This is a genomic window from Microbacterium sp. 1S1 (assembly GCF_008271365.1).
Classification (GTDB): domain Bacteria; phylum Actinomycetota; class Actinomycetes; order Actinomycetales; family Microbacteriaceae; genus Microbacterium.
Window position 1 is genome coordinate 1,514,665 of the sequence record NZ_CP043430.1, and the last position, 56,628, is coordinate 1,571,292.

Consider the following 56,628-nt stretch of genomic DNA (forward strand, 5'->3'; position numbering starts at 1 on the left):
ACTCCGTGCTCGCGGACGCGGCGGCCGCGGCCTCGGGGGCCAGCGAGCCGTACCTGCGCCAGATGCGTTCGGAGCTGCGGCAGGTGTCGGCGCTCCCCGTCGCCGCGCTGCGTGCGCGGGCCGACGTCGTCGCCCAGGAGCTCCGAGAGCTCGACAACCGGATCCAGCAGGCGAACTGGTCGAACGACCTCGAGGAGGAGAGCGGAAGTCGGTAGTCGCGGCGGAGCGGGCACAACCCTCAGCCGGCGGGGCAAGCCGGCACCTGTGGGCGGAGGGCAGCCCAGATCTCGCATCGCGCAGCCCCGCACGCCGCACAGGTGAAGGTGCACAGCGCATCTCGCATCACCGCGTGCCGGCCGTCGCGACGAGGGTGGGTCACGGGGACCTTCCGCTTCCTCCTCGTCGATCGGGTGACGGCTCACGCGGCACGCCTCTGACGGAATGTCCGAGGGGCTTCGTACCGTGGGGCTATGCGGATCCTGCACACCTCGGACTGGCACATCGGCCGGACGTTCCATGGCAACGCGACCATGGACGCGCTGGCCGAGGTGCTCGACGCCCTGACGGCTCAGGTCAGGGAGCACGCGGTCGACGTCGTGGTCGTCGCCGGCGATGTGTTCGACTCCGCGACGCCGTCCGCCGCCGCGTACACGCTGCTCGGTGACGCCCTCGTCGCTCTGCACGAGACGGGCGCGCGGGTGGTCGTCACCAGCGGTAACCACGATTCCGCCGCGCGTCTGGGGTTCCAGGCTCGGCTCCTGCGTGACGGCATCCACGTCCTGACCGACCCCCTCGCGGTCGGCACCCCGGTCACGATCGACGACATCCACGGGCCCGTGCACTTCTTCGGGATCCCCTACCTGGAACCCGCGATCGTCCGCCAGCACTGGCCGGAGGGCGACGTCGAAGGGCGACAGCTGCGCACGCAGGCGCAGACGATGACGCACGCGATGACCCTCGTCCGCGCGGGCATGCAGGCGCACGAGGGCCGATCGGTTGCGGTCGCCCACTGCTTCGCCGCGGGGGTGGAGCCGACGGAGGGCCTGGAGCGCGAGGTGCGGCAGGGCGGGCTCGACGTCGTCCCCCTCCGCGCGTTCGACGGCCCCGACTACGTCGCGCTGGGTCACATCCACGGACGCCAGCAGGTGAGCGAGCGGGTGCGGTACGCGGGTGCTCCGCTGCACTACAGCTTCGGTGAGCAGCACAAGCCGCGGGGCTCCTGGCTCGTCCACCTGGATGCCGACGGCCTCGCGGGTGTCGAGTGGCTGGACCTCCCCGTACCGCGTCGCCTGGTCACCCTGACGGGTTCCTTCGACGAGATCCTCTCCGCAGAGAACATCGCCGCGCACGCTGACGCCTGGGTGTGCGCCGTCTACACCGACTCCGTGCCGCAGACCGAGCCCATGCGGCGGCTGCGCGAGGCATACCCGCACTGCGCCATGGTGCAGCATCAGCCCGCGGTGGTCGGGGAGGAGCGTGACCGGTCGTACGGCGAGCGACTGCGCTCCGCGGTGACCGATGCCGACCGCATCGAGGCGTTCCTCGAGCACGTGCGCGCCGGCCAGGGAGCAACCGAGGTCGAGCGCGAGTTGATCCGCGAGGTGCTCGACGACCGGGTCCGCGCGGAAGCCCTCGTCTAGTGCGGCTGCATCGCCTGGAAGTCGAAGGGTTCGGGCCGTTCCGTGCGCGGCAGACCGTGGACTTCGACGCCTTCGCCGACGACGGGATCTTCCTCATCGCCGGCCGCACCGGTGCCGGGAAGTCGAGCATCCTCGATGCGGTCTGCTTCGGGCTGTACGGCGGGGTGCCCCGGTACGACGGCGGCGAGAAAAGGCTCCGGAGCGATCACAGCGAACCGGACGACCCCTCCGAGGTTGTCGTCGAGTTCAGCACGCCGTCGGGTCGATACCGGGTCACGCGTTCGCCCGAGTACCTCCGGCCGGCACGTCGGGGCGGCGGCCTGACGAAGCAGGCGGCGGCGGTCTCCCTGGAGGAGCTCACGGACGACGGCTGGGTCGGGCGCGCGGCGCGGGCAGTCGACGTGGCGCACGAGCTGGACGACATCCTCCAGCTCAGCCGCGAGCAGTTCCTGCAGGTGATCCTGCTCGCCCAGAACAGATTCTCCGAGTTCCTCCTGGCGGGCAGTAGAGACCGCCAGGCCCTCCTACGTCGGCTCTTCGGCACGGAGCGTTTCGAAGACGTGCAGGCGCGGTTCGACGAGCGCCGGCGCCGCGCCGAGCAGAACCTCGGGACCCGTCTCGCCACGGTCTCCGCGCGGCTGGACGAGGCGGAGCGCCTGGTGGCGGACGCCGACCTCGGGCGCGATGCGGCCGACGGCGAAGAGAACACCCTGGCCGAGGGTGAGGGCACGGGCTCGACGGCCGCCGAGCGTCTGGCGGAGCTCGAACGAGCGCGGTCCCGCGCCGCGTACCGGGCCGAACGTCGTGCCGCTGATCGGCTGGAGGCGGAGAAGCGGTCTGAAGCCGCCGATGCCGCCCTCGGCGCAGCGCGCGACGACCAGCGTGCGCAGAGTGAGCGGGACCGTGCGCGCGTCGCGCTGGCACGTCTCGACAACGAGGACTCGGCCATCGCCGAGGCGAAGGCGGAACTCGCCAAGGCTCGGGCGGCCGAGGCGCTGCGGTCGTCGATCACGGCGGCCGAGCGCGCGGCGTCGGCCGCCTCCGAAGCCGTCGTTGCGGCGGCGCGAGCGCGCGAGGCGTGGGATCTGCTCGGTATCGAGGCCGACGATCTGGACGGGTGGATCACCGAGCGCACGCGCGAGTCCGGAGGCTGGGAACGAGCGGCCGCGCTGGAGGCGGAGGCACCGCTTCGGGCCGAGGAGCGCGAGAGCGCGGCGGCGGCCGTCGCCACCGCCGAGCGACGGTGGGAGGACGGTGAGGCGGAGCGCGAAGCCCTGCCCGCGCGGATCGCCGAGGTGACCGCCGGGCGGGATGAGGCTCGTCGGCTCGCCGATCGGCTCCCCGGCCTGGAAAGCGCGCGGGTCGCCGCGGAATCTCGGCGCGAGGCCGCGGAGGAGGCCGAGCGGCTGCGACAGGAATGCACCGCCGCCGAGCGGACGCTGGCGGAGATGACCTCCGCGCACGCCGCCGCCCAATCGGCTCTCGCCGACCTCCGACAGCGCCGGATGGACGGGATGGCGGGGGAGCTCGCCTCCTCCCTCGTCGATGACCACGCCTGCCCGGTGTGCGGTGCCCGCGAGCACCCGGCCCCGGCGGAGCATGTCGACCCGGTGTCCGCAGAGGACATCGCCACCGCAGAATCCCGACGGGACGAGGCCGCGAAGCGCGAGCAGCAGGTGGCATCGACCTGCACCGCGCTGCAGGTCCGGCTCGCCACGGCCACGGCGCGCGCGGACGGGCGTGAGGCGCGGACGGCGGCGGCCGAGCTCGACGCCGCGGTCGCCGCGGAAAGGGAAGCCCGCGCCGCCGCAGAGACCCTGGAACAGAGGGACGCCGAACTCGCGGCGCTCGCGTCCCAGCAGGACGCACTCGAGGTTCGTCGCAGCCAGGACGCCGCGGCCCTCGCCGCGGCACGCGAGCGACTGGCGCTGGTCACACAACGGGACGACGACGCCCGAGCGTCGATCGACGCGGCCCGCGGGGACTACGTGTCGGTCACGGAGAGGCTGTCGGAGGCGACGACACAGCTGGCCGTGGCCCGACGGCTCCTCGACGCCGAGGCCGAGCGTGTGAGGCGGCAGCAGGCGGCGACGGAGGCCGCCGACGAGCAGGATGCGGCTCTGGGGTCCTCCGAGTTCCCGGATGTCGGCGCGGTCGTGGAGGCGCTCCGTCCGCTCGCGGTGCAGACGGCGCTCGAGGAACGGGTGACGACGCACGCGGTGCAGCGGGAGAAGGAGCGCGCCCTCCTCTTCGACCTCGAACTGCGAACGCTGCCGGAGGAGCCCATCGACCTCGCGCCGGTGGAGCAGGCCGCACGCGACGCCAGAGCGGCCTGGTCGGCGGCCGTCGACCAGGCGACGCAGGCCGCCGGGGACGCAGCGCGGCTTGCCGGTCTCATCGACGCGGCGAAGGAGGAGCACGCCCGCACCGCGGAGGATGCCGCAGCGTTCGAGGTGCTGCAGGCGCTCGCCGACACGATCGCCGGACGAGGGGCGAACACCCGCAAGATGACGTTGGAGACCTTCGTGCTGGCGGCGGAGCTCGAGGAGATCGTGGAGGCCGCCAACCGCCGCCTCCACGACATGTCGGAAGGCCGGTACCGCCTGCAGCACTCCGATGCGCTCGCCGCGCGGGGCGCCGCCTCCGGCCTCGGTATCGTCGTCGCCGACGCCTTCACCGGACAGACCCGCCCTCCGCAGTCGCTGTCCGGCGGGGAGACCTTTCTCACGTCACTCGCACTCGCCCTCGGACTGGCCGAGGTCGTGACCGCACGCGCCGGCGGTATCCGCCTGGACACGCTCTTCATCGACGAGGGGTTCGGTTCGCTCGACGGCGACACCCTCGACGTCGCGATGCGTACGCTCGATGAACTCCGGCAGGGCGGACGCACGGTCGGCGTCATCAGCCACGTGGAGGCGATGCAGGAGCAGATCCCCGCGCAGCTCACCGTCCGGGCCCTCCCGAACGGACCCAGCGTCATCGAGACCCGCTGAGGTCAGACCCCGTACTCGGCGCGGATCACCTCGCGCAGCTCGATGCTGCACCGGGCGATCGCCTCGCGGAAGTCGGCCAGGGCACCGTCCTCCGCCTGGTCCGACACGGCGCGGAAAGCGCGGATGGGCACGCCGAACTGTCCCGCGACCCAGATGTACGCGTAGGTCTCCATGTCCACCAGCGCCGCACCCATCGGCCGGATCACGGCGGTGACCTCGGCGTCATTCACGAAATGGTCGCCCGTGGCGATCACGACCCCCTCGCGGCCCGTGCTCACCTGCGGCGGGAGCGAGACGTGCCGGCCGACGACGCCGTCGAGGTCGATCACGTCGTGCTGCACCGCGGTCGCGATCTCGTGCACCGCATACGGGCGCCCCTTCTCGATGGAACCCGCGGTCCCGACGACGACGACCTCGTCGTAGGTCTTCGCATCGAGGGCGCGGGTGAGGGCGTAGGTCGCCGGCAGCTTTCCCGGGCCGGTCACCAGGCGATCGAAGCCGTCGAGCTCCTCGGGGAAGGCGGACAGTTCGGACTCGAGGGCGGCGACGAGGAGCTTCACTGCCCCAGTCTCTCAGGTCGCGGCTGGATAGCGCGTCCGCGCGGCGGTGTGACCCGCGCGAAACACGGAAGGGGGATACTGGAGCGAACCGATGAGCGGAGGACAACGTGTCGTTGCAGAAGCAGATCGCCGAAGACCTGGGCGCCCGGCCCGACATCGATCCCGAGGCGGAGGTGGAGCGCCGTGTCGGCTTCCTCGCCGAGTACCTGCGCACGACGGGGGCGAAGGGATATGTCCTCGGCATCTCCGGCGGCCAGGACTCGACGCTGGCCGGACGGCTCGCGCAGCTCGCAGTGGAACGCGTGCGCGCCGAAGGGGGCGAGGCGACGTTCCTGGCGGTACGGCTCCCGTATCGCGTGCAGCACGACGCGGAGGACGCCCAGGCCGCACTGGACTTCATCGCGCCTGACGCGTCGGTCGAGGTGAACATCCAGAACGGCGTCGAAGGCGTCGAGAAGGACATCGAGTCCGCCGTCTCCAGTGACATCTCCGACTTCAACCGCGGCAACATCAAGGCCCGCCTCCGCATGGTGACACAGTACGCGCTCGCCGGGCACGAGGGACTGATCGTCATCGGGACGGACCACGCCGCCGAGGCCATCACCGGCTTCTACACGAAGTTCGGAGACGGGGCGGCTGACGTCCTCCCGCTCGCGGGGCTCACGAAGCGGCAGGGGCGCTCCCTCCTCCAGTTCCTCGACGCTCCGGAGCGCCTGGCCTTCAAGGTGCCCACCGCCGACCTCCTCGACGACCAGCCGGGGCGAACGGACGAGGACGAGCTCGGACTGACGTACGAGCAGATCGACGACTTCCTCGAGGGCCGGGAGGTGGACCCCGAGGTCGCCGGGCGTATCGAGGCGCGGTACCTCGCGACCCAGCACAAGCGTCACCTGCCGGTGACGCCCGACGACACCTGGTGGCGCTGACCGGGGCACGTCAGGGGGGACCGCCCGCTTTTCGCCGTGTCGGATGCCGCGGATAGTGTCGAAGCAGCCGACAGAACGGGAGAATCGTGCGGATCGACACGGAGGCGCAGCGGGTCATCTGGAGCGCGAGCGACCTCAAGGCGGCAGCCGAGTGCGAGTTCGCCTGGTCCCGCGCGATCGACGCGAAGCTGGGGCGGGTCCCGGCGGTCGAGGAGCCGGAGGATGCGACGCTCCTCCGCGCTGCCCAGCTCGGGGACGTGCATGAGCAGAACGTGCTCGACCGGTACGTCCGCGAACTCGGCGAGGACCGTGTGCACCGCATCGCCAAGGTCTCGTCGAGCGATTCCGACGCCCTGTCGGCCGCCGTCGACGAGACGCTGAGCGCTCTCCGGTCCGATGCGCTGGTCGTCTTCCAGGCGGCCTTCGCCACCGACGAGTTCGTCGGGTTCGCCGACTTCCTGCGCCGCGATGCCGACGGACGCTGGCGCGTGCAGGACTCCAAGCTCGCCCGCAAGGCCCGGGTGACGGCGCTCATGCAGCTCGCGGCATACGTCGACCAGCTCGACCGGCTCGGCATCCCGCGCGCCGACGAGGTCGACCTCATCCACGGCGACAACAGCGTCAGCACGCACGCGGTCGACGATCTCCTTCCGCTCTTCCGCGTCCGTCGGGCGCGCCTCCGCGCTCTGATCGCCGACCGCGCCGTAGCCGACGGCGTCGCCGGCGCACCGCTGGCCTGGGGCGACGACCGCGGCGACCTGCGCGTCGTCGCCTGCGGGCGCTGCGCCACCTGCGAGGAGCAGGTGCTGGCCCACCGGGACCTCCTCATGGTGGCCCGCATGCGTCCCGTCCAGCGCGCGCGGCTCCGGGCCGCCGGGATCCTCACGATCGACGAGCTGGCCGCGGCGACGCGCGCTCCCGAGGGCATGAACGTCGACACGTTCGAGAACCTCCGCGCCCAGGCCCGTGTGCAGTTGCGCGCCGATTCCGAGGGCGCCCCGACGTACGACGTGCATTACGCCGCAGCGATCCACACCCTCCCGGTTCCGAGTCACGGAGACATCTTCTTCGATTTCGAGGGTGATCCGCTGTACACCGAGCCTGCCCCCGACGGGGAGGCAGAGTGGGGACTCGACTACCTGTTCGGCTGGGTCGACAACGCCGACCAGTACACCGCGCTCTGGGCGCACTCGTTCGCGGAGGAGCGACGTGCGCTGGAGACCTTCCTCGACTTCGTGAAGGTGCGCCGCGCCGCGCACCCCGGCATGCACATCTACCACTACGCCCCCTATGAGACCTCGCACCTCGTCGCGATGGCCGCCCGCCACGGGGTGCGTGAGGGCGAGGTCGACCGCCTGCTCCGCGAGGGTGTCTTCGTCGACCTGTATCCACTGGTGCTGCGGACCGTGCGCGTGGGGTCCCGCTCCTACTCGATCAAGAAGCTCGAGCCCCTCTACATGGGGGCCGACGTCCGCACGAGCGATGTCCAGAAAGGCGACGACTCCATCGTGCAGTACGTCGCGGCGCGGGAACTCGCGGCGGCGGGCGCGCAGGCCGAGGCCGAGGCCGTGTTCGCCGACCTCGCCGACTACAACCGCTACGACTGCGTCTCGACCAGGCGGCTCCGCAACTGGCTCATCGACATCGCCCGCGCCGAGGGCGTCGCGCCAGCGCCGCCGGACGACGCGGACGAGGTCATCTACGAACCGTCGCCGCGCTCGCTCGCCCTGCTCGCCGACGCGGAGCAGGCGGCCGAAGCGGGAGACGACGGGCTCGTGCACCGGATCGCGGCGGCGGCCATCGACTACTTCCCCCGCGAGGCGAAGAGCTTCTGGGTCTCGCACTTCCAGCGGCTGCGGGAGCCCGTCACGATGTGGGACGGCACGCGCGACGTGATCAAGGTCGATGTCACCCGCTCCCGCGTTCGACGAGACTGGAGCATCGGCGAAGGCCGCAGGGTGATGTCGCGGGAGCTGGAAATCCGGGGCGAGGTGTCCCCGGGCACGACCCTCGGTCCGGGCGCCCAGCCCTTCGCGCTCTACGACGTCCCCGCCCCGTTCGACACCGACGTCCCCTCTCGGGCGGTGCACGTGCCGCACGGGGTCACGGTCGTCGAGGTGCTGGACGACGGGTATCTCGTGGCCGAGTCCGCGGTGCAGGGGCAGACCTGGGACGAGCTCCCCGTCGCGCTGACCCCTGCTGCGCCGCCTCGCGTGGTGTCGCTGCAGCAGGCGATCGACGAGTGGGCGGACGCGGTGCACGCGGCCGCCCCGGACTTCCCCCACGACGCGGCCACCGACATCCTCCGCCGCCTGCCTCCGCGCACGGTGTCGGGGAATGTGCTTCCGGCCGCCGGCGACGATCCGATCGACGCGATCGTGCGGGGAGTCCTCGACCTCGACCGCAGCTACCTCGCGGTGCAGGGCCCTCCCGGCACAGGGAAGACCTACACGGGCTCGCAGGTGATCGCCCGTCTCGCCAACGAGCACGGCTTCCGGATCGGCGTGGTCGCGCAGTCCCACGCGATCATCGAGACGCTGCTGGAGCGCGTCGTCGCCGACGGAGTCGCCCCGGCACAGGTGGCGAAGTGCCCCAAGGACGCCAGCGCCGACGCCGGCTACACGGTGATCCCGAAGACCGGCATGGCCGCCTTCCTCGCCGAGCACGAGAACGAGGGTGCCGTCGTAGGCGGCACCGCATGGGACTTCAGCAACACGCAGCGGGTGGCCCGCGGGGAGCTCGACCTCCTGGTGATCGACGAGGCGGGGCAGTTCTCGCTCGCCTCCACGATCGCGGTCGCCGCCGGTGCGCAACGGCTGCTGCTCCTCGGCGATCCGCAGCAGTTGCCGCAGGTGAGCCAGGGCGCGCATCCCGAGCCCGTCGATACGTCGGCGCTGGGCTGGGTCATGGACGGCGACCCCGTCGTGCGACCGGAGTACGGCTACTTCCTCGCCCGCTCCTGGCGGATGCACCCCTTCGTGGCTGCCCCGGTGTCGAAGCTCGCCTATGCGGGAAAGCTCGCCTCCGCTCCCGGTACCGAGCGGCGCGCGGTCGAGGGCGTCGACCCGGGTCTGCACGTGGTGCCGCTGCGGCACCGCGGCAATGCGACGCAGTCGCCCGAGGAGGCGGCAGAGGTCGTGCGCATCGTGCGCGACCTCGTCGGCCGTGCCTTCCACGACAACGATCCGGCCGGCACGGTGCGGCCGCTGACGCCGGAGGACATCATCGTCGTGGCGCCGTACAACGCCCAGCGGCAGCTCATTAACGATGCGCTCGCCGCGGCGGGATTCGGAGGCGTCCCTGTGGGCACCGTCGACAACTTCCAGGGCAAGGAGGCGGTCGTCTCGATCACGTCGCTCGCCGCGTCCAGTGGCCGCGACGCGCCACGCGGGCCGGAGTTCCTGCTGCTGCAGAACCGCCTCAACGTCGCGATCTCGCGCGCGCAGGTCGTGGCCTACCTCGTCCATTCGCCGGCTTTGCTCGACGACCTGCCGTACACGCCGGAAGGCGTAGCGCGACTCAGCGCGTTCGCTCGGCTGGTGGGCGCCGCCGAAGAGGGGGAGTCATGATGGCCGCATCCGCGCAGACGGCATCCGGCGACGGCATGCCGACGAACGAGGAGGTCCTCCGCGCCGCCGCGGCGTGGGCCTGGTTCCCGCGGGGGAGCGAGCATCTCCGCGACGACCTGCTCCTCGTCCGCTACCCCGGGCGGTTCGGCGGCGGAGTCCGTGGCTCACAGGTCACGTCGGCCCGCCCCGCCGCCGAGGTCGTGGACCGCGCGCTGGAGCGCGTCAGGGCCTGGGGGGAGACCGTGTTCACGTTCTGGACGAACCCCGCCGACACCCCGGACCTCGAGGACGAGCTCTCCCGCCGCGGGGCCGTGCACTTCGACACCGTCACCGTGTTCGCGCGCCCGACCGTCGGACGCGACATCGCGGTGCCGTCCGGTGTCTCCGCGGAGGTCGTGCGCACCAGGGACCAACTTCGCGAGGTCGACGCGATCAACGTCCCGGTCTGGGAGCAGCAGCCGCTCGACGAAGACGGCTTGCGCGCCGAGTTCGCCGACCTGACCGCGGCCCTGGACGCCGGCGAGGGCTTTCGTGTGCTCGGCCGCGTGGATGGTCGCGCGGTGAGCACCGGCGGGTGCACCATCGTCGACGGGTTCACGCGACTGTGGGGGGCGGCGACGCTCGAAGCCGACCGCGGTCGCGGCGTCTACCGTGCCGTGCTCGCCGAACGCCTGCGGGAGAGCGCCGCGCGTGGTGCACGGACGGCGCTCGTGAAGGGGCGCGTCTCGACCTCGGCCCCGATTCTCGCCCGGGTCGGGTTCACCCGCTATGGCGAGGAACGCGGCTACCGGTTGACTCTCTGACGAGGGGATGCGGTCCTGGGACGAGCTCCCCGACCGGGTCGCCGTGCTCAGACGGTGCCGTAGAGGCGGTCGCCCGCATCTCCGAGGCCGGGCACGATGTAGCCCTTCTCGTCGAGACGCTCGTCGAGAGCGCCCAGCACGAGCGTCACGTCGCGGTCGCCCGCCATCGCCTCGATCGCCGCCACACCCTCCGGGGTGCCCAGCAGGCAGATCGCCGTGACGTCCTTCGCTCCGCGGTCGAAGAGGAACTGGATGGCAGCGGCCAGGGAACCACCCGTCGCGAGCATCGGGTCGATCGCGAAGCACTGGCGGTCGGAGAGGTCGTCCGGCAGGCGCTCGGCGTACGTGGTGGGTTCGAAGGTCTCCTCGTCGCGGACCATGCCGAGGAAGCCGACCTCGGCCGTGGGGAGCAGCTTGACGAGACCCTCGAGCATCCCGAGGCCCGCGCGCAGGATCGGGACGACGATGGGGCGAGGCTCGGAGATCTTCACACCGGTGGTCGTGGTGACCGGGGTCGTGATCTCGATCGGCGTGACCTTCACGTTCCGGGTCGCCTCGTACGCGAGGAGCGTCACGAGTTCCTCCGTCAGCTGCCGGAAGACAGGCGACGGGGTGCGCGCGTCGCGCAGCACCGAGAGCTTGTGGGTGATGAGGGGGTGGTCGGCGACGTGAACACGCATGGATACAGGCTAATGCGCCCCGCGTCCGCGCACGACATCGGCCACCGTCGCGGTCGCCCCGCGCTGCCGTAGGCTCGGGGCATGACCGCTGCCGACAGCCTCGCGATGGAGCGCGCACTCGCGCTCGCCGCCGAGGCCGCGGATGCCGCGGAGATCCCCGTCGGGGCGGTCGTCCTCGATGCGGACGGCCGTGTCCTGGCGGAAGGGCGGAACACCCGGGAGGCCACGCACGATCCGACCGGCCATGCCGAGATCGAGGCGATCCGTGCCGCAGCGGCCATCCATGGATCCTGGAACCTCGACGGCTGCACCCTCGTCGTCACCTTGGAGCCGTGTGTCATGTGCGCGGGCGCGATCCTGCAGGCGCGCATCGGTCGCGTGGTCTTCGGGGCGTGGGACGACAAGGCCGGCGCGGCAGGGTCGATGTACGACGTGCTGCGCGACCGTCGCCTGCCCTACCGCGCCGAGGTCGTCGGCGGCGTGCGAGAAGCGGACGCGGTCGCCCTGCTGCGCGGCTTCTTCGAGGAGCGTCGCTGACCGGTCAGTCCGATGACTTGAGGACGAAGACGTCCGTCGAGGGCTCCGGGTCGATCGCAGGCCGGTAGACGTCCGGTTCGATGTACACGACCCGGGCGACCGGCACGGCAGTGCGGATACGCTCTTCGATCTCGTCGATGTCATCGGCGACCTCGCGCAGCGGCTTGTCGGCGCGCAGGGCGATCTTCGCCGCGACCATCAGCTCGTCCGGCCCGAGGTAGAGGGTCTTCATGTGGATGATCTTCTCGATCTCCGGCCCGTCGTTGATCGCGTCCACGATCCGGTCGTAGTCGGCGGGGGTCGCTCCCTCCCCGACGAGCAGGCTCTTGGTCTCGATGCCCAGAACGATCGCGATGAGCACGAGCAGCGCCCCGATCATGACGGTCCCCAGGGCGTCGAAGACCGGGTTGCCCGTGAGCAGCGTGAGACCGACACCGAGAAGTGCGAAGGTGAGGCCGGTGAGGGCCCCGACATCCTCGAGGAGGACGACCGGCAGCTCCGGCGCCTTGGACCGCCGCACGAACGAGAACCAGGACTGCCCCTTCTCACGAAGGACGTTGCTCTCGCGCACCGCGGTGCGGAGGGAGAACGACTCCAGGCCGATCGCGATGAGGAGCACCACGAGCGGCAGCCACCACCAGGTCTGGTCGATCTCGTGCGGGTGGGTGAGCTTCTCCACGCCCTCGTAGATCGCGAAGAGGCCGCCGACGGAGAAGAGGATGATCGACACGACGAAGGCGTAGACGTACCGTTCGCGACCGTAGCCGAACGGGTGGGCACGATCCGCGTGACGCTTCGCCTTGCGCCCACCGCGCATGAGCAGCAGCTGGTTGCCCGAGTCGGCGACGGAGTGGATGGCCTCGGCGAGCATCGATGCCGACCCGGAGAGGGCCCACGCGAGGAACTTCGCGAGGGCGATGCCCAGGTTCGCCAGGAACGCCGCGACGATGGCCTTGCTGCCTCCGGATGCACTCATGCGACGAGTCTAGGACGGGAGTCCGGACGGCACAGGAGCGCCCGCCGTAGGATGACGACATGGCTGACTCGCTCCCCTCCCTCGCGTTCCTCGGTGCCGGTTCGATGGGGGGAGCGATCCTCCGTGGCGTGCTCGCCTCGGGTGTCCCGGTGGACGGCGGGATCACGGCGACGAACCGCACGCCGGAGAAGGCGGAGGCGTTCGCCGGGATCGAGGGCGTCACGAGCATCGCGCTGTCCGAGCGGCCGGAGGGCAACGCCGACGCGGTGGCGGACGCGAGGGTCGTCCTGGTCGGGGTGAAGCCGGCGATGGTCCCCGACCTCCTCCGCGAGATCGCGCCGCACCTCAGCCCGGAGACCGTCGTGGTGAGCCTGGCCGCGGGGGTCACGCTGCAGACCTTCGCGGATGTGCTCGGCCCGGAGGCCGGGGTCATCCGCTCCATGCCGAACACCCCGTCGACGATTCGCAAGGGTGTCACCGGTCTCGCAGCCGGGGCGGCGGCGACCGCCGACGACCTCGCGCTCGTTCGGCGTCTGTTCGAGACGGTGGGAGCCGTGGTGGAGGTCCCCGAGTCGCAGATCGATGCGCTCTCGACGATCTCGGGCTCCGGTCCCGCCTACGTCTTCCTCCTCATCGAGCAGTTCACCGCGGCCGCGCGCGAGATGGGCTTCGCCGACGCGGACGCCCGGCTGCTGGCCGAGCAGACCTTCATCGGCGCGACCGCACTGCTGGACTCCACGGGGGAGGATCCCGCCGAGCTGCGCCGCCGGGTGACGAGCCCGAAGGGGACCACGGAGCGCGCCGTCGCCGTGCTGCAGGAGGCTCACCTGTCGGACACGTTCGCCGCTGCGGCCGCCGCCGCCCTTGCCCGCGCGAACGAGCTCGCCGCAGGCGCCTGATCCCGCACGCACCTCCCGCGGCCCCCGCCCCACGAGAACAGGCGGCCACGCGAGTTCAGGCAGCCAGCACCCCTGGAGCCTGAACTCCCGCGAGTGCCTGCTGCGGCGAGGGGGCGGGGGAGCAGGCGTTCACGCGAGTTCAGGCAGCCAGTGCTCCTGGAGCCTGAACTCGCGCGAGAGCCTGTTGCGGCGAGAGCGCCGGAGGCTAGGCGTCGCTGGCGACCTCGGTGAGCACCTCCGGCCAGCGCCGCTGCAGTGTTCGGCCCCCGAGGATCGTGCCGCCCCACAGGGCAGCACCCCCGAGGACGACGGCGGCCGCGAGGCTCGCCCAGCCGAGCGGCGGGATCCACATCGACGCGATCGCGAAGCCGAGCGCGGGGCCCCCGAGCAGCAGGGTGATCGGCGACATGATGAGCATCGCGAGGAAGGACTGCGCGCCGCCGGAGGAGCCACGCCCGAACGGGTTGGCCTCGGGCGCCGGAGCTCGTCCTGGCAGGAACGCACCCACCCAGGAGCCTGCCCCTGCCGACACGGCCATGAGTCCCAGAGCGGCGCCGAGGCTGCCCGGCAGCAGGTCAGGTCGTCCCGCCAGCAGGCAGGTCGCGACGCAGAGGACGACCGTGATGGGGACGCCGATCATTGCGAACCCGAGCAGCCGTCCGGCGCGGTCGGCCGTGCCGCTCACGCCCGTGAGGATGTGCAGCGCGACGGCGTCGTTGTCGTAGGCGATCGCCATCTGCACGATGCTGCCGGTGAGGAGGGCGTTGATCGCCGGGATGAGCGTGATCGCGGGCGCGAAGCCGGTGGCGTCCTGCTGCAGCCCGTTCATGAGAGCGAGTCCGAGGAAGATGGCCGGCAGCAGCAGGAGCATCACGATGTTGACGACCTGGCGGGGATCGCGGCGGAAGTAGCGGAGCGTCCGTCCCGCGATGGCGCCGACGGGACCGGCGGGGAGCACGCGGTCGAGCAAGCCCCGCGCACGCACGCGTCCGCCGCCGCTCGACTGCAGCGGCGCGACCAGGCGTGCGTCGAGCATGCCGCGGGCGGCGAACCAGAAGACTCCGAGCGTGGCCACGGCGACGAGCAGCCGCAGCACGGCGGCGGGTACGTCGCCCTGCGCCACGGCGGCCGGGACGCCGAACACCGCGGCGACCGGGGTCCACGCGGCGATCTCGGCGACCGTGGTGAACGCGCCGCCGACATCTCGCACGGTCGAGAGTGCCTGCAACCCGATGTTGAGGAGGAGACCGGAGGAGGCCAGCAACACGACGCCGAGCGTGAGGACGAGGTCGCGCGTGCGCCGACGGGCGAGCCACCCCGCGAGAAGCCCGCTGACGACGCGGGCGCCGAGCACGCACGTGGCGAGGGCCACCGGTGCCATGACCACGGCGACGAGGAGGGCCGGAACGCTGACCGACCAGCCCACGAGCATCAGCAGCAGGGCCAGCGCGGTGCCGACACCGCCGATCGTCGTCATGCCGGCGACGACCAGCCCCGGAAGCAGGGTGCGTGCGGTCACCGGGAGCAGGGCGAAGCGCTCGGGGGCCAGGGAGTCGTCGGCGCTGACGAGGATCGAGCCGACCCACCAGCCGAGCACGAGGATGGCGCCGGTGAGCACCATCGCGGTCACGGCGGCATCGGGGGCGCCCACGCGCAGGGCGATCAGTCCGACGGTCAGCAGGCCGAGCATTCCCAGCGCGATCAGCCCCACGATCGCGAGGGTCACGATCATCCAGGGGTTACGGGACAGCTGGTGTCCGAGCTGCCGCAGCCGCAGGCCTACGAGGAGCGCAACCACGCGAGCGTCTCCGTTCCGAGATCGTGCGCGCCGACCAGGCTGAGGAAGCGCTCCTGCAGCGTGAGCCCCGCCCGCACCTCGTCCAGCGCGCCATGCGCGAGCAGTCGCCCCTCCGCGACGATGGCGACGCGGTCGCACAGCGACTCGACGAGCTCCATGACGTGGCTGGAGAGCACGACCGTGCCGCCTCCGTCCACGAACGAGCGCAGGATCTGCCGGATCGTCTGCCCCGAGACGGGATCGACGGCCTCGAGCGGTTCGTCGAGGATGAGCAGCCGCGGCGCGTGGATGAGCGCGCACGCCAAGCCGATCTTCTTCTTCATGCCGGCCGAGTAGTCGACGACGAGAGTGTCGCGCGCCTCGGCCAGGCCGAGGGCGTCGAGCAGCTCACCGGAACGGGACAGGACCTCCGCTTCCGGCATGCCGCGGAGCAGCCCGGTGTAGCGCAGCAGCTCGGCGCCCGTGAGCCGGTCGAGCATGCGGATGCCATCGGGCAGCACGCCCATCCGTGCCTTCGCGGCGGCGGGGTCCTGCCACACATCCGTCCCGAGCACCCAGGCCGTCCCGGCGTCCGGGCGCAGCAGTCCCGTGGTCATCGCGAGCGTCGTCGTCTTGCCCGCACCGTTCGGTCCGAGCAGCCCCAGCATCGAGCCCGCGGGAACGTCGAGCGACAGGGAGTCGACGGCGACCTTCTGTCCGAACTGCTTGCGAAGCCCTCGGAGGGCGAGGACGGGCGGTGCGGGGGCGTGATCGCTCATGCCCCCCATCCCACCATGCCCCGCAGGACGGGCGCATCCGTCGCGTGGGGGAGTTCCGGGCGGGGTCCGGCTCAGCGGTCGAGGGCGGCGAAGCGCTCGATGTCGCTGTTGGTCCCGGACACGATGATGAGGTCGTGGTTTGTCACGATGGTGTTCGCCTCGGCGTAGCGGAACGGCTTACCGGGGCTCTTCACGCCGACGACGGTGACCTTGTACTTGGAGCGCACACCGGACTCGTTGAGGCCGACGCCGCGGATGAACTTGGGCGGGTACATCTTGGCCAGGACGAAGTCGTCGTCGAACCGGATGAAGTCGAGCATCCGTCCGCTCACGAGGTGTGCGACGCGCTCGCCGGCCTCACGCTCGGGGTAGATGACGTGGTTCGCCCCCACGCGGGCGAGGATCTTGCCGTGCGACTGCGACACCGCTTTGGCCCAGATCTGCGGCACCTTGAGGTCGACGAGGTTCGCGGTGATGAGCACCGACGCCTCGATCGAGGAGCCGACCGCGACGACTGCGACCTGGAAGTCCTGTGCGCCGATCTGGCGGAGGGCGTCGATGTTCCGCGCGTCGGCCTGGACGGTGTGGGTGACGCGGTCCGACCACTTCTGCACGAGCTCGAGGTTGTCGTCGATCGCGAGCACTTCGCGGTCGAGGCGGTCGAGCTCGCCGGCGCAGGCGGCGCCGAAACGACCGAGACCGATGACGAGGACGGGAGCGTCGCCCCGAAGGACTTCAACCAACGATCGGCCTTTCCACGGGCAGTGAGTAGTACTGCGTGCGCGATGTCGCGGCGACTGCCGCAGCGAGAGTCACTGTACCAACGCGTCCCATGAAGATCGTCGCGGCCATGACGTAGGACGCGGAATCGGGGAGCTCTCCGGTGAGGCCCGTCGAGAGGCCGACGGTGCCGAACGCGGAGATGACGTCGAACAGCACGTGGCTGATGTCGGCCTTGGTGATCTGCGCGATCACGATGGTGGACAGCGCCACGATCGTGGCCCCCCAGGCGACGACGCTGAGGGCGACGCGCTGGACATCGCTGGGGATGCGGCGGCCGAACGCCTCGACGGACTGACGCCCCTTGGCCTCGGACCACACGGCGATCGCCAGGACCGCGAGGGTCGTGACCTTGATGCCGCCCGCCGTCGAGGCGGATCCGCCGCCGACGAACATGAGCATGCTCGCGGCCAGCAGTGAGGAGCCGTTGAGGTCGTCCATCTCGATGACGTTGAAGCCTCCGGAGCGCGTCATCGCGGATAGGAAGAACGCCTGGAACGTCGTGTCCGCGGCGTCCATCGAGCCGAAGGTCTTCGGGTTGTCGTACTCCAGGACGAGGAAGGCCGCCGCGCCGAGGATGAACAGCAGCACCGTGGTGACGATCGTCAGCTTCGAGTGCAGCGACCAGCGCTTGACGTGCCAGACGTGCTTCGCGAGCGTATAGATCACCGGGAAGCCGATGCTTCCGAGGAAGACGCCGACCATGAGGAGCGACAGCACGAGGTAGTCGTCGGCGAAGACGGCCACACCGCCGTCGTTCGGGGCGAAGCCGGTGTTGGTGAACGCCATCGCCGAGAAGTACGGGGCCTCCCAGAGGGCGGCGATCGGGTCGACACCGGCCATCACCAGCGCGGGGTAGAGCAGGGCGGCGAGGGCCGCTTCGATGAACAGGGCCGAGAGGGCGACCGTGGTGAGCAGCTGGCCCACCTCGCCCAGGCGCACCGTCTGGCTCTCGTTGACCACGCCGCCGTGCGCGCGGAGCGGGTTCGTGTCGCCGGCCGCCATGAGCTTGGCCCGCAGTCCGAGGCGCTTCGAGATGAGCATGCCCATGAGGGAGGCGAGGGTCAGCACGCCGAGGGCGCCGATGTTCACGCCGATGAACACCACCACGTGCCCGAAGGGAGACCAATGGTTCGCCATGTCGACGGTCGCGAGGCCGGTCACGCAGATCGTGGAGACAGCGGTGAAGAGCGCGTCGCTGAGCGGGGTCACCGTCCCACTCGCGGAGGCGATCGGGAGAGAGAACAGCACCGTGAAGACGAGGATCAGCAGCGCGAAGACGGCGATCGCGAATCGGGAGGGCGACGACGTGATGAGGTGCTTCACCCGTCCGGCGGCGCCCGGGAGACCGGTGCGAGGGGACGACGCCGAAACGATGCCCGACATCGCTGCCCCCTTCTTCTGTGCCGTCCGTTCCGGGCGGCAGCGCGGCGTCTCTCGCCGAGCCTTCGTCATGGTACTCCGTGCCGGGGCGCACTACCCTGAACACATGACGGACATCTTCGACGTGATCGCAGACGGTACGAGGCGCGACATCCTCCAGCTCCTGCTCCGACACACGTCCGAAGGGGAGTCCGGCACGAGCGTGAGCCAGATCGTGGCAGATCTCGGGATCAGTCAGCCCACTGTCTCCAAGCACCTCAAGGTGCTTCGCGAGGCCGAGCTCGTCACGGTGCGTGAGGACGGACAGCGGCGCTTCTACAGCCTGTCCGTCGCGCCGCTCGAGGCCGTCGACGACTGGCTGGTCCCGTTCCTCGTGGACGCGTTCGGTGAAGGCGCCCCCGACATCGCCTACCCCGGCAGCGCGGCGATCCCCGACGGCGCCGCGCACGCGGCCGAGGTCGTCGGGCGTGCGGCCGCGTCGGCGAAGCACGTCGTGGCGAACGCCCTGAAGCGCCTCGGGGCGTGAGCAGCCGCCGACAGTCGCTTCCGTAGACGGAGAACCGCCCCTGACGGCAGGGGGGGGATGCCGTCGGGGGCGGTGTGCGGACCCCAGCTCCGCGGGGACTCGGCAGGTGCCGGCACGAGTCCTGTTCCGACACTGGCAGGGCCGCCTGAGCGATCGGAGAGCGTCGGCTATGCGGCGGCTGGACGCGGGGTCATCGTCGCGCCGCCTGGCGCCGGAACAGCCACGCGCCCCACGGCACGGCGACGAGGAGGATGACGGCGCACCACCCGACGGCCCACCACGGCTCCGCCTGCAGGGGGGTGTCCATGATCAGCCCGCGGATGGTCTCCACGATCGGAGTGACGGGCTGGTGGGCAGCGACCGGCTGCAGCCAGTCGGGCATGCTCGCGACCGGGACGAAGGCGCTGGAGAGGTACGGCAGGAACAACAGGATGAAGCCGTAGCCGTTCGCCGCCTCCGGACTGCCGGCTGCGAGACCGATCGCCGCGAAGAGGTAGGTGATCGCGAGGATGTACAGCGCGATCATGCCGGCCAGGGCGATCCACTCGGCGGGGCTCGCGGACGGGCGGAAGCCGACGAGCACTCCGACGCCGATCACGACGGCGGTCGCGACGAGATTCCGCAGGACGCTCGCCACAACGTGCCCGGTGAGCACGGCCCCGGCGCGCAGGGGCATCGTGCGGAATCGGTCGATGATCCCCGTGCGCATGTCGTTCGCGACGTAGACGGCCGTCGAGGAGGCGCCGAATCCGGCGCACGTGAGGATGATGCCAGGGACGACGTAGTCGACGTACGCCCCCGAGGGGTCGATGGCACCGCCGAAGACCCACGTGAACATGAGCATGAGCAGGACCGGCAGCAGGATCGCCATGAGAAGGGACTCGCCGTCCCGCAGCGAGTGTCGGAGACTGCGGCCGACGAAGACGGCCTCGGCCGTGAGCCCGCCGAGACGGGGGCGCGGAGCGGGGGCGATGGGCGAGGGGCCTGAGATGTGCGGCGCCGCCGCGGGGGAGATGTTCACGCGAGCTCCTTCCGGGGCGAGGCGTCCGCGGTGGGGCCGCCGGGATCGGTGACGGCGAGGAAGACGTCGTCGAGGGTGGGCCGTCGGAGGGTGACCGTGCCGTCGTCGCCCTCCTCGTCCAGCAGGTCGAGAGCGCGGCGCAGGCCGCGCACGGTCCCGTCCGTCGGGATCTCGCGGCGCAGCTCTCCGCGGTCATCGCGGAGTTCGACGGTGTCACCGCCGACCCGCGCCTTCAGCGCGGATGCCGTACCGAGGGCCGCGATGCGACCGTCGTGGAGGACGGCGATGCGGTCGGCGAGCTGGTCCGCCTCCTCGAGGTACTGCGTGGTGAGGAAGACCGTCGTTCCGTTGGCGGCGAGGGCCCGGATGATGTCCCAGAGGTCCCGGCGGCTCCGGGTGTCGAGACCGGTCGTCGGCTCGTCGAGGAACAGCACCTCGGGTGTCACGACGAAGCTGAGGGCGAGATCGAGGCGGCGCCGCATCCCGCCGGAGTAGGTGCGGACGGCGCGGTTCGCGGCGTCCGCCAGATCGAAACGGGCGATGAGCTCCGCGGCCCGGCGGCGCGCGGCCACTCGGCCGAGCCCGGAGAGGCGGGCGAACATGACGACGTTCTCGGTGGCGGTCAGTGCGTCGTCCACGGCGGCCGATTGACCCGTGAGGCTGATCCGACGCTGGACTTCCCGTGGATGGGTCCGCACATCCCAGCCGGCGACGCGGGCCGAGCCGCCGTCTGCCGCGGTGAGGGTGGTGAGGACGTTGATGGTGGTGGTCTTGCCGGCGCCGTTGGGCCCGAGCAGGGCGAACACCTCCCCGCGGGCGACGGTGAACTCCAGATTCTCGACGACCACTCTGGCGCCGAACGCCTTGCGCAGACCGCGCACGTCGATGGCTTCGTGCATCGCAGGTCCCTTCTGTGTATCACTGAAACTGTGTATGGGTAAAGCAACTGTGTATGACCGTAACACACTGTTTAATCAATAAACAGATCTAGGATGGGATCATGATCGACAACGAGCCTCCGGAGCTGCCGCGCGGGATCGCGCTCGCTTGGGGTGTCGCGGCAGACCCGCAGCGTGGACCCAAGCGCGAGATGAGCGTCGAGAAGATCGTGGAGGCCGCCGTCGCGCTCGCCGATGCCGAGGGACTCGGAGCCGTGTCGATGGCCGCCGTCGCCGCGCGGCTCGGGTTCACGCCGATGTCGCTCTACCGCTACGTCTCGGCCAAGGACGACCTTCTGCTCCTCATGCAGGAGGAGGCCACCGGGCTGCCGCCGGAAACCCATCGGGAGGCTGAAGGGTGGCGGGAGCGTCTGCTCGCCCTGTACGAGGCGCAGATCCTCGTCTACCTGCGGCACCCGTGGATGCTCTCCGTGCCCATCTCCGGGTCGCCGATCACGCCGAACAGCTCGGCCTGGCTGGACGCCGGTCTCGCAGCGCTCGACGGCACCCCGCTCACCGCGGACGAACGTGTCGCGGTGGCCCTGGCCGTGACCGGCCACGCTCGGTGGTGCGGCATCGTGCAGGCCGGCTACACCGAGCAGTCGCGCACATCCGGGCTGAGCCCGGAGGAGGTGGCCGCCCGCGAGGCGTCGCTGTTCGACCGGGTGATCACCGCCGACGAGTTCCCCGCCCTGCGGCAGGCGATCGAGGACGGCGTGTTCCTGTCTCCCGCCGATCCGTTCCGCTTCGCCGTGGAGCGCACGCTCGACGGCGTCGCCGCCTACATGGCCGGCCTCGAACGGGGAGAGGGGCATGTCGCCGCGGAGGACTGGATCGACCTCGACGCCGCTGAGCTCGCGGGGGACAAGCGGCTCAAGGAGGCGCAGAAGGCCAGCCGCGAGGCGGAGAAGGCTCTGCGAGCCGCCCGCAAGCTCGAGCGACAGGCCCTGCGGGAGGCGCGCGATCGACTGGCCAGGGGGAAGAAGTCCGGCTGAATTCCCCGCCTCGGCGCGGCACTGGGCAGGATGGGGGCATGACGGCCGAGCATCGCGCGCACTTCGACTTCGAGATCACCTTCGCCAACGGTGGCGGCCTGCAGGGGCAGGGATTCCGGCTCGACCTTCCCGCGGCGGAGACGACCGGCGACGAGGTCGCGGCCCTGCTCGTCGCCCATCTCGGGCTGGCGCTCGTCGGCGAGGTCGAGCTTCGTGATCTGCGGATCGTCGAGGAACCGCACCGCGGCAGCCGTGGCGTCCCGGCTCCGGCTCCGGCAGACCGCACCGAACGGGTCATCGACCTGAGTCACCCGATCGCGGAGGGCATGGTCACCTACCCCGGGCTGCCGGCGCCGACCATCACCCCGCACCTCACCCGTGCAGCGTCGCGCGAGCGCTACGCGCCGGGCACCGAGTTCGCGATGGACGTGATCACGATGATCGGCAACACGGGGACCTACCTCGACGCTCCGTTCCACCGCTACGCGGAGGGGGCGGACCTGGCGTCGCTCGACCTCGACACCCTCGTCGGTCTCCCCGCCGAGGTGTTCCATCTCCGCGACGCCTGGACCCCGGAGCGTCGGGGTATCAGAGCGGCGACGCTCGCGGATCGCGACCTCCGCGGCAGCGCCGTCCTCCTGGACACCGGCTGGAGCCGGCTGTTCGGTACACCCGCCTACGGCGCCGGAGCACCCTTCCTCGCCGAGGACGCCGCGCGCTTCCTCGTGGACGCCGGGGTGCGGCTGGTCGGCATCGACTCGCTCAACATCGACGATACGGAGAGTGGCGGGGAGCGGCCGGCGCACACCATCCTGCTCGCGGCGGGCGTGCATGTCGTCGAGCATCTGACGGCGCTGGACCGACTGCCCGCTCGCGGTGCGCGGTTCACCGCCGCACCACCGGCGATCCGCGGGTTCGGCACCTTCCCGGTCCGCGCCTTCGCCACCCTGCCGGCATCTCGCTGACCACAGCAGCCACATGGGTTTACACGTGTCCCAGCGACCCCATAGAGTGTGCTCATCGAGAAAGGGGTACGTGGGATGCCCGAGGTTCCAGACGTCCGATTCCTGACGGTGGCCGAAGTCGCCGAGCTCATGCGCGTGTCCAAGATGACCGTGTACCGGCTCGTCCACGCCGGCGACCTGCCCGCCATCCGGTTCGGTCGAAGCTACCGCGTGCCGGAGTCCGCTGTCGCCGAAGCTCTGCAGCGGCCCATCGCCGACGCCGGCTGACGGAGGGCGCGGGGCACCCTCCCGAGTTTGCTAGGATGATCCGAGGCATTTTTCGTGCTCGTACCCGGGTGTCCGATTCCAGCGACACCCAGCCCCTGACTTAGTGAGGTTTCCGTGGGTTCTGTCATCAAGAAGCGCCGCAAGCGCATGGCGAAGAAGAAGCACCGCAAGCTGCTTCGCAAGACTCGCCACCAGCGCCGCAACAAGAAGTAAGCGGCCAGACACCGAGCGCCTGTCTCCGGACGGGCGCTTTGTGTCTCTGCGCGCCGTTCCGCACCGCCGAGAGGATGTCATGAAGTCGATCACCGTCGCCGAACTCGCTGAGCGCTCCGGCACGCCCCTCATCGATGTCCGGGAGGCGCACGAGTTCCAGGCGGGCCACGTCCCGGGTGCCGTGAACATCCCGATGTCCGAGATCGGCAACCGCCTCGACGAGCTCCCCGCCGAATCGTTCGACGTGATCTGTCAGGCCGGCGGTCGCTCCGCTCGCGTCGTCGAGGCCCTCGAAGCCCGCGGCTACGACGCCACCAACGTCGAGGGCGGCACCGGCGAGTGGATCGCCCAGGGACGCGAGGTCGAGGTCCCGTCGTCGTGACGACGCTGACCCTCATCGGCAAGCCCGATTGCCACCTGTGCGACGTGGCCTCCGAGGTCGTCGACGCGGTCATCGCCGAGCTCCCGGACGCCGCCGCGGAGCGCATCCAGATCGTCGAGGCGTCCATCCAGGACGACCCTGCCCTGTACGAGCAGTGGTGGGAGAAGATCCCGGTCGTCCTCATCGACGGCCGACTGCACGCGCACTGGCGCGTGTCCCCCGACCGGCTGCGCGAGGCGCTGGAGGAAGCGGTTGACGCGGAGGCCCGCGCCGACCAGAAGGAGCTGCGATGACCATCCGTCATGTCGTGACCTGGAAGCTCGCCGCGGAGGACGCGGGCGAGCGGCAGGCACAGGCCGCCGAGGTGGCCCGTCGGCTCAACGCTCTCGACGGCGTCGTGCCCCAGCTCCGCAGCATCTGGGCCGGCGCGAACGACGTCTACCCTGACGCGAACTGGGACGTGACGCTGGTCGCGGACTTCGACTCCGTCGCCGACCTCGAGCAGTACCAGGTGCACCCCGCGCACGAGGAGGTCGCCCGGTACATCCGCTCCGTCGTCTCCGGCCGTGTGGCGGTCGACGCCGAGCTCTGAGCGTCGATCGTCGTCCCCACGGCACCGAAACACAAACGTAATGCGGCGCGAGCGGATGTCATTGGTCACGCGACGAGCCGCATGTTTAGATGAACTCCTACCCGTCCGTGGGCTCACCCGCCCCCCGACTCCCAGGAGCCGACATGTCCCGTCGTAACCTCTTCGCCGGCCTCGCGATCGCGGCCACCGCCACCCTCGCGCTCGCCGGATGCGCCACCGGCTCCTCCGATGCGGGCAACGGCGGCGAGCCCGCCGCCGGCGACGAGTACGGACTCATCGAGGCGGGCACGCTCACCGTCTGCTCCGACATCCCGTACCCGCCGTTCGAGTTCGAGGGCGAGAACGGCGAGTACACCGGCTTCGACATCGACCTCCTCGGCGCGATCGCCGAGCAGCTCGACCTCGAGCTCTCCGTGCAGGACGTCGGCTTCGACGCACTGCAGTCCGGCACGACCCTCGCCGCCGGTCAGTGCGACATCGGTGCCTCGGCCATGACGATCACCGACGAGCGCAAGGCCAACATCGACTTCTCCGACCCGTACTACGACTCGCTGCAGTCGCTGCTCGTGCGCACCGACTCGGGGATCGAGTCCATCGACGACCTCGACGGCAAGAACGTCGGTGTGCAGCAGGGAACGACCGGCGAGGCTTATGCCACGGAGAACGCGAAGGGCGCGCAGCTCGTGCAGTACCCCTCGGACGGCGAACTGTGGCCCGCGATGCAGGCCGGGCAGATCGACGCCATCCTGCAGGACCAGCCCGTCAACCTCGAGCACGAGAAGGCTGACTCCGCCTACAAGATCGTGGAGACCTACGAGACCGACGAGTCGTACGGCTTCGCCTTCGCCAAGGGGGAGAAGGACGAACTCCGCGAGGCTGTGAACGAGGCTCTGCAGGAGCTCCGGGACAACGGCGAGTACGACACCATCTACAACGAGTACTTCACGGCCAACTGAGTCGAGAGCTGAGTCGGTCGGGAGGACCTTGACAATGGCGTTGAGGCGCACCACGAAACAGAAGCTGTATCGGTATTCGATCTACGCGGTGCTGCTCGCGATCGTCGTCTGGGCGATCGTCAGCACCGATTGGGCACGGATCGCGCAGCTCTACTTCAACCCCGAGGTCGCGGCGAAGATGCTCCCGGGCATCATCACCACGGCACTCGTCAACACCCTGTGGTTCACGGCGGTGGCGTTCGCCGGCGGCCTGCTGCTCGGCATCCTGCTGGCGCTGATGAAGCTCTCAGTGATCGCGCCCTTCCGGTGGATCGCGACGGCGTGGATCGAGCTGTTCCGCGGTCTGCCCGCGATCCTCACGATCTTCGCGATCGCGTTCATCCTGCCGATCGGCCTCGGCGTGCCGGCGACCCGCCTCGGTGGGCCGGTGGTCCTGGGGCTGATCGGTCTGATCCTCGTGGCCTCCGCCTACATGGCCGAGACCATCCGGGCCGGAATCCAGGCGGTGCCGAAGGGGCAGACCGAGGCGGCGCGTTCGCTCGGCATGTCGCCCATGAAGACGACGTTCTGGATCATCGTTCCGCAGGGCTTCCGGATCATCATCCCGCCCCTGACGAACGAGTTCGTGCTGCTGCTGAAGGACACCTCACTGCTGTTCGTCGCCGGCTCCTTCATCTGGTCGAAGGAGCTCACGAACTTCGCGCGGGACGCGGCGACGCAGAATGCCAACGGAACGCCGCTCATCATGGCGGCGATCCTCTACCTGATCGTGACGATCCCGCTCACGCGTCTCAGCGCGTGGCTGGAGCGTCGGATGGCGAGGACACGATGAGCACCGACCTGATCGACGTGCAGGCCCCCGCGATCGTCATCCAGGACCTGCACAAGAGCTTCGGCGACAACGAGGTGCTCAAGGGCATCGATCTGACGGTCCTCGCCGGCGAGGTCGTCTGCGTGATCGGCCCGTCCGGGTCGGGCAAGTCGACGCTGCTCCGCTCGGTGAACCTCCTGGAGGAGCCGACGGGCGGGAAGGTGCTCATCGAGGGCATCGACATCACCGACCCCGACATCGACATCGACCGGGTGCGCACCCGCATCGGGATGGTGTTCCAGAGCTTCAACCTCTTCCCGCACCTCAGCGTGCTCGGCAACCTCACGATCGCGCAGCAGCGGGTGAAGAAGCGCTCGAAGGCGGAAGCGGAGAAGGTGGCCCGCGCCATGCTCGAGCGCGTCGGGCTCGCCGAGAAGGCGGACGCCTACCCCGGGCATCTCTCCGGCGGTCAGCAGCAGCGTGTCGCCATCGCGCGGGCGCTGTGCATGAACCCCGACATGATGCTCTTCGACGAGCCGACGTCGGCCCTCGACCCGGAGCTCGTCGGCGAGGTGCTGCAGGTCATGCGGTCGCTGGCGGACGAGGGCATGACGATGCTCGTCGTCACGCACGAGATGGGCTTCGCGCGCGAGGTCGGGTCGCGGCTGATCTTCATGGACGGCGGACACATCGTCGAGGAGGGCGACCCCCGCGAGGTGCTGGCGAATCCGCAGCACCAGCGCACCAAGGACTTCCTCTCCCGCGTCCTGTAACTCTCTCGCGCTCTCCCGGTGTCGCCGAGACCCCGTGCATCCGCCGAGACCCCCCGGCTGCAGATGTCTGCAGCCGGGGGTCTCGACGTGAACCCGGGGTCGCGGGTCAGCCGCGGGGGCGCACGACCACCGGGACGGGGGTCACCGCGATGCGGACGCGGTCACCGAACGACGGGTGCACGGAGGGAGCGTGCTGCACGCGGACGAGCTCGCCCGACTCCGTGCGCACGAGGGTCCGCCGCATGCTGCCGAGGAACGTGCTCTCCTCCACGAGGGCATCGGTCGCGGCGTCCTCCGAGGAGGTGAAGTGGACGTTCTCCGGACGGAGGTACACGTCGACGGGGCCGTCGGCGGAGGTCTGCAGCGGAAGACGCTGCCCCCACACGACGACGTGATCGCCCTCGGCGACCCCGGACACGACGCTGGAGAGGCCGACGAAGGCGGCGACCTCGGGGCTCGCGGGGGCCGTGTACAGCTCCTCCGGAGAGCCGATCTGCTCGATGCGACCTGCGTTCATGACCGCGATCCGGTCGGACACCGCGAGGGCCTCCTCCTGGTCGTGGGTAACGAACACGGTCGTGATGCCGAGGCGCAGTTGGATGCGCCGGATCTCATCCCGAAGCTGCGCCCGCACCTTGGCATCGAGGGCGGAGAGCGGCTCGTCGAGCAGCAACACCCGGGGTTCCGTCACGAGGGCGCGCGCCAGGGCCACGCGCTGCTGCTGTCCGCCCGAGAGCTGATGCGGGAACCGGTCGGCGAGGTCGGCGAGGCCCACGAGAGCCAGCGCATCGAGAGCACGCCGCGCCGCCTCGCCCCTGCCGACACCCCGACGACGGAGTCCGAATGCGGTGTTGTCGACGACGCGCAAGTGCGGGAAGAGCGAGTACGACTGGAACACCATGCCGATGTCGCGTCGGTTGGTCGGTACCCGGGACACGTCGCCGCCGCCGAGCAGCACCGCGCCCTCGTCGGCGCCCTCGAGCCCGGCGAGCACGCGGAGCAACGTCGTCTTGCCGCAACCGGACGGGCCCAGGAGCGAGACGAACTCCCCGGGAGCGATGTCGAGGTCGACGCCGTGCAGCACTCGCGTGCCGCCGTAGCTCTTCACGATTCCCTGAAGCTCGACTCGCGTGCCCTCGCCCGCCTGGGCGAGCAGCAGGTTGTCCTTGGTGCGCGGAAGCGCGTGATCGGTGGTCATGAGCGGGCCTTTCGCGGACCGCGGGCGACGCGGCCGATGAGCAGGAGCAGGAGGAAGACGAACAGCAGAGCGAGCAGTGTGAAGATCGCGGGTGCGTACGGATCCTGCTTCTGCACGACGACCATGGCGGTCTGGAACACCTGGCGATTCAGGAGTGAGGCGATCGTGAACTCGCCGAGCACCACCGCGATGGAGATCAGCGAGGCGGCGAGCAGTCCCTGGCGAAGGTTCGGGGCGAGCACGCGGACGACGACCGTGGGCCAGCCCGCGCCGAGCGAGCGTGCGGCCTCCGACAGCGTGCGCAGGTCGGCGGCATCGATCGACGCCTGGATCGAGCGGAAGGCGAACGGGAGGACCGTGATGCCGTACGCGAAGGCAAGGGTCCAGGTGCCTGTGCCGACGGTCCGACCGATCTGCAGGTAGATCGGCGCGAGCCCCACCACGAGGACGATCGCCGGGATCGAGATCGGCAGGAGCGCGGCGAACTCGAACGCGGCCTTGAGGCGGGGGAAGCGCAGGTTCACCAGGATCATCGTGGGGGCCAGGAGGAACAGCACGATCGCCACGGTCACCGCGGCAAGGACGAGGGAGTTCGCGAGACCCGTCCAGATGGGCCGCAGCGTCGCGGACGCTGCGGGGTCGAACAGGGCCGCCCAGTGCGCCAAGGAGAGGCCGTTCGGGCCCCGCAGCGTGAAGAGGAACGTCGACACGAGGGGCACGGCGAAGAACAGCCCCACTACGATGCCGATCACCGCACGGGTCAGGCGGGACGGGGCGAGGCCGTTCATGCCTGCCACCGGGCGGCGCGTCGCTGAATGAGCGAGTAGAGCGCCATGACCACGCCGACCACGACGATCATGCCGAGGGCGAGAGCGCCGGCGAGGTTCTCCCGGCCGAGCAGGGTCTCGCTTGTGAGCGCCGTGCGGATCTGCAGCGGGACGATCTGCGATCCCTGACTGGCGAGGGCGGCGGCGGTGGCGTACGAGGAGAACGCGTTCGCGAAGAGGAGCAGCAGACTGGCGAAGAACGACGGTGCCAGCACCGGCAGACCGATGCGCAGCCAGAAGCTCGCCCTGCTGCCCCCGAGGGTGAGGTTCGCCTCGACCCACTGCGGCTTGAGGGCGGCGAGGGCGGGCAGGAAGGTGATGACCATCAGCGGCACCTGGAAGTAGATGTAGGGGAGGACGAGGCCAGGCAGTTCGTACAGCCAGGTGCCCTCCGCGAAGATGTCGACACCGAAGGCGTCGCGGAGGGAGACGGTGACGACGCCCTGAATGCCGATCGTTGCGATGAAGGCGAAGGCGAGCATGACCCCGCCGAACTGCGCGAGGACCCCCGCGGCGGCATCGACGGACCGGCGCACGCCGCCGTCCGGATCCATGCCGAGCAGCGCGTACGAGACGAGGGCGCCGAGGACGGCGCCGACCACCGCGGTGAGCAGGGACAGTCCGGCCGAGCTCGCGAAGGTCGTGAGCACGACCGGGTCGGCGAGAGCGGCGATGTTCGTCCAGGTGAAGGCGCCGTCGCCGTCGAAGAACCCGCTGCCGATCGCGAGCACCGTGGGCACCGCGAGGAAGAGCAGCACATAGGCGGCGAAGGGGACGAGCCCCAGCCACGCCGCGGACGACGCCGACCTCCGGACCCGCGCGTGCGACGCGGATCCGGAGGGGGTGACGGGGGCGGACGCCGTGGCGTCCACCCCCGGTGCGGCGAGGACGGTCACTGGACCGCCGCTGCCCACTTCTCGCCGAGCAGCGTGCCGGCGTTCTCGGACTGCTCCTCGGTCGGCACGACGGTCTCCTCCGGAGCCTCGGGGAGAGCGGATGCGAGCTCCTCGTCGATCGTGCCGGCCTCGGTCATCGCCTCCATACGCACGGGACGGGCGCCGCCCTTCAGCCACAGGTTCTGCACTTCGTCGCTGTAGAGGAACTCCTGCCACAGGCGCGCGGCGGCCGGGTTCGGAGCGTCCACGTTGATGGCCTGGTTGTAGTACCCCGCGTAGCCGGTGCCGTCCAAGACCTCGACCTTCCAGTCCGGGTTGTCAGCCGTGTGTGCGGCGTTCAAGTAGTCCCAGTCGAAGACCACGGGGGTCTCGCCGCTGGCGACGGTCGCGGTCGTCACGTCGACCTTGAGCAGGTTTCCCGCCTTCTGCAGCTCGGAGAAGAAGTCGATTCCGGGCTGGAAATCGTCGAGCGTGCCGCCCGACTGCACGGTCGCGAGGCCCACGGCCGCGAAGGCCGCTCCGGCCTGGGTCGGGTCACCGTTGATGGCGACGGCGCCCTTGTAATCAGCGGAGAGGAGATCGGACAGTTCGGCCGGCGCCTCGAAGGCCGAGGAGTCGTAGCCGATCGACATATAGCCGCCGTAGTCGCCGACGAAGAGTCCGGTGGGCTCCTTCAGCTCGTCGGGGATGTCGTCCCAGGTCTGGACCTTGTAGGGGGCGAAGGCGTCCGTGTTCTGCAGAGCGACGGTCAGGCCGAGGTCGAAGACGTCGGGAGCGGTGTCGAGGCCCTTGTTCGTTTCGGCGGCCTGGATCTCCTCGGCGCTGGAGACATCGGGCGAGGCCTCGTTGATGGTGATCTCGGGGTACTTCTCGGCGAACAGGTCGAGGATCTCGCCGTAGTTCGCCCAGTCGCGCGGCAGCGCGATGACGTTGAGCTGACCCTCTTCCTTGGCGGCGGCCTCGAGGTCGGCGAAGGAGCCGAAGTCCTCGACAGAGGTCGCGCTCGCCGCATCCACGGCGTCGCCTCCCGCCGCCGGGGCGTCCGTCGCGGAGGCGCAGGAGGTCAGTGCGATGACGGCCGTGGTGGCCAGGGCGATGCCGGCGCCGATGCGCGCGCGGCGGGGGGAGCGTGCCATGAGTGTCCTCTCGGTGTCCGGCGCTGTGAGCCGGGGTCGGGTTGCGAGAGGACACTATGAGGCCCAGGTAGCCGCGCGGAGCGGCCGGGGTGAACGGTCGGTGTCCGGAGGGTGGCGTGCTGCGTCGCGAGGTCAGTCGTTCGGGACCGCGTACTTGAAGCCGCGGTGCGAGCCCACGTAGCCGAGTCGCTCGTAGAACCGATGGGCGTCGGTGCGGGCGGCGTCGGAGGTGAGCTGCACCATTGCGGCACCGAGGGCGGGAGCCGCGGCGTCACCGACCCAGCGCATGACCGCGGAGCCGATGCCGGCAGAGCGGAGATCGCTGCGGACCCGGACCGCCTCGACGAGCAGCCGTCGGGCGCCGCGCCGCGCCATCCCCGGGATCGAGGTGAGTTGCAGGGTACCGACCACCGCATCGTCGAGCTCGACCACCAGCAGATCGTTCGACGGATCGGCCAGGATCTCGCGGAGACCCCGCTCGTAGGCCGGACGGTCGTCATCCGAGGCCACATCCCCGCGGGCGGCGCTGATCGGATCGTCCGCGAGCAGCGCGATGACGGCGTCGGCATCGCCCTCGGTCGCCCTCCGGAGCACGGCGTCCCCGTTTCTCGACGCGATCGGGTGCGGCAACGGGAGAGCGTGGAGCATGACTCCAGTCTGCCAGCGAGGCCGATGCGGGGCGGACGCCGCGACTCTGGAATCATGGCGTGGTGGATATCGGCAGCCTCCTCGGACTCGAGCAGCTCACCTGGGGGATGCTGATCCTCATCGTTGTGGCGGCGTTCAGCGCCGGATGGATCGACGCGGTCGTCGGCGGGGGAGGGCTGCTGCAGCTTCCGGCGCTGCTCCTCATCCCCGGCATCGCCCCGGTCCAGGCGCTCGCGACGAACAAGCTCGCCTCCGTGTTCGGGACCGCGACGAGCAGCATCACCTACTACCGTCGCGCGAAACCCGACCTCCGCACGGCTCTACCGATGGCGGTGATCGCGCTGATCGGCTCGTTCGGGGGCGCGGCGGTCGCGACCGTCCTGCCCCCGGCCGCGTTCAAACCGATCATCGTGATCGCGCTGCTGGCGGTGGCCCTGTTCACCGCTCTCCGGCCGCAGCTCGGGGCCGCGACGCAGTTGCGCTTCCACGGGCACAAACACCACATCATGGCCGGGCTCGCCGGGCTCGGCATCGGGTTCTACGACGGGATGATCGGTCCGGGAACGGGTACCTTCCTCGTGATCACCCTCGTCGCGCTCCTGGGCTACGACTTCCTGCAGGCGAGCGCGAAGGCCAAGATCGTCAACCTGGCGACGAACGCGGGGGCACTGCTCCTGTTCATCCCGCACGGCTCGGTGCTGTGGCTGCTCGGTGGGATCCTGGCGGTCGCGAACGTCGCCGGCAGTTACCTGGGATCGCGGATGGCCATCTCGCGCGGCACGACGTTCATCCGCGTGGTGTTCCTCGTCGTGGTGGTGGCTCTCATCGCGAAGCTCGGCGTCGACGTGTGGAACGAGAACCTCGCCCCGGCTTTCGCGTCGTTCGCATAGTCTCCTTTTCCTTCGCCGAGGCCCCGGATACGCGACGAGACCCCGGGCTGCCAGCGGCAGTGTCCCGGGGTCTCGGCGGTAATACGGGGTCTCGGCGGGTCAGGCCTCGTCCTCGGGGGTAAAGTCCACGCCGGCCTCGGCGCGCTGCTCGGGGGTGATCGGCGCGGGAGCGGACGTGAGGGGGTCGAAGCCGTTGCCGGACTTCGGGAAGGCGATGACATCGCGGATCGACTCGGTCTTCGTCAGGTGCTGGAGCACGCGGTCCATGCCGAGCGCGATCCCGCCGTGCGGGGGAGCGCCGAACTTGAACGCGTCGAGGAGGAAGCCGAACTGCTCCTGCGCGACCTCGTCGCTGATGCCCATGACCTCGAACACCCGCTTCTGGATGTCCTCGCGGTGGATGCGGATCGATCCGCCCCCGAGCTCCGAGCCGTTGCACACGATGTCGTACGCGTAGGCCAGGGCGGAACCGGGGTCGGTGTCGAACGTGTCCTCGAACTCGGGCTTCGGTCCGGTGAACGCGTGGTGCACCGCGGTCCAGGCACCGGCACCCACCGCGACGTCGCCGGAAGCGACCGCATCGGCTGCCGGCTCGAACATCGGTGCATCGACGACCCAGGTGAAGGCGAACTCGTCCGGGTTCAGGTAGCCGAGGCGGCGGCCGATCTCGACTCGCGCGGCGCCCAGCAGTGCCCGGCTCTCCTTGGCGGACCCGGCGGCGAAGAACACGCAGTCGCCCGGCTCGGCGCCGACGAACTCCGCCAGGCCCGCCTGCTCGGCCTCGGAGAGGTTCTTCGCGGCGGGGCCGCCCAGGGTGCCGTCTTCGTTGAACAGGACGTAGGCGAGACCCCGGGCACCGCGCTGCTTGGCCCAGTCCTGCCACGCGTCGAGCTGCTTGCGGGGCTGCGAGGCACCGCCGGGCATCCGCACCGCACCGACGTACTCGGCCTGGAAGACGCGGAACGGGGTGTCCTTGAAGTACTCGGTCGCCTCGACGAGCTCGAGCCCGAAGCGGAGGTCGGGCTTGTCGGAGCCGTACTTCGCCATCGCGTCGGCGTAGGTCATCCGCGGCAGCGGGGTCTGCACCTCGACGCCGATCGTCTGCCACATCGCCACGATGAGCGACTCCATGAGGGCGATCACGTCCTCCTGGTCGACGAAGCTCATCTCGATGTCGAGCTGCGTGAACTCGGGCTGGCGGTCGGCGCGGAAGTCCTCGTCGCGATAGCAGCGGGCGATCTGGAAGTACTTCTCGACGCCGCCCACCATGAGCAGCTGCTTGAAGAGCTGCGGTGACTGGGGGAGCGCATACCAGCTGCCGGGGTGCAGGCGGGCCGGGACGACGAAGTCGCGGGCGCCCTCCGGCGTGGAGCGGGTGAGGGTCGGGGTCTCGACCTCGGTGAAGTCCTCGGCGTGCAGCACATCGCGGATCGCCTTGTAGACGTTCGAGCGCAGACGCAGCGCGGACGCGGCGGACGGGCGACGGAGGTCGAGGTACCGGTACTTCAGTCGCGCCTCCTCACCGACCGTCTCGGTGTCGGCCAGCGCCGTCGAGACCTGGAACGGCAGCGGAGCCGACTCGTTCAGAACCTCGACGTCGGCGGCGATGACCTCGATCTCGCCGGAGGGCAGGTTCGGGTTCGCGTTCCCCTCGGGACGACGCGACACCTCGCCGGTGACCTTGAGGACGAATTCGTTGCGCAGGGGGTGCGCGATCTCCTCGTCGCGGATGACGACCTGGGCGATGCCCGACGCGTCCCGCAGATCGATGAACGCGACGCCTCCGTGGTCACGACGACGATCGACCCACCCCGTGAGGGTGACGGTCTGACCGATGTTCTCGGCGCGCAGGGAGCCTGCGGAGTGGGTGCGCAGCACGGAGGATTCCTCCTGATCCGGGGAAAGATGAACCCGCCCAGTCTACGCGGGCGTCCCGTCGCTTCCCGGCCGGGTCGCCAGCGTGAGGCAGCGGCACCTCAGTAGGATCGCCACGACGAAAGGCGGACCCCCATGCACCTCTCCATCTCGGACGGCAACGGCCTTCCCGACCTGTTCGGCGCGATCTTCTCCGGCACGACGGGACTCATCGCCCTCATCTTCTACATCCTCGTCGTGGTCGGACTGTGGAAGGTCTTCACGAAGGCGGGGTACCCCGGCATCCTCGCGATCATCCCGATCGTGAACGTCGTGTTCCTCGGGTTCGGCGACTCCCGCTACCGCGAGGTCTGACGTGGCGGCATCACTTCTGCACCTCGTCCGCCACGGGGAGGTGCACAATCCGTCCCGCGTGCTCTACGGACGGCTGCCCGACTACCACCTCAGTACCGCGGGGGAGGAGATGGCCCTGGCGGCGGCGGAGCACGTGGCGGGACTCGGCGATCCGGTGACCGCGCTGTTCGCGTCGCCCCTGGAGCGCGCGCAGGAGTCTGCCGCCCCGTTCGCGGAGGTGTTCGACCTCGAACCCGAGACCGACATCCGCCTGATCGAGCCGACGAACGTGTTCGAGGGCACCCGGATGCGGCGGTCGCTGATGAATCCGTTGAACTGGTGGCACCTCCGGCAGCCCTCGCTGCCGAGCTGGGGTGAGCCGTACGCGTCGATCGCGGAGCGCATGCTCGGCGTCATGGACGAGGCGTGGACGGTCGCGGCCGAGACCCGGACCGCGGGGGACATCGTGATGGTGTCGCATCAGGCACCGATCTGGATCACGCACCTGCGCGTCGCCGGTCTGCCGCTGCAGCACGATCCCCGCACACGCCGCTGCGCGCTGTCGAGTGTGACTTCGTTCGAGCGCGTGGGCGACGTCTGGCGCGAGGTCTCGTACGCCGAGCCCGCCGCGACGGGCGGCGCTGTCGACGTCGGGGCCGTCTGACGCTCCTTCGCATCGCCAGACGGGTCCCATCCCCGACCGGGGAATCCTCGCGCGATCCGAGTCAGAGGGACTGCAGCACCCCCACCGCGGCGACCTGTCCCGCGGCGGCGGCGAGCAGGACCGAGGCCATCGGGCCGGGGAGCGTCGCGCGATGGGCGAGGTCGCCCGCGGCGAAGACCCCCGGAAGCGACGTCCTCCCGAACTCGTCGATCTCGATCGACCCCGACTCCAGGAGCCGCAGCCCGAGGTCTACGGCGAAGGGCGCCCGGTGCCGCATCGTGCCGGAGGCCACGAACACGCCCGCGACGTCGAGCGTGCCCTCGGCGCTCTGCACCCGCACCCCGTCCGCGTGCGCCGCGACGGCCTCGACCGGTGCCGTCGCCACCCGCACCCCGAGGTTCTCCAGTGCGACACGCTCCTCCTCGGCGAACGGTCCTCCCACCGGGACCACCGTGATGTCGCCGACGATACGGCCCAGCAGCGCGATCAGATGGGTCGCCCGCGGGGCCGCCCCGAGGATCGCGATCGGCTTCCCCGCGTGCTCGTGCCCATCGCAGAACGGGCAGCTGAAGACACGGACGCCCCACAGCTCCGCGAGACCAGGAACCGACGGAAGGTCGTCCGCGACACCGGTCGCGAGGATCACTCGCCACGCCTGAGCGACGGACCCGTCCGCGAGGTCCACGGAGAACCCGCGCTCCGGGTCGCCGGAGATGCGGTGTGCCGCGACGTCCCGCACCGTCACGTCCGCATAGGCCGCGAGCTCCACCCGTGCCTGTGCGCGGAGGTCCGCCGGGGCCTTCCCGTCCGCGCCGATCATGTTGTGCATGTGCTGCACCGTGCCGTTCCGGTACTCGCCGGAGTCCAGCAGGAGCACCGGTCGATGCATCCGGCCGAGCGTCAGTGCCGCCTGGAGCCCGGCGGGGCCGGCGCCGATCACGATCGCATCGTGCATGGGGTTTCCCTTCTCGCGTCTTGTGTTCGGATCCAGTCTGTGACTTCATGTCAACATGAAGTCAAGCGACCCGCACCCCTGGTCCGTCGGCGAGGTCGCCGCGCGGTTCGATCTCCCCACGAACGTCCTGCGGCACTGGGAGGCGGTCGGTCTACTGCGGCCGCCCCGCGACCCTGCCGGTCGGCGACGCTACGGCGAGGACGAGGTCGTGCGCATCGCCGTCATCCAGCGCAGCAAGGCCGCCGGCATGAGCCTCGACCAGATCGCGGTGCTCCTCGACGACGGGAATGCCGGTCGCCACCAGGTGCTGCAGGAGCATCTCGATGACCTCGACCGGCGCATGGAGGAGATGCGGCGATCGCGGGAGATGACCGAGCATGCCATGGGCTGTCGCGCGCACGACATCGCGACCTGTCCGCGCTTCCGGGCGGGTGTCGACGACGTGCTCGCCCGCTTCTGATCCCCCCGGGGGTACCCGGCCGATGCATAGGAAGCTCTGCGTAAACTCGGAGTCGTGTCCCGCGATTCCAGGATTCATCCGATCCGCAGCGGCCGCCCCTCCCGTCTCCGGCCCCTCGGCCGCCTGGGCGGAGCCGCGCTCGCTGCGGTGCTCGCCGTCGGTCTGAGCGCCTGTGCTCCCGACGCGGTGAGCGAGTCTTTCCTCAGTGGCGACAACACCGGGTACGTCGCGGCCGACGGTGCGATCGTCGAGATCCCGGTCGCCGAGCGCGGTGAGCCGGTGGAGTTCAGCGGCGTCACGGAGCACGGCGAGGACTTCGACAGCGCCGACATCGCCGGCAAGGTCGCCGTGGTCAACTTCTGGTACGCCGGCTGCGCACCGTGCCGTGTCGAGGCCCCCGACCTGGAGGCCGTCTGGCAGGAGAACCGCGCCGAGGGCGTGCAGTTCATCGGCATCAACACGAGGGATCAGCCCGACACGGCGGTCGCCTTCGCCGAGGAACTCGGCGTGACCTACCCGAGCCTCATCGACGTCGACACGGCCCAGGCCAAGCTCGCCTTCGCCAAGGTCGTGCCGATCTCGGCCACCCCCACCACGCTCGTGCTCGACAAGCAGGGTCGCGTCGCCGCGAAGATCATCGGTCCGATCGACGGCACCTCCGTCCTCTCCACGCTCGTCAAGGACGCGCTCGCGGAGGACTTGTGATGTCTGCGGGGGCACCGTGAACCCCGAAGCGATCATCGGCTCCGGCGCCCTCTGGATCGCGATCCCGGTGGCGATGCTGGCCGGACTCGTCTCGTTCCTCTCGCCGTGCGTGCTCCCGCTCGTGCCCGGCTACCTCGGCTTCCTCGGCGGAGCCGTGGCGCCGCGGGAATCGACCACGACAGGCGACGGCGGCACGAGGACCGCGACCCGCAGCCGCCTCGTCCTCGGGGTGCTGCTGTTCATCCTCGGGTTCACCGTCGTGTTCATCCTCTACACGGTCCTCGGCGGCACAGCCGGCGTCTTCCTGCTCCAGTGGGGCGACCTCATCACCCGCATCCTCGGCGTGGTCGTCATCGCGATGGGTCTGGTCTTCCTCGGACTGTTCGGCTTCGCGCAGCGAGAGCTCCGCTTCCACGTGGACTCCAAGGCAGGGATGGTCGGAGCTCCCCTCCTCGGCGTCGCGCTCGGCATCGGGTGGGCGCCCTGCATGGGGCCGACCCTCGCCGCCATCCTCGCGCTCTCGTTCAACGCGGGCGACCCGGTGCGCGCGGGCTTCCTCGGCCTGGCGTACTCCCTCGGCCTGGGCATCCCGTTCCTCCTCGTCGCGCTCGGCTTCGGCTGGGCGACGAAGGCGATCGGCTTCCTGCGCCGCCACATCCGGGTCGTCAACATCGTCGGCGGCGTGCTGCTGATCCTCCTCGGCGTCCTGATGGTCACCGGCCTGTGGACCGACATCATGTCGCGGCTGACGGCGGTGATCGGCAGTGTCATCCTCCCGCTCTGACCGCTCCGAGACGACCATGACGAAGAACAAGGGTTCCGTGACCAACGACTCCAGCGATCCGCTCCGCCCGTCCGATCACGTCGACGGCGACGACACGATCACCCAGCCGCGCCTCGGCTTCGTGGGCTGGCTGCGATGGGGGTGGCGTCAGCTCACCTCGATGCGCACCGCGCTCATCCTGCTGCTCGTCCTGGCGATCGCCGCCATCCCCGGCTCGATCTTCCCCCAGCGCATGGCCGATCCGAACGGCGTGACGCAGTGGGAGCGCGACAACCCCGACCTGTTCCCGGTCCTCGACGCGCTCAAGCTCTTCGACGTGTACCTGTCGCCGTGGTTCTCGGCGATCTACCTGCTCCTGTTCACCTCGCTGGTCGGCTGCGTCATCCCGCGGATCAAGCACCACGCCAAGGCGCTGCGGGCTCGCCCGCCGCGCACGCCAGCCCGCCTGCGCCGCCTCGAGGACTACCGCGCCGTCACCCGCGACACGGTCGCCGGGTCCGGGACGGGCACCGGGGACGCCGACGCGGAGGCCGCTGCGTCGATCGACGTCGCCACGAAGCAGCTCAAGGCGCTCGGCTATCGGGTCGAGCGCTACGACCGGGGTCGCACGTACTCGGTGTCCGCGGAGCGCGGCTACTCGCGGGAGACGGGCAACCTGCTCTTCCACCTCGCCCTCGTCGGCGTGCTCGTCACGATCGGCGTGGGGGGCGGCTTCGCCTACACCGGTCAGCGCGTGCTCGTCGAGGGGGAGACCTTCGCCAACACGCTCCTCGACTACGACTCCATGAACCGTGGACGCTTCGTCGGCGACGATGCCTTCGCGCCCTACTCGATGCGGCTCGACTCGTTCGACGTGACCTATCAGCCGTTCGGCGAGCCCGGTTCCGGCCAGGCGGGCGACTTCTCGGCGAACATGACCATCCAGGAGAACGGCGAGGAGCGTGAGGGTGCCGTCAAGGTCAACGAGCCGTTGAGCGTCGCCGACGACGACGTGTTCCTGCTCGGCAACGGCTACGCGCCGACGGTGACCGTGCGCGACCCCGAGGGTAACGTCGTATTCCGCAACAGCACGCCGTTCCTCCCGCAGGACAACAACATGACCTCGCTCGGCGTGCTCAAGGTGCCGGACGGACTCGCCGAGCAGGTGGGCCTGGTCGGGTTCTTCTACCCGACCACGGGCGTTCTCGACACGGGGGCCTTCTTCTCCGCGTACCCCGACCTCACGAACCCGACGCTCACGCTCGACGTGTACACCGGCGACCTCGGGATCAACGACGGCGTGCCCCGTTCCGTGTACGTGCTCGACACCTCCGACATGACGAAGCTCACCGGACGCAGCACCGACGTCGAGTCCATCGAGCTGTCCCCGGGCGAAACCGCGCAGCTGCCGAACGGCCTGGGCTCGGTGACCTTCGACGACGAGTCCCCGGAGGGTGCCACCGACGCGTCCGAGTCCGTCAAGCGCTTCGCCTCCCTCCAGATCCACCGCGACGAGTCCGGGGTGTTCGTGCTCGGATTCGCGCTGCTGGCTCTCGGCGGACTCATGCTCGCCCTCTTCGTGCCGCGTCGGCGCGTGTGGGTGAAGGCGACCGCCGCCGACGGCGCGATCGACCTCGAATACGCGGCCCTGGCTCGCGGCGAGGACCCGACGCTCGCCCGCGCCGTGGACGACATCCGCGCCGGTCACACCCGGCTGCTCGACGCTGCGGGAGGCACGACCGCCCGCACCCCTGATGATGCCGACGAGGACTCCGCGGACGCCGCCGCGGGCCCGGCGGCCACGGCACCCGGAAAGTAGACTGACACCATGCTCGAGCTCAACGTGATCTCGCCGGTCCTGCTCTGGACGGCGATCGCGATCTACGCGGCGGCCTTCGTGGCCTACGCCTTCGATCTCGCGCGCCGCTCCCAGGCGACGGCTGACGCCCACACCGTTCGCGAAGGCGAGCTCGTCGCCGCCGGTCGGGTCGGCGTCGCCTCCGCGCCCGTCGACGCGACCGGGACCCCTTCGCCGACGCCGCAGCGCTTCGTCATGGCGCGGATCGGTACCTCGCTCACCGTCCTCGGGTTCGTGTTCCACCTCGCGGCCACCGTGACGCGCGGCATCGCCGCCGGTCGGGTTCCGTGGGCGAACCTGTACGAGTTCGGCATGGTCGGCACGCTGCTCATCATCGCCGTCTACCTCGCGGTGCTCACCCGCCTCGATCTGCGGTTCCTGGGCACGTTCATCACCGGCCTCGTCGTGGTGCTCCTCGGCCTCGGGGCGACGAACTTCTACGTCGAGGTCTCCCCGCTGATGGACCCGCTCAAGAGCGTGTGGCTCATCATCCACGTGTTCGTCGCCTCGCTCGCCACGGCCTTCTTCGCGCTGGCCTTCGCGCTCTCCGTGATCCAGCTCCTGCAGGCTCGGCGCGAGCGTCTGATCGGGGAAGGGGCGGCGAAGACCGGCCCCGGCTTCCTGCGCACGTTCCCGCCCGCGGAGCGCCTGGAGAGCCTGGCATACCTCTTCACGATCATCGGTTTCATCCTCTGGACCTTCACGCTCATCGCCGGGTCCATCTGGGCGTACTACGCGTGGAGCCGCTTCTGGGGCTTCGACGTGAAGGAGACCTGGACCTTCGTGATCTGGGTGCTCTACGCCGGCTACATCCACGCGCGAGCGACCCGCGGCTGGCGCGGCAACCCCTCGGCCTGGCTCTCGATCGTGGGCTTCACGGCCGTGATCTTCAACTTCACCATCGTCAACGTCTTCTTCAAGGGGCTGCACGCCTACTCCGGCCTGAGCTGAGCCCACCGAGACGGAGCGTCAGGCGCCGAGGGGGATGACCTCGGCATGCTCGACGCCGCCCTCGTACCAGACGAACTCGGCCTCGGTGACGACCTCCGTCGGCGCGGGTGTGAGCGGACGGACTTCGGTGGCGGCGAGCTGCTGCCATGTCTCGGGATCCAGCGTCTTGCCGTAGAGCACCGAGAGGTGGAAGGTCCAGTCCTCGACGGAGAGCTCATCGAGGCGGCGGAAGTCCGTCGGCCGGAGCGCCTCCGTCAGCGAGGCGTACGCGTGCACGAGGGCGGGCGTGCGGGCGAGGCGCACGATCACGATCTGCCACGGCGCGGGGAAGACGTCCACGGCGTCGGCGGTGAGTTCGAGAGGACCCTGTTCCGCGGCCCAGGCGCGGATCACGGCTCGCAGCTCCTCACGATGCTCCGGCTCGAAGAAGCCGCGAAGCGTCACGTGCTCCGTGTGCGGATGCCGGAGCGGCGTGTCCAGACGACCGAGCGCAGCCTCCTGGATCGCCCGGTATTCCGCGGCGACGGCCCCGGTCGGCCGGAGCACGAGATACTGCTGCCCGTCGAGGCCCGCGAGCTGGTCCGGAGTGTCCATGAACGGTCGGCGCATGCCACGAGGGTACGGGGTGCCGTCGTCCGGCCCGTGCACAACTCCGGAGAGCGGACACGACACGCCGCCGAAGCGGGGTGCCGGCGGGGTGTCGGCTGCGATCTCCGGAGTTGTGCGCGGGGGTCAGGCGGTGACGACAGCATGGGCGGTGGTCGTACGGCGGACCGCGACGACCACCGTCGTGGCGACGAGCGACAGCACGCCCCAGACGACGAGGGCGGCGACGGCTGCCCCGCTCGCGCTGACGAGACCCGCGAAGGCGGGAGCGGTCGGCAGGGCGCCCCCGATGCTCGCGAGCCAGTCGGGCACGGTCGAGATCAGCCCGGTCGCCACGGCGATGACGCCGACCAGCGCGGCGATCCAGCGGCCGACGCCGCCGAACACGGCCACGAGGGCCTGATTCACGGCCGCGAACACCACCGCCGCGAGGACGGCGGTGCCGGCGAACGCCCACCAGGTCGCCGCGTCGTAGTCGGCAACGGTCTGCACGATGAGGGAGACGAGCAGGCCCTGCGCCGCACCGATCGCCGCGGCCGGCCAGAACCCGCGGAGGGTGAGGGCGGCCGACGACCGACGGGACGTGAGCGTCCGCGCGGTGTGCGCCCGCAGGACGAGGAACGACGCGAGACCGCCGAACCACAGCACCACCGCGGTGAGCAGCGGGATCGCGGTGGGACCGAAGAGCGAGCCCATGGAGGAGTCGGTCGACACCGGATCGGCGATGACCGACGCCAGCGACGTCGACTCCTCGTCGCTGAAGGACGGAAGGGAGTCCGCCGCGGTGCGCAGCCCGCCCGCGAGGTCGCCGGTGCCGGTCGCGAGCGCGTCGAGGCCGGTGGCGAGTTCGGTGCTGCCGTCGGCGAGCTGGGTCGCGCCGTCGGCGAGCTGCGTCGCGCCGGACGACAGCGCCCGCGCTCCCGCCGCGGACTGATCCACGCCCTCGGCCGCGAGGCGGTTGAGCCCGCCGGCGAGCTCGGACGCCCCCGTACCCGCTTCGCTGAGCTGCGTGGCCAGTGTCGAGAACGACCCGGGGAGCGCGGCCACCCCCTCGGCGACCTGCTTGTCGTTGAGGATGCCGGAGGCGGTTCCGGCCGACGTGGCCGCTGCCGCCGCCTGCGAGGCGAGGCCAGAGAGCTGCCCGCACTCCGGCGACTCGGGATCGGCGGCGCACGCAGTGGCCGCCATCGCCCCGAGACCCTGTGCGACCGCGGCCGAGTCCGCCGCGGCCGACTTCGCCGACGCGCCCGCCGACTGGATGCCGCTCGTCAGCTGCTGCACGCCGGCGACCCGACCCTGGAGCTCGGTCGCCCCCGAGGTGAGTCCCGCTCCGAGAGTGCCGGCGCCGGTCGCGGCCTGCCGGGTCTGCGCCGCGATGGTGTCGAGGCCGGACGCGAGAGTGGAGGCCCCGGTGCCCAACTCCCCGGCACCCGCGGCGAGCTGCGTCGCGCCGTCCGGGAGTGCCGCGGCGCCGGTGGCCGCGTCGCGGGTGCCCTGCGCCACCTCGAGCGCCCCGTCGGCCGCGTCGCCGATCTGGTCGCCGATGGTGGTGAAGCCGACGAGGATGTTCTCGGTCGTGGCCTCGGACAGCATGGTGCCGAGCGTCGAGGCCGCCACATCGGCGATCTGCCCCGTGATGAGGTCGTCCGCCACGAGACCGTCGTCGGGCGTCGTCACCTGGATCGTCGCCTGCTGCGGGTCCCCGCCGCCGTCTGCGACCGCCTGGCCCGCGGAGGTCGCGGCGGCCGAGAAGTCCTCGGGGATCGTGATGACGGCCTGGTACGAGCCGTCCGCGAGCCCGTCGGCGGCGTCCTCCTCGTTGGAGATGACCCAGGTGAGGTTCGAGTCGAGGTCGTCCGAGCCCTCGACGAGTCCCGAGGCGAGCTGCCGCCCGAGGGGAGTGGTCTGACCGTCGATCTCGACGGGTTCGTCGAGGTTGACGATGGCCGCGGTCATGGAGTCGAGACGCTCGGTCGGGTTGTAGAGCGCCGCCATCAGGATGCCGCCGACCGCCGCCGGCAGCAGCAGCACGCCGAGGATCGTGAGCCAGGTGATGGGCTTGCGCGAGCGGGCGCGCTCGAGGGGGAGAGTCATGCGGGCACCTCGGTGGTTTCTGCGGCGCTCGGGCGGGGCGCACGCGTGTCGATGGCGTCGGCGGACGGCCATCCGGCGTCCGCGAGGAGGGAGCGGGCCGCGTCGGCATCGGCGGCGGTGGCGAAGACGGCGAGGTCGCGGCGGGACTTCGCGTCGCGCAGCATCGCGGTGACCTGGTCGCGCTCGCCGCCGCGGAGCCGGTCAGCGCCGTCGATCACGACGAGCTCGGAGCGACCGCGCAGGGCTTCGCGGAGGTCGGCGAGGACGGATCCGTCGTCGGCGAGCACGCAGCCCACGTGGGAGCGGACCCAGGCCGCGCGACCGGGCAGCAGGTGCCCGACGACGCGGAGGCGTCCGTCGATCGGTGCGATCCGGGCGCCGACGGTGAGTGCGAGGGCACGCAGCGTTGCGGCGTCCGCGCCGCTGGCGACCAGAGCCGCGCCGGGCGCGAGTCGCAGCGACAGGCCCTGGAGCGCACACGCGCCGGTGCCGAGTTCCAGGTCGTCGGCCGCGACGAGCGACCCGTCGCCGGGCCACGCCTCGAGGTGCCGTTCCCGTTCCACCGCCTCGCCCTCGATGTCCACGCGAGGGAGGATCCGCTCCAACCACGACGGGATCTCCCACGCGCGTTCGCCGAGGATCGCCATCAGCGCCGGGATCAGGGTCATCCGCACGAGGAAGGCGTCGAAGGCGATGCCGGCGGCGAGTCCGAGCGCGATGGGCTTGAGTGAGGAGTCGCCCTCCGGCACGAACGCGACGAACACCGCGAACATGATGAGGCCGGCCGCCGTGACGACCTTGGCCGACCCGGTGAAGCCGCTTCGCACGGCACGCAGAGCGGCGGCACGCCGGGTGGCGCGGTCGCCCGCGCCCTGGCGGAGGGCGGGGTCATGCACGAAGTCCTCCCGCATGCGCGACACGAGGAACACCTGGTAGTCCATCGCCAGCCCGAACAGCACGCCCATGAGGATGATCGGCATGAAGCTGATGATCGGTCCGACCTTCGCGACGTGCAGGAGGTCGGCGAACCAGCCCCACTCGAAGACCGCCCCGACGACGCCGAAGGCGGCGACGATCGACAGCAGGTAGCCGGCCGCAGCAGTGATCGGCACCCACAGGGAGCGGAACACGATGGTGAGGAGGATGAGCGAGAGGCCGATCACGAAGATCCCGAACGGCAGCAGTGCGGCTCCGAGCTGATCCGAGATGTCGATCCCGACGGCGGTGAAGCCGGTGACCTTGAGGTCGATGCCGAACTCCTCCAGCCATTCGTCGTGGTGGCTGCGGAGCTCGCGCACGAGGTCGGCCGTCGCCGGGTCGTCCGGGGCGGTCTCCGGGATGATCTGCACGATGCCGGTGTCGGCCGTTTCGTTCGGCGTGGCGAGGGCGACCTCCTTCACCCCGGGAACCTCGGCCACGGCGTCTCCGAGGTCTTCCATGAGGCCGAGGGGATCGGTCGAGGTGACGATCGTCCCGGTGAGGATGAGAGGCCCGTTGAAGCCGGGGCCGAACTGCTCGCCGACCATGTCGTAGTTCTGGCGGGCCTCGGAGTCCTTCGGGAGGACACCGGCGTTCGGCAGGGCGAGGTCGAGGCTGAGGGCGGGGACGGCGACGATGCCGAGGCCGAGGACGACCGCGAGGGAGACGAGGACGGGGTGCTTCGTCACGCCCTCCACCCACCGACGGCTGCCGCGGGGCCGGGAGACGGCCGCCTTCCGTGATCCCCTCGCACGCTTCGGCCGTCCGGCCACGCGCCCCTTGAGGAAGCCGAGAAGAGCGGGGGTCAGGGTGACGGCGATGGCGACGGCGACCGCGACCGCCACCGACGCGGCGACGCCCATGGTGGTGAGGAACGGGATCCCGGCGAAGCCGAGGCCGATCAGCGCGATGAGCACGGTGACGCCCGCGAAGACGACCGCCGACCCGGCCGTGCCCACCGCGCGGGCGGCCGACTCCTCGGGTTCCACGCCGTCGCGGACCTGGTCCTGGTGGCGCGCGACGATGAAGAGGGCGTAGTCGATGCCGACGGCCAGCCCGAGCATGAGGGCGAGCAGGGGCGTGGTGGAGGAGACGGTCGTGAACGCTGTCGCGGTGAAGATTCCGGCCATCGAGATGCCGACGCCGAGGATCGCGGTGAGCAGGGGGAGGCCCGCGACCACGAACGAGCGGAAGGTGACGATGAGGACGAGGAGGGCGATGAGCAGGCCGACCGCCTCGGTGAGCGTGACGCCGGGGATCGAGATCGCGAAGAGGTCGCCGCCGAGCGAGGCCTGGGCGCCGTCCGGGAGCTGACCGGCGAGGTCGTCGACCGCCGTTCGCAGGGCGTCCTTCGTCTCCTCGGAGACGTCGGTGGACTCCCCGTCGAACTGCAGGCGCACGATGGCCGCCGTGTCGTCGTCGTTGATCATGCCGTTGACCATCTCGTCGTACGGCGAGGTGGCGGCGAGGACCTCGTCGAGGTCGCCGAGCTCGGACACGGCGTCCTCGATCGGCTCGCGGTACTCGTCATCCGTGATGCGGTCGCCGTCTGCGGCCACGACGATGAACTGTGCGTTGGTACCGCTCACCTGGGGGAAGGAGCGCGAGAGCTGTTCCAGGCCCGCCTGGGATTCGGTCCCGGGAATGGAGAACGTGTTGTCGGTGCCCGCGCCGAGGACCACGGCTCCTGCTCCGGCGATGCCGAGGGCGAGGAGCCACGAGACGAGGACGCGCCACGGGTGACGGAAGGACCAGCGTCCGAGGGACGAGAGGAGTGTGGACACGCGAATCTCCGTGAGGGTGCCGGGTGGATACACAGGTGTATCCGATACATAGATGTATCGTAAGGTCGGTCATCATCCGGATGCTGTGCGCCGGGTGTGAATCGCCGAGAGGGAAGGCCAGGAGGTTCCGATGTCGTCACCCGCCACCCGCAGCCGCGAGAACACGAAGGCCCGCCTGCTCGAGGCGGCCGCGCAGGTGTTCGCCGAGGCCGGTCTGGACGGCGCCTCGGTCGAGGCCGTCTGCGAGCGCGCCGGCTTCACCCGCGGAGCGTTCTACTCGAACTTCGAGTCGAAGGACGAGCTGTTCCTGACTCTCGCGGCCGGTGTCGCGGACGCCAGGGTGGCGGCTGTGCGGACCCGCGTCGAGCAGATGCGGGCCGACGGGGAGCTCGCGGAGGACTGCGATCCCGCCGACCTCGTCCAGCAGATCATGGAGCTCGGCAGCGACGACCGCCTTGGCGTGATGCTGATGAGCGAGATCCGCATCCGCGCGCTGCGGGATCCGCAGTTCGGGGAGGCCTACCTCGCGCAGGAGCGCGAGATGGTGGCGAGCATCGCGCGCATCGTGGAGGACATCGTGGAGGCTGCGGGCACGCTGCGTCTGCGGCTACCCGCCACCGATGCCGCACGCATGCTCATGATCCTCTGGGAGGGCATGACCGTGCGCGGTGCCATGGCGGGTCGTGACGACGCGGCGCTGCGGCACTCCGGCGGCGAAGAGCTCGGGCGCCTGGTCGAACTCCTCGTCGAGTCCTAGGCGCCGCGGGCCGCGAGCAGCTCGTGGTGGCAGCGCGCCAGGCGGGCCAGCCACCACTCGCGGCGTTCATCGGCGGCGGCGAGGCGCGTGAGGGCCACCGGGCTCGGCGACACGCGTCCTACCGGGATCGTGCCGTCGATGGGGCGGAGGTCGGCGACATCGTCCTGGAACAGGGACGCTGTGCCCAAGCCGCAGTCGTAGTCGAGGGTCGGAAGCGCGGCAGCCAGGGCGGCCCCCTGCGACAGCCCGACCGCGGTATCCAGCGCGCTGGAGACCACGGCGGGCAGACCGGCCGCCGTGACGACCTGCAAGGCGTGAGTGACCCCGCCGAGCGGCTGCGCCTTGATGACCACGATGTCCGCCGCTCCCGCGCGCGCCACGGCGAGGGGGTCGCCGGACTTCCGGATGCTCTCGTCCGCCGCGACCGGGATGTCCATGTAGGCGATCCGCCGCCGCAGCTCGACGAGCTCGGGCACCGACGCGCACGGCTGCTCGACGTACTCCAGGTCGAACGGGGCGAGGGCGTGCACGGCGTGCTCGGCCTCGTCGACGTTCCACAGGCCGTTCGCGTCGACCCGGATGCGGCCCTCCGCCCCGAGGGCTTCCCGGACGGCGCGCACCCTGTCGACATCGTCCGCCAGCACCTGCCCGGGCTCGGCGACCTTCACCTTCGCGGTCCGGCATCCGGAGAAGCGCGCCAGGACCTCGGGCACGCGCGCGGCCTCGACGGCCGGCACGGTGGCGTTGACGCCCACGCGGTCGCGCACCGGGGCGGGCTGCGGCGCGTAGGCGAAGTCGATCGCCGCGGCGAGCCAGGTCGCGGCCTCCGCGTCGTCGTACTCGAGGAACGGCGAGAACTCGGCCCAGCCCTCGGGGCCCTCGAACAGCAGAGCCTCTCGCGTGTCGACACCGCGGAAGCGGGTCTGCATCGGCAGCGCGACGACGCGGGCGGACTCGAGCAGTTCCGTGACGGCGGGGATCATGACCCCATTGTGCGCCACGACGGAGGCGATGAGGCCGCACGCATATGTGCCGTTGACAATGGTGTGCGTCGCACAGTAATGTAGCCGACATGAATGAGACGCTCGACACGCATCTGCAGGAACTGCGCCGCGGCACCGTGGTGCTCGCCTGCCTGCAGCTCCTGCGCACGCCCGGCTACGGGTACGGGCTGCTCGAGCAGCTCGAGACCCGCGGGTTCGCGACCGACGCGAACACGCTCTACCCGTTGCTCCGTCGTCTGGAGAAGCAGGAGTACCTGACGAGCGAGTGGAACACCGACGAGGCCCGGCCCCGCAAGTTCTACCGCGCCTCGGAGGCCGGCATCCGCTTGGCCGACACCCTCACCGACGAATGGCGCGCGCTCACCACCGCGATCGCCTCCCTCACCCCCGAGGAGAACTGACATGACCGCCACGACCACGCTCACCGAGCGTTACATCAGCGCCACGATCCGCAGCCTCGCGCCGGAGGCCCAGGACGAGGTCCGGGCCGAGCTCGAAGCCGCCATCGCCGACGCCGTCGACGCGCGCCGCGAACAGGGTGAGAGCCCGGAGGAGGCGGAGCGCGCCGTCCTCACCGACCTCGGCGATCCGGGCATCCTCGCCGCGGGCTACGCCGACCGGCCGCTGCACCTCATCGGCCCGCGGTACTACCTCACCTGGTGGCGCCTGCTGAAGCTGCTCCTGTTCATCGTGCCGCCGTTCGCGGCGGTGGGAGTCGCGATCGGCCAGCTCATCAGCGGCGGCGGCCCGGGCGAGGTGATCGGTGCGATCGTCTCGGTCACCCTGTCCGTGATCGTGCACCTGTGTTTCTGGGTCACGCTCGTCTTCGTCGTGCTGGAGCGTACCGGCGCCGACACGGGCGTGCGCTGGAACGTGGATCAGCTCCCGGAGCCGACCGAGCACGGGGCCGCCCGCGCCGACGTGATCGCCTCGCTCGTGTTCCTCCTCGCCGGGATCGGCGCGATCGTGTGGGACGCGACGTTCGGCTTCTTTCCCACCGGGGGCGAACCGATCCCGATCCTGGCGCCCGGTCTCTGGCCGGTGGGGATCGCCGTCCTCGTCGCGCTGATGATCGCGGAAGCGGTGTTGGCGATCGTCGTCTACGCACGCCGACGCTGGACCGTCGCCACCGCCATCGTGAACACCGTCCTCGCCGTCGCCTTCGCCGCGTGGGCTCTCACTCTGCTCCTGCAGGGGGAGCTCCTCAACCCGGCCTTCCTGGAGTTCGTGTTCACGGACAACGGGGTGGAGGCCGACACGATGCGCGTGCTCTCGGTGATCACCGCCGCCTGCCTCGTGGCCTTCCCGCTCTGGGACATCGTCGACGGCTGGATGAAGACGGCCCGCGCCCGGGGAATAGGCTGAACACCGTGACCGATGCCTTCGTCTCCGACCTGTTCGACCCCGCGGAATGGGAGCTCGCCCCCGGTGCCGAGCACTACACCGACATCACCGCGCACGTGAGCCGCGACGGCGGGGTCGCCCGCATCGCCTTCCATCGGCCGGAGGTGCGCAACGCCTTCCGCCCGCACACGGTCGACGAGCTCTACCGCGCCCTCGACATCGCGCGACAGGACGCGCGTATCGGCGCGGTGCTGCTGACCGGCAACGGACCGAGCCCGAAGGACGGCGGGTGGGCGTTCTGCTCCGGCGGCGATCAGCGCATCCGCGGCCGGGACGGGTACAAGTACTCGGATGCGGAGACCGCCGTCGTCAGCGGGGCGTCCGCGGCCGCCGTCGGCCGGCTGCACATCCTCGAGGTGCAGCGGCTCATCCGGTTCATGCCGAAGGTCGTCATCGCCGTGGTCCCCGGGTGGGCGGCCGGCGGCGGGCACTCCCTGCACGTGGTCTGCGACCTGACGATCGCGTCCGCCGAGCACGCGCGCTTCAAGCAGACGGATGCCGACGTCGGCAGCTTCGACGCCGGGTACGGCTCCGCCTACATGGCCCGGCAGACGGGGCAGAAGTTCGCGCGCGAGGTGTTCTTCCTCGCCGAGGAGTACTCGGCGCAGCGGGCCTACGAGGCCGGCGCCGTGAACCGTGTCGTGCCGCACGCCGAGCTCGAGCGCGAGGCGCTGAAGATGGCGCGCACCGTGCTGACGAAGTCGCCGACGGCGATCCGGATGCTGAAGTTCGCCTTCAACGCCGTCGACGACGGGCTCGTGGGCCAGCAGGTGTTCGCCGGTGAGGCCACCCGTCTCGCCTACGGCACGGACGAGGCCGTGGAGGGACGGGACTCCTTCCTCGAGAAGCGCGCCCCCGACTGGTCATCGTTCCCCTGGCACTACTGAGCCCGCAGGAGAGAGGGAGCCGACCGTGACCGCGCTGATCCCGACCGATGCCGAAGACACCGGGCTGCTGCGGGGCGCGCTGCTCCGGGCGCTCGACGAGGGACCGGCCCTCGGCTTCGGGATGCTCGCCGACGCTCCGGGAGAGGTGGACGACGGCATCGCCGCGGTGATCGCGACCTCCGGGTCTAGCGGCGTGCCGAAGCGGGTGGCCCTCAGCGGCGAGGCGCTCCGGGCGAGCGCCGAGGCCACGGCCGCCCGGATCGGCAGCGGGCACTGGCTGCTCGCCCTGCCGGCCGGCTACGTCGCCGGACTGCAGGTGATGGTGCGGTCGATCCTCGCGGGCACGGAGCCGACCCGGATCGAGGGGCGGTTCACGCCGCGTGCGTTCGCCGAGGCCTCCCGTGAGATCCTCCGCGCCACGACCGACGGCGTCGTCCCGGCGCTCTACACCTCCCTCGTCCCGGCGCAGCTCGCGACGCTGCTCGACGCGAGCGAGGATCCGGGGGTACTCGCCGCTCTGCAGGCCTATGAGGCGATCCTCGTCGGCGGACAGGCACTCCCGGAGCCTCTGCGCGAGCGGGCGGCCGACCTCGGCATCCGCCTGGTGCGGACGTACGGCTCGACGGAGACGAGCGGCGGCTGCGTGTACGACGGGGTCCCGCTCGACACCGTGAACGTCCGCGTGGCCGACGGTGAGCTGCGGATCGCCGGCCCCATGCTCGCGGAAGGGTATCTCGGCGACCCGGAGCTGACCGCACGCACGTTCCCGCGCGACGAGCACGGCATCCGCTGGTATCGGACCGGCGACCTGGGCATGGTCGAGGACGGCGTGGTCCGGGTTCACGGCCGCGCGGACAACGTGATCGTGTCGGGCGGCATCAACATCTCCCTCGACAGGGTGGAGCGGATCGTCCGTACGGTTCCGGGACTGCATCAGGCCGTGGTCGTCGGAGTGCCCGACGAGCGCTGGGGGGAGGCCTCGGTCGTCGTGGCGGCGCGGGGGGAGGCTCTGCGCCGTAGCGAGTCCGAACAGCTCGCCCAGGCCAGGGAGGCGGTCGCTGCGGACATCGGCGCCCACGCCCGTCCGTCCCGCCTGATCCTCGTGGACGAACTCGCGGTCCTCTCCTCCGGCAAACCCGACCGCGAGGCGATCCGTCGGATGGTCGCCTCCCTCTGACCCGTCGACCCACCCCTTTCGCGCCGTCCCGGCCCCTTACGGGCGTCCGGAAGGGGCCGGGACGCACGGAAGGGGTGGGGCGGCGGGAATGCCAGACTGAGGGCATGGCCTCGTACACGCATGGACACCACGAATCCGTCCTCCGCTCGCACAGTGTGCGGGACATCGCGAACTCGGCGGCCTACCTTCGACCGTATCTCACGGCCGAAACCCGGCTCCTCGATGTAGGAGCCGGCCCCGGATCGATCACGGTGGACTTCGCGGGAGTGGTCCAGCACGTCACCGCAACGGAGATCGACGACTCCGCGTTGGCCCTCTCCCGCGACCTCGCCGCCGCGCGCGGCGTGACGAACGTCTCCTTCTCCGTCGAGGACGTGCACGCCCTGAGCTTCCCCGACGACTCGTTCGACGTCGTGCACGCGCACCAGGTGCTGCAGCACGTCGCCGATCCGGTGCAGGCGCTGAGGGAGATGCGGCGGGTGACCCTGCCCGGCGGGATGGTGGCCGTCCGGGACGCCGACTATGCGGGCTTCCTGTGGTTCCCCGTCCTCCCGGAGCTCGACCGCTGGCTCGCGCTGTATCGCGCCGCCGCCCGAGCGAACGGCGGGGAGCCGGATGCCGGGCGCCGCCTCCTGGCCTGGGCGCGGGCGGCCGGCTTCGAGGAGGTCGCGGCCACCGCGTCGACCTGGTGCTACGCGACCCCGTCCGAGCGCGCATGGTGGGGCGGGATGTGGGCCGACCGCATCCTGGAATCCGCGCTGGCCCGGCAGCTCGTGGACCAGGAGATGGCCTCGCCCGCCGACCTCCAGGAGATCAGCGACGCCTGGAAGCGCTGGGCGGACGACGGCGACGGCTGGTTCCTGGTGCCGCACGGGGAGATCCTCGCCCGCGCCTGAGGGATACATCGCGCGACGGATGCCGCCCCCCGTCCGCTCGCGTAGCGTGGGGGAGTGATCCGTCCGCTGTCCCGCGCCGGCCTCGTCCTCGACATCGTCGGGGCGGTGCTGCTCTTCCTCATCTTCACGCCGCTCGGGGTCGTGTTCTACGCGCCCCAACCGGAGATGGGCGGCTCGTCCGCGGTCAACGTCTTCGGGCTGGTCGCGTCGTCGATCTTCCTGTTCGGCGGCGTCGCGATCGGACGCCTCGCTCCCGGTCTCGCGCTCGCCGCCGCCTGGGCCGGGGCCATCGTGCAGATGCTGGCGGGTTTCGGACCGCTGCCGACGGACATCGCAATCCTCCTGGTGCTGTACGCGACCTCGGCGTGGGGAACGCGTCGCGTGCTCTGGTGGGGCTTCGGCTCCGTGATCGTGGGCGGCATCGTCGCCTCGCTGTACATGGTCCTCGTCGGAGGCGTCGCTTTCGGATCCGGCAGCGGGTGGGAGCTCGTGACCGGCGGGACTCTGCTCGTCTCCGCCTCGATCATGGCGCTCGGGTTCGCGTGGGTGTGCGGTCTTCTCTGGCGGGTCGTGCTGCGGAGCCGGCGGACACGCGCAGCGCAGTTGCAGGCCGAGGCCCTGGCGGCCGAGGAGCAGGAGCGGGTCCGCATCGCCCGCGACATGCACGACGTCGTCGCCCATTCCCTCGCCGTCGTCATCGCCCAGGCCGACGGTGCGCGCTATGCCGCGGCGGTGAAGCCGGAGATCGCGACAGAGGCCCTCGGCACGATCGCGCAGACGGCCCGTGGGGCGCTGAGCGACGTGCGCATGCTCCTCACTCAGCTTCGTCATCGCCAGGGTGACGGCCCGCAACCGACACTCGCCGACCTCGAGACGCTGTTCGCCCAGGTGCGTCAGGCGGGCATCGAGCCCCGGGTCACCGTCGACCCCATGCCCCCGGGCGAGCCGCCCGGTGCGATCCAGCTCGCCGTCTACCGGATCCTCCAGGAGGCGCTGACGAACGCGATCCGGCACGGTGACGGCGCGGTGGACGTGCATCTCGCGTGGCTCCCCGACCGCGTGGACATCGAGGTGCGCAACACGATCTCGCCCGAGGAGACCGCGGCGACGCCGGGCGGGCACGGCCTCATCGGGATGCGCGAGCGGGCCCAGCTCGTGGGCGGTAGTCTGCAAGCCGAGCGCCATGGTGCGCAGTTCGTCGTCCAGAGCAGCCTTCCGATCGGAGCCCCGCAGTGATCAGAGTCGTGCTGGTGGACGACCAGGCGCTGTTTCGGGCGGGCATCCGCATGCTCGTGGCCTCTCAGCCGGATCTCGAGGTCGTGGGCGAGGCCGGGAACGGGCGCGAGGCGCTCGACGTCGTCGCGGCCACCCGGCCCGACGTGGTGCTCATGGACATCCGGATGCCGGTGATGGACGGGCTGACCGCGACCGCCGAGATCCTGGCACGTCCGGAGCCCCCGCGCATCGTCATGCTCACCACGTTCGACCTCGACGAGGCGGCGGCGCGGGCGATCCGGCAGGGGGCGAGCGGCTTCCTCCTCAAGGACGCCGACCCGGAGTTCCTGCTCGCCGCGATCCGGACGGTGCACGCGGGCTCGAGCGTCATCGCGGCCGCGGCCACCAGGGAACTGTTCGAGCACTTCGCGGAGGCGCCGAAACCCGTCCCTCCGCAGTACGCGGAGTTGACGGAGCGCGAGCGAGAGATCTTCGCGCTCGCGGCCCGCGGCCTCTCCAACGCCGAGATCGCCGCGCGGGAGTTCCTCAGCGAGGCGACGGTGAAGACCCACATCAGCCGCATCCTCACCAAGCTCGCCCTCCGCGACCGGGTGCAGCTCGTCGTGTTCGCGTTCGAGCACGGCCTCGCCTGACGTCGACCCACTCCCTTCGGTTCGACCCGGCCCGTTGCGGCGGTCCGCAGCGGGGTGGGAGGAACGCAAAGGGGTGGGTCGAGAGGAGAGCGGGGATCATCCTCGCGATGTACCGGGATGCTCCCGACGGGCGACGCGGAAGGCGGGGTCGCGGAAATAGCGTCGTGGACATGGAGATCACGACCACCGACCTCGGGCTCGCCGCCCGCGTCCAGCACCTGAAGAAGACCTACGGTTCGGGCGAGGGCACCGTCCGCGCGCTCGACGACGTGAGCGTCGGCATCCGCCGCGGACAGTTCACCGCCATCATGGGCCCGTCCGGCTCCGGCAAGTCCACGCTCATGCACATCATGGCCGGCCTCGACAGCCCGACCGAGGGGCGGGCGTGGATCGGCGACACCGAGATCACCGGCCTCGGCGACCTCGACCTCACGATCCTGCGCCGTCGCCGCGTCGGGTTCATCTTCCAGGCGTTCAACCTGGTTCCCACGCTGGACGCCCTCGGCAACATCCTGCTGCCGTTCGAGCTCGACGGCCGTCGTCCGAGCGCCATCGAGCGTGCCCGGATCGACGGCCTCATCGAGACGCTGGGCCTCGGCAAGCGCCTCGGCCACCGTCCGCACCAGCTGTCTGGCGGGCAGCAGCAGCGTGTCGCGATCGCGCGCGCCCTCGCCACCGCTCCCGACCTCGTGTTCGCGGACGAGCCGACCGGCAACCTGGACTCCCAGACCGGACGGGAGGTGCTGCGGCTGCTCGCGGCCGCCAGCCGGGAGCACGGCCAGTCCATCGCGATGGTCACGCACGACGCGATCGCGGCCAGCCACGCCGACCGGGTGCTCTACCTCGGCGACGGCCGGATCGTCGCCGACCACCCGCGGCAGACCGCGGAGCAGATCTCGGCCTACATGCTCGCCGCCGAGGTGTCGGCATGACCGCGCTCGCCACCGTCGTCCCGGAGACGCGGACCACCGGACCCCGGCTGGCGTGGCTCCGCGACCGCGGCATGGGCGCGAGCGTCCTCGTCGCGGCGCTGTCGTCGGCGTTCGGCGTCTTCCTCGTCGAGATCACGGCCTACATCGGCGCCGTCCTCCAGGCCGATCCGTTCATCGGAGACAGCGGTACCCTCGCGGTCGTCGTGACGATCCTGTCGGTGCTGCTCACCGCGGTCGCGATGTACGTCGCGGCGATCGTCACGGCGAACACGTTCTCGACGATCATCGCGGGGCGCACCCGACAGATCGCGCTGATGCGCCTCATCGGGGCGACGGCGCGCTCGCAGCGGGCGCAGGTCGGTCGGCAGGGTCTCGTCGTCGGGCTCCTCGGGGCGGCTCTCGGCCTGCTCGCTGGCCTCCTGCTCTCCGCCGTCGCGGTCCAGCTCGGGGGGACGCTCATCGACAACCCGCCCTCCTCCTTCTCGCTCGCGCAGCCCGCTCTCGCCCTCCCGGCGGTCGGGGTCGCGCTCACGACTTGGGCTGCCGCGTGGGTGGGCTCGCGCCGCGTCCTCGCGGTGACGCCGCTGCAGGCACTGGGCGGTGCCGTCGAGCGCACCCGTGACGAGGTCTCCGGGCGGAAGGGCCGCCACATCGGAGCCTGGGTGCTGCTGATCTCCGGCGCCGCCCTGCTCGCCGGCGGAGTCGTCCTGGGTCTCGCGACGCCCCTCGGCGTCGTCGTCGCGTTCTTCGGCGGGATCCTCTCCTTCACGGGGCTCGCGCTGGGCTCCGTGCTGTTCATGCCGCCGGTGCTCCGGCTCGTGGGGCGGATGTTCGGCTCGAGCGCGACCGCGCGACTCGCGGCCGAGAACGCCCTCCGGTACCCGGAACGGTCGTCGCGGATGGCGATCGGCGTCGTCATGGGCGTGACGCTGGTCACGATGTTCGCGGTCGCCCTGGAGTCGGCGAAGCGCCTGATGACGAGCCAGACCACCGAGGAGATCCCGCCGGAGTTCTTCGCGCCGTACGATGCCTTCGCGGCGATCATGATGGTGCTCGTCGCGGTCTCCGCCGTGATCGCCGCCGTCGGACTCGTCAACCTCCTCACCATCGGGGTGGTGCAGCGGCGACGGGAGCTCGGGCTGCTGCGGTCGATCGGCCTGTCCAACCGGCAGGTGCGCCGCATGGTCCTCCTGGAGGCGACGCACATCACGGTGGCCGCGACGCTCACCGGGCTCGTGCTCGGCGTGCTCTACGGGTGGATCGCGGCGCAGTCGCTGCTCGGCTCGGTGCCGGTCCTGCCCGAGTTCACTCCCGCGGGCCTGGTCGCCCCGCAGGTGCCGT

General features: G+C 70.7%; 57 protein-coding genes (2 of these 57 cut by a window edge). 37 read left to right on the forward strand and 20 right to left on the reverse strand.

The features are described 5' to 3' along the window. The 3 genes from FY549_RS07415 to FY549_RS07425 form a co-directional block, all read left to right on the forward strand. Positions 1–215 carry the 3' end of a DIP1984 family protein gene (locus FY549_RS07415; RefSeq protein ID WP_149084473.1) on the forward strand. 268 nt of this gene lie to the left of the window's left edge, so 215 of the gene's 483 nt are visible here — the last part of the coding sequence; the start codon falls outside the window, past its left edge; it ends in the stop codon at positions 213–215. Between the two features lie 255 nt (positions 216–470). Next, positions 471–1,640: an exonuclease SbcCD subunit D gene (locus FY549_RS07420; protein ID WP_149084474.1), complete on the forward strand. Its 1,170-nt coding sequence runs from the start codon at positions 471–473 to the stop codon at positions 1,638–1,640. Continuing rightward, positions 1,640–4,633 carry an AAA family ATPase gene (locus FY549_RS07425; RefSeq protein WP_149084475.1) on the forward strand — a complete coding sequence of 998 codons (2,994 nt, stop codon included), beginning with the start codon at positions 1,640–1,642 and terminating at the stop codon, positions 4,631–4,633. Before FY549_RS07420 ends, FY549_RS07425 begins: the two co-directional genes overlap by 1 nt. A gap of 2 nt (positions 4,634–4,635) precedes the next feature. Here the strand turns inward: FY549_RS07425 and FY549_RS07430 are convergent, their stop codons facing one another. Further along, a complete protein-coding gene (locus FY549_RS07430; protein ID WP_149084476.1) occupies positions 4,636–5,193 on the reverse strand; it encodes a nucleoside phosphorylase in 558 nt (185 codons plus the stop codon). 107 nt (positions 5,194–5,300) lie between these two features. On the opposite strand from FY549_RS07430, the gene nadE reads away from it, so the two are divergent. From nadE to FY549_RS07445, 3 genes are all read left to right on the forward strand, one after another. Continuing rightward, positions 5,301–6,119 (forward strand): ammonia-dependent NAD(+) synthetase, encoded by an 819-nt coding sequence (gene nadE, locus FY549_RS07435; RefSeq protein ID WP_149084477.1) that lies wholly within the window; start codon positions 5,301–5,303, stop codon positions 6,117–6,119. An 86-nt stretch (positions 6,120–6,205) separates the two neighbouring features. After that, positions 6,206–9,688, forward strand: coding sequence for a TM0106 family RecB-like putative nuclease (locus FY549_RS07440; RefSeq protein WP_149084478.1), 3,483 nt, complete (start codon positions 6,206–6,208; stop codon positions 9,686–9,688). Further along, positions 9,685–10,491 carry a GNAT family N-acetyltransferase gene (locus FY549_RS07445; protein WP_149084479.1) on the forward strand — a complete coding sequence of 269 codons (807 nt, stop codon included), beginning with the start codon at positions 9,685–9,687 and terminating at the stop codon, positions 10,489–10,491. Before FY549_RS07440 ends, FY549_RS07445 begins: the two co-directional genes overlap by 4 nt. Positions 10,492–10,538: 47 nt before the next feature. Here FY549_RS07445 and upp read toward each other — a convergent pair whose 3' ends face one another. Then, complete coding sequence (upp, locus tag FY549_RS07450) at positions 10,539–11,171, reverse strand: uracil phosphoribosyltransferase (RefSeq protein WP_025104476.1); 633 nt, start codon at positions 11,169–11,171, stop codon at positions 10,539–10,541. A gap of 81 nt (positions 11,172–11,252) precedes the next feature. Between upp and FY549_RS07455 the strand changes: the two genes are divergently transcribed. Continuing rightward, positions 11,253–11,708 carry a nucleoside deaminase gene (locus tag FY549_RS07455; RefSeq protein ID WP_149084480.1) on the forward strand — a complete coding sequence of 152 codons (456 nt, stop codon included), beginning with the start codon at positions 11,253–11,255 and terminating at the stop codon, positions 11,706–11,708. Between the two features lie 4 nt (positions 11,709–11,712). Here FY549_RS07455 and FY549_RS07460 read toward each other — a convergent pair whose 3' ends face one another. Then, entirely contained in the window at positions 11,713–12,684 is a 972-nt protein-coding gene (locus FY549_RS07460; protein WP_149084481.1) for a cation diffusion facilitator family transporter, read from the reverse strand. 59 nt (positions 12,685–12,743) lie between these two features. Here FY549_RS07460 and proC point away from each other — a divergent pair, with 59 nt between their 5' ends. Continuing rightward, complete coding sequence (gene proC / locus FY549_RS07465) at positions 12,744–13,583, forward strand: pyrroline-5-carboxylate reductase (RefSeq protein ID WP_149084482.1); 840 nt, start codon at positions 12,744–12,746, stop codon at positions 13,581–13,583. A gap of 205 nt (positions 13,584–13,788) precedes the next feature. Here the strand turns inward: proC and FY549_RS07470 are convergent, their stop codons facing one another. The 4 genes from FY549_RS07470 to FY549_RS07485 all read right to left on the reverse strand — a co-directional run bounded on the left by FY549_RS07470 (position 13,789) and on the right by FY549_RS07485 (position 18,305). Continuing rightward, the gene (locus FY549_RS07470; protein ID WP_149084483.1) at positions 13,789–15,381 is read right to left on the reverse strand and encodes a hypothetical protein; all 1,593 of its coding nucleotides are present in this window, start codon (positions 15,379–15,381) and stop codon (positions 13,789–13,791) included. Beyond that, the gene (locus tag FY549_RS07475) at positions 15,363–16,139 is read right to left on the reverse strand and encodes an ABC transporter ATP-binding protein (RefSeq protein WP_149084484.1); all 777 of its coding nucleotides are present in this window, start codon (positions 16,137–16,139) and stop codon (positions 15,363–15,365) included. Before FY549_RS07475 ends, FY549_RS07470 begins: the two co-directional genes overlap by 19 nt. A gap of 71 nt (positions 16,140–16,210) precedes the next feature. After that, positions 16,211–16,882, reverse strand: coding sequence for a potassium channel family protein (locus FY549_RS07480; protein ID WP_025104470.1), 672 nt, complete (start codon positions 16,880–16,882; stop codon positions 16,211–16,213). Continuing rightward, on the reverse strand, positions 16,875–18,305 hold the full coding sequence (locus FY549_RS07485; RefSeq protein ID WP_149084485.1) for a TrkH family potassium uptake protein: 1,431 nt from the start codon (positions 18,303–18,305) through the stop codon (positions 16,875–16,877). Before FY549_RS07485 ends, FY549_RS07480 begins: the two co-directional genes overlap by 8 nt. A 103-nt stretch (positions 18,306–18,408) precedes the next feature. On the opposite strand from FY549_RS07485, the gene FY549_RS07490 reads away from it, so the two are divergent. Continuing rightward, positions 18,409–18,828: an ArsR/SmtB family transcription factor gene (locus tag FY549_RS07490; protein WP_149084486.1), complete on the forward strand. Its 420-nt coding sequence runs from the start codon at positions 18,409–18,411 to the stop codon at positions 18,826–18,828. A gap of 190 nt (positions 18,829–19,018) precedes the next feature. Here FY549_RS07490 and FY549_RS07495 read toward each other — a convergent pair whose 3' ends face one another. Next, positions 19,019–19,849 (reverse strand): ABC transporter permease, encoded by an 831-nt coding sequence (locus FY549_RS07495; RefSeq protein ID WP_259614073.1) that lies wholly within the window; start codon positions 19,847–19,849, stop codon positions 19,019–19,021. Further along, complete coding sequence (locus FY549_RS07500; RefSeq protein WP_149084487.1) at positions 19,846–20,748, reverse strand: ATP-binding cassette domain-containing protein; 903 nt, start codon at positions 20,746–20,748, stop codon at positions 19,846–19,848. The genes FY549_RS07495 and FY549_RS07500 overlap by 4 nt, the downstream gene beginning before the upstream one ends. 101 nt (positions 20,749–20,849) lie before the next feature. On the opposite strand from FY549_RS07500, the gene FY549_RS07505 reads away from it, so the two are divergent. The 10 genes from FY549_RS07505 to FY549_RS07550 all read left to right on the forward strand — a co-directional run bounded on the left by FY549_RS07505 (position 20,850) and on the right by FY549_RS07550 (position 26,741). After that, on the forward strand, positions 20,850–21,782 hold the full coding sequence (locus FY549_RS07505; protein WP_149084488.1) for a TetR/AcrR family transcriptional regulator: 933 nt from the start codon (positions 20,850–20,852) through the stop codon (positions 21,780–21,782). 38 nt (positions 21,783–21,820) lie between these two features. Continuing rightward, complete coding sequence (locus tag FY549_RS07510; protein ID WP_149084489.1) at positions 21,821–22,747, forward strand: cyclase family protein; 927 nt, start codon at positions 21,821–21,823, stop codon at positions 22,745–22,747. A 75-nt stretch (positions 22,748–22,822) separates the two neighbouring features. After that, the gene (locus FY549_RS07515) at positions 22,823–23,014 is read left to right on the forward strand and encodes a helix-turn-helix domain-containing protein (RefSeq protein ID WP_025104463.1); all 192 of its coding nucleotides are present in this window, start codon (positions 22,823–22,825) and stop codon (positions 23,012–23,014) included. A gap of 114 nt (positions 23,015–23,128) precedes the next feature. Next, positions 23,129–23,227, forward strand: a complete 99-nt coding sequence (locus tag FY549_RS07520) for a 30S ribosomal protein bS22 (protein ID WP_003792170.1) — start codon at positions 23,129–23,131, stop codon at positions 23,225–23,227. Positions 23,228–23,306: 79 nt separating this feature from the next. After that, a complete protein-coding gene (locus FY549_RS07525; RefSeq protein ID WP_149084490.1) occupies positions 23,307–23,609 on the forward strand; it encodes a rhodanese-like domain-containing protein in 303 nt (100 codons plus the stop codon). Next, positions 23,606–23,902 (forward strand): glutaredoxin family protein, encoded by a 297-nt coding sequence (locus tag FY549_RS07530; RefSeq protein ID WP_149084491.1) that lies wholly within the window; start codon positions 23,606–23,608, stop codon positions 23,900–23,902. Before FY549_RS07525 ends, FY549_RS07530 begins: the two co-directional genes overlap by 4 nt. Beyond that, entirely contained in the window at positions 23,899–24,201 is a 303-nt protein-coding gene (locus FY549_RS07535) for a Dabb family protein (protein WP_149084492.1), read from the forward strand. Before FY549_RS07530 ends, FY549_RS07535 begins: the two co-directional genes overlap by 4 nt. Before the next feature lie 143 nt (positions 24,202–24,344). Beyond that, a complete protein-coding gene (locus FY549_RS07540) occupies positions 24,345–25,157 on the forward strand; it encodes a basic amino acid ABC transporter substrate-binding protein (RefSeq protein ID WP_149084493.1) in 813 nt (270 codons plus the stop codon). 34 nt (positions 25,158–25,191) lie between these two features. After that, positions 25,192–25,989: an amino acid ABC transporter permease gene (locus tag FY549_RS07545; RefSeq protein WP_149084494.1), complete on the forward strand. Its 798-nt coding sequence runs from the start codon at positions 25,192–25,194 to the stop codon at positions 25,987–25,989. Then, positions 25,986–26,741: an amino acid ABC transporter ATP-binding protein gene (locus tag FY549_RS07550; RefSeq protein WP_149084495.1), complete on the forward strand. Its 756-nt coding sequence runs from the start codon at positions 25,986–25,988 to the stop codon at positions 26,739–26,741. The genes FY549_RS07545 and FY549_RS07550 overlap by 4 nt, the downstream gene beginning before the upstream one ends. A 106-nt stretch (positions 26,742–26,847) precedes the next feature. On the opposite strand, the gene FY549_RS07555 is transcribed toward FY549_RS07550, so the two are convergent. The 5 genes from FY549_RS07555 to FY549_RS07575 form a co-directional block, all read right to left on the reverse strand. After that, complete coding sequence (locus FY549_RS07555; RefSeq protein ID WP_149084496.1) at positions 26,848–27,939, reverse strand: ABC transporter ATP-binding protein; 1,092 nt, start codon at positions 27,937–27,939, stop codon at positions 26,848–26,850. Next, positions 27,936–28,727, reverse strand: coding sequence for an ABC transporter permease (locus FY549_RS07560; protein WP_149086033.1), 792 nt, complete (start codon positions 28,725–28,727; stop codon positions 27,936–27,938). Before FY549_RS07560 ends, FY549_RS07555 begins: the two co-directional genes overlap by 4 nt. Beyond that, positions 28,724–29,662: an ABC transporter permease gene (locus FY549_RS07565; protein ID WP_149084497.1), complete on the reverse strand. Its 939-nt coding sequence runs from the start codon at positions 29,660–29,662 to the stop codon at positions 28,724–28,726. The genes FY549_RS07560 and FY549_RS07565 overlap by 4 nt, the downstream gene beginning before the upstream one ends. Continuing rightward, entirely contained in the window at positions 29,659–30,798 is a 1,140-nt protein-coding gene (locus FY549_RS07570) for an ABC transporter substrate-binding protein (RefSeq protein WP_149084498.1), read from the reverse strand. The genes FY549_RS07565 and FY549_RS07570 overlap by 4 nt, the downstream gene beginning before the upstream one ends. A gap of 132 nt (positions 30,799–30,930) precedes the next feature. Next, entirely contained in the window at positions 30,931–31,446 is a 516-nt protein-coding gene (locus FY549_RS07575; protein ID WP_149084499.1) for a GNAT family N-acetyltransferase, read from the reverse strand. A 107-nt stretch (positions 31,447–31,553) separates the two neighbouring features. On the opposite strand from FY549_RS07575, the gene FY549_RS07580 reads away from it, so the two are divergent. Further along, positions 31,554–32,336 (forward strand): TSUP family transporter, encoded by a 783-nt coding sequence (locus tag FY549_RS07580; RefSeq protein WP_149086034.1) that lies wholly within the window; start codon positions 31,554–31,556, stop codon positions 32,334–32,336. 99 nt (positions 32,337–32,435) lie between these two features. On the opposite strand, the gene aspS is transcribed toward FY549_RS07580, so the two are convergent. Continuing rightward, complete coding sequence (gene aspS, locus FY549_RS07585; RefSeq protein WP_149084500.1) at positions 32,436–34,214, reverse strand: aspartate--tRNA ligase; 1,779 nt, start codon at positions 34,212–34,214, stop codon at positions 32,436–32,438. Between the two features lie 132 nt (positions 34,215–34,346). Here aspS and FY549_RS07590 point away from each other — a divergent pair, with 132 nt between their 5' ends. After that, complete coding sequence (locus FY549_RS07590) at positions 34,347–34,565, forward strand: hypothetical protein (protein ID WP_200838971.1); 219 nt, start codon at positions 34,347–34,349, stop codon at positions 34,563–34,565. 1 nt (position 34,566) lies between these two features. Continuing rightward, on the forward strand, positions 34,567–35,208 hold the full coding sequence (locus FY549_RS07595) for a histidine phosphatase family protein (RefSeq protein ID WP_149084501.1): 642 nt from the start codon (positions 34,567–34,569) through the stop codon (positions 35,206–35,208). Between the two features lie 61 nt (positions 35,209–35,269). On the opposite strand, the gene FY549_RS07600 is transcribed toward FY549_RS07595, so the two are convergent. Further along, positions 35,270–36,163, reverse strand: a complete 894-nt coding sequence (locus FY549_RS07600; protein ID WP_149084502.1) for an NAD(P)/FAD-dependent oxidoreductase — start codon at positions 36,161–36,163, stop codon at positions 35,270–35,272. 55 nt (positions 36,164–36,218) lie between these two features. On the opposite strand from FY549_RS07600, the gene FY549_RS07605 reads away from it, so the two are divergent. Genes FY549_RS07605 through ccsB form a run of 5 tightly spaced genes read left to right on the forward strand, consistent with a single transcriptional unit; the run spans position 36,219 to position 40,900 of the window. After that, positions 36,219–36,623 carry a MerR family transcriptional regulator gene (locus tag FY549_RS07605; RefSeq protein ID WP_149084503.1) on the forward strand — a complete coding sequence of 135 codons (405 nt, stop codon included), beginning with the start codon at positions 36,219–36,221 and terminating at the stop codon, positions 36,621–36,623. 54 nt (positions 36,624–36,677) lie between these two features. After that, positions 36,678–37,328 (forward strand): TlpA family protein disulfide reductase, encoded by a 651-nt coding sequence (locus FY549_RS07610; protein WP_149084504.1) that lies wholly within the window; start codon positions 36,678–36,680, stop codon positions 37,326–37,328. A 16-nt stretch (positions 37,329–37,344) separates the two neighbouring features. Continuing rightward, positions 37,345–38,112, forward strand: a complete 768-nt coding sequence (locus FY549_RS07615) for a cytochrome c biogenesis CcdA family protein (protein ID WP_149084505.1) — start codon at positions 37,345–37,347, stop codon at positions 38,110–38,112. A 16-nt stretch (positions 38,113–38,128) separates the two neighbouring features. Beyond that, positions 38,129–39,910: a cytochrome c biogenesis protein ResB gene (locus FY549_RS07620; protein ID WP_149084506.1), complete on the forward strand. Its 1,782-nt coding sequence runs from the start codon at positions 38,129–38,131 to the stop codon at positions 39,908–39,910. 9 nt (positions 39,911–39,919) lie between these two features. Continuing rightward, a complete protein-coding gene (gene ccsB, locus FY549_RS07625) occupies positions 39,920–40,900 on the forward strand; it encodes a c-type cytochrome biogenesis protein CcsB (protein ID WP_149084507.1) in 981 nt (326 codons plus the stop codon). Between the two features lie 18 nt (positions 40,901–40,918). Here the strand turns inward: ccsB and FY549_RS07630 are convergent, their stop codons facing one another. From FY549_RS07630 to FY549_RS07640, 3 genes are all read right to left on the reverse strand, one after another. Further along, positions 40,919–41,509, reverse strand: coding sequence for a 2'-5' RNA ligase family protein (locus FY549_RS07630; RefSeq protein WP_259614071.1), 591 nt, complete (start codon positions 41,507–41,509; stop codon positions 40,919–40,921). A gap of 123 nt (positions 41,510–41,632) precedes the next feature. After that, positions 41,633–43,600, reverse strand: a complete 1,968-nt coding sequence (locus FY549_RS07635; protein ID WP_149084508.1) for a YhgE/Pip family protein — start codon at positions 43,598–43,600, stop codon at positions 41,633–41,635. Next, on the reverse strand, positions 43,597–46,362 hold the full coding sequence (locus tag FY549_RS07640; protein ID WP_149084509.1) for an MMPL family transporter: 2,766 nt from the start codon (positions 46,360–46,362) through the stop codon (positions 43,597–43,599). The genes FY549_RS07635 and FY549_RS07640 overlap by 4 nt, the downstream gene beginning before the upstream one ends. Before the next feature lie 130 nt (positions 46,363–46,492). Here FY549_RS07640 and FY549_RS07645 point away from each other — a divergent pair, with 130 nt between their 5' ends. Beyond that, a complete protein-coding gene (locus FY549_RS07645; protein ID WP_149084510.1) occupies positions 46,493–47,119 on the forward strand; it encodes a TetR/AcrR family transcriptional regulator in 627 nt (208 codons plus the stop codon). On the opposite strand, the gene FY549_RS07650 is transcribed toward FY549_RS07645, so the two are convergent. Further along, the gene (locus tag FY549_RS07650; RefSeq protein ID WP_149084511.1) at positions 47,116–48,102 is read right to left on the reverse strand and encodes an o-succinylbenzoate synthase; all 987 of its coding nucleotides are present in this window, start codon (positions 48,100–48,102) and stop codon (positions 47,116–47,118) included. The two genes, FY549_RS07645 and FY549_RS07650, sit on opposite strands and share 4 nt — an antisense overlap. 89 nt (positions 48,103–48,191) lie before the next feature. Here FY549_RS07650 and FY549_RS07655 point away from each other — a divergent pair, with 89 nt between their 5' ends. The 9 genes from FY549_RS07655 to FY549_RS07695 all read left to right on the forward strand — a co-directional run. Next, positions 48,192–48,524, forward strand: coding sequence for a PadR family transcriptional regulator (locus FY549_RS07655; protein ID WP_149084512.1), 333 nt, complete (start codon positions 48,192–48,194; stop codon positions 48,522–48,524). A gap of 1 nt (position 48,525) precedes the next feature. Next, positions 48,526–49,488, forward strand: a complete 963-nt coding sequence (locus FY549_RS07660; protein ID WP_149084513.1) for a permease prefix domain 1-containing protein — start codon at positions 48,526–48,528, stop codon at positions 49,486–49,488. A gap of 5 nt (positions 49,489–49,493) precedes the next feature. Then, entirely contained in the window at positions 49,494–50,414 is a 921-nt protein-coding gene (locus FY549_RS07665) for a 1,4-dihydroxy-2-naphthoyl-CoA synthase (protein ID WP_102208055.1), read from the forward strand. 25 nt (positions 50,415–50,439) lie between these two features. Further along, positions 50,440–51,591: an AMP-binding protein gene (locus FY549_RS07670; RefSeq protein WP_149084514.1), complete on the forward strand. Its 1,152-nt coding sequence runs from the start codon at positions 50,440–50,442 to the stop codon at positions 51,589–51,591. Positions 51,592–51,695: 104 nt separating this feature from the next. Then, a complete protein-coding gene (locus tag FY549_RS07675) occupies positions 51,696–52,487 on the forward strand; it encodes a class I SAM-dependent methyltransferase (RefSeq protein WP_149084515.1) in 792 nt (263 codons plus the stop codon). A 54-nt stretch (positions 52,488–52,541) separates the two neighbouring features. Continuing rightward, entirely contained in the window at positions 52,542–53,723 is a 1,182-nt protein-coding gene (locus FY549_RS07680) for a sensor histidine kinase (RefSeq protein ID WP_149084516.1), read from the forward strand. Continuing rightward, positions 53,720–54,355, forward strand: a complete 636-nt coding sequence (locus FY549_RS07685; protein WP_149084517.1) for a response regulator — start codon at positions 53,720–53,722, stop codon at positions 54,353–54,355. The genes FY549_RS07680 and FY549_RS07685 overlap by 4 nt, the downstream gene beginning before the upstream one ends. A gap of 170 nt (positions 54,356–54,525) precedes the next feature. After that, entirely contained in the window at positions 54,526–55,287 is a 762-nt protein-coding gene (locus FY549_RS07690) for an ABC transporter ATP-binding protein (RefSeq protein WP_025104429.1), read from the forward strand. Then, positions 55,284–56,628, forward strand: partial view of an ABC transporter permease gene (locus FY549_RS07695; RefSeq protein WP_149084518.1) — the 5' portion only. The gene runs 116 nt beyond the window's last position; the window shows 1,345 of its 1,461 coding nt (coding positions 1–1,345); its start codon is at positions 55,284–55,286; its stop codon lies beyond the right edge, outside the window. The genes FY549_RS07690 and FY549_RS07695 overlap by 4 nt, the downstream gene beginning before the upstream one ends.

Coding starts and splice junctions, on each gene's coding strand:
- FY549_RS07420 (WP_149084474.1), top strand. CDS start 471: ATGCGGATCCTGCACACCTCGGACTGGCACATCGGCCGGACGTTCCAT.
- FY549_RS07445 (WP_149084479.1), top strand. CDS start 9,685: ATGATGGCCGCATCCGCGCAGACGGCATCCGGCGACGGCATGCCGACG.
- upp (WP_025104476.1), bottom strand. CDS start 11,171: ATGCGTGTTCACGTCGCCGACCACCCCCTCATCACCCACAAGCTCTCG.
- FY549_RS07455 (WP_149084480.1), top strand. CDS start 11,253: ATGACCGCTGCCGACAGCCTCGCGATGGAGCGCGCACTCGCGCTCGCC.
- FY549_RS07460 (WP_149084481.1), bottom strand. CDS start 12,684: ATGAGTGCATCCGGAGGCAGCAAGGCCATCGTCGCGGCGTTCCTGGCG.
- proC (WP_149084482.1), top strand. CDS start 12,744: ATGGCTGACTCGCTCCCCTCCCTCGCGTTCCTCGGTGCCGGTTCGATG.
- FY549_RS07475 (WP_149084484.1), bottom strand. CDS start 16,139: ATGAGCGATCACGCCCCCGCACCGCCCGTCCTCGCCCTCCGAGGGCTT.
- FY549_RS07485 (WP_149084485.1), bottom strand. CDS start 18,305: ATGTCGGGCATCGTTTCGGCGTCGTCCCCTCGCACCGGTCTCCCGGGC.
- FY549_RS07490 (WP_149084486.1), top strand. CDS start 18,409: ATGACGGACATCTTCGACGTGATCGCAGACGGTACGAGGCGCGACATC.
- FY549_RS07500 (WP_149084487.1), bottom strand. CDS start 20,748: ATGCACGAAGCCATCGACGTGCGCGGTCTGCGCAAGGCGTTCGGCGCC.
- FY549_RS07505 (WP_149084488.1), top strand. CDS start 20,850: ATGATCGACAACGAGCCTCCGGAGCTGCCGCGCGGGATCGCGCTCGCT.
- FY549_RS07510 (WP_149084489.1), top strand. CDS start 21,821: ATGACGGCCGAGCATCGCGCGCACTTCGACTTCGAGATCACCTTCGCC.
- FY549_RS07515 (WP_025104463.1), top strand. CDS start 22,823: ATGCCCGAGGTTCCAGACGTCCGATTCCTGACGGTGGCCGAAGTCGCC.
- FY549_RS07525 (WP_149084490.1), top strand. CDS start 23,307: ATGAAGTCGATCACCGTCGCCGAACTCGCTGAGCGCTCCGGCACGCCC.
- FY549_RS07535 (WP_149084492.1), top strand. CDS start 23,899: ATGACCATCCGTCATGTCGTGACCTGGAAGCTCGCCGCGGAGGACGCG.
- FY549_RS07540 (WP_149084493.1), top strand. CDS start 24,345: ATGTCCCGTCGTAACCTCTTCGCCGGCCTCGCGATCGCGGCCACCGCC.
- FY549_RS07545 (WP_149084494.1), top strand. CDS start 25,192: ATGGCGTTGAGGCGCACCACGAAACAGAAGCTGTATCGGTATTCGATC.
- FY549_RS07550 (WP_149084495.1), top strand. CDS start 25,986: ATGAGCACCGACCTGATCGACGTGCAGGCCCCCGCGATCGTCATCCAG.
- FY549_RS07555 (WP_149084496.1), bottom strand. CDS start 27,939: ATGACCACCGATCACGCGCTTCCGCGCACCAAGGACAACCTGCTGCTC.
- FY549_RS07560 (WP_149086033.1), bottom strand. CDS start 28,727: ATGAACGGCCTCGCCCCGTCCCGCCTGACCCGTGCGGTGATCGGCATC.
- FY549_RS07570 (WP_149084498.1), bottom strand. CDS start 30,798: ATGGCACGCTCCCCCCGCCGCGCGCGCATCGGCGCCGGCATCGCCCTG.
- FY549_RS07575 (WP_149084499.1), bottom strand. CDS start 31,446: ATGCTCCACGCTCTCCCGTTGCCGCACCCGATCGCGTCGAGAAACGGG.
- FY549_RS07580 (WP_149086034.1), top strand. CDS start 31,554: ATGCTGATCCTCATCGTTGTGGCGGCGTTCAGCGCCGGATGGATCGAC.
- FY549_RS07590 (WP_200838971.1), top strand. CDS start 34,347: ATGCACCTCTCCATCTCGGACGGCAACGGCCTTCCCGACCTGTTCGGC.
- FY549_RS07600 (WP_149084502.1), bottom strand. CDS start 36,163: ATGCACGATGCGATCGTGATCGGCGCCGGCCCCGCCGGGCTCCAGGCG.
- FY549_RS07605 (WP_149084503.1), top strand. CDS start 36,219: ATGAAGTCAAGCGACCCGCACCCCTGGTCCGTCGGCGAGGTCGCCGCG.
- FY549_RS07620 (WP_149084506.1), top strand. CDS start 38,129: ATGACGAAGAACAAGGGTTCCGTGACCAACGACTCCAGCGATCCGCTC.
- ccsB (WP_149084507.1), top strand. CDS start 39,920: ATGCTCGAGCTCAACGTGATCTCGCCGGTCCTGCTCTGGACGGCGATC.
- FY549_RS07630 (WP_259614071.1), bottom strand. CDS start 41,509: ATGCGCCGACCGTTCATGGACACTCCGGACCAGCTCGCGGGCCTCGAC.
- FY549_RS07635 (WP_149084508.1), bottom strand. CDS start 43,600: ATGACTCTCCCCCTCGAGCGCGCCCGCTCGCGCAAGCCCATCACCTGG.
- FY549_RS07645 (WP_149084510.1), top strand. CDS start 46,493: ATGTCGTCACCCGCCACCCGCAGCCGCGAGAACACGAAGGCCCGCCTG.
- FY549_RS07650 (WP_149084511.1), bottom strand. CDS start 48,102: ATGATCCCCGCCGTCACGGAACTGCTCGAGTCCGCCCGCGTCGTCGCG.
- FY549_RS07655 (WP_149084512.1), top strand. CDS start 48,192: ATGAATGAGACGCTCGACACGCATCTGCAGGAACTGCGCCGCGGCACC.
- FY549_RS07660 (WP_149084513.1), top strand. CDS start 48,526: ATGACCGCCACGACCACGCTCACCGAGCGTTACATCAGCGCCACGATC.
- FY549_RS07675 (WP_149084515.1), top strand. CDS start 51,696: ATGGCCTCGTACACGCATGGACACCACGAATCCGTCCTCCGCTCGCAC.
- FY549_RS07690 (WP_025104429.1), top strand. CDS start 54,526: ATGGAGATCACGACCACCGACCTCGGGCTCGCCGCCCGCGTCCAGCAC.